This window comes from Psychromonas sp. Urea-02u-13 (assembly GCF_002835995.1).
GTDB lineage: Bacteria > Pseudomonadota > Gammaproteobacteria > Enterobacterales > Psychromonadaceae > Psychromonas.
Genome location: NZ_PJBZ01000057.1, coordinates 1 through 57,671 on the forward strand (window position 1 = coordinate 1; position 57,671 = coordinate 57,671).

35 protein-coding genes (1 of these 35 running past the window's edge) are annotated in these 57,671 nt (G+C 39.7%); 16 read left to right on the top strand and 19 right to left on the bottom strand.

Going from position 1 to position 57,671, the window contains the following annotated elements:
- Positions 1–178 precede the first annotated feature (178 nt).
- On the bottom strand, positions 179–874 hold the full coding sequence (locus CXF74_RS09915) for a 4'-phosphopantetheinyl transferase family protein (protein ID WP_101082290.1): 696 nt from the start codon (positions 872–874) through the stop codon (positions 179–181).
- Between the two features lie 372 nt (positions 875–1,246).
- Here CXF74_RS09915 and CXF74_RS09920 point away from each other — a divergent pair, with 372 nt between their 5' ends.
- From CXF74_RS09920 to CXF74_RS09965, 10 genes are all read left to right on the top strand, one after another.
- Positions 1,247–2,245 (top strand): AraC family transcriptional regulator, encoded by a 999-nt coding sequence (locus CXF74_RS09920; protein WP_101082291.1) that lies wholly within the window; start codon positions 1,247–1,249, stop codon positions 2,243–2,245.
- Positions 2,246–2,383: 138 nt separating this feature from the next.
- Complete coding sequence (locus tag CXF74_RS09925) at positions 2,384–3,352, top strand: helix-turn-helix transcriptional regulator (protein WP_101082292.1); 969 nt, start codon at positions 2,384–2,386, stop codon at positions 3,350–3,352.
- 248 nt (positions 3,353–3,600) lie between these two features.
- Entirely contained in the window at positions 3,601–5,568 is a 1,968-nt protein-coding gene (locus CXF74_RS09930; protein ID WP_101082293.1) for a TonB-dependent receptor, read from the top strand.
- 4 nt (positions 5,569–5,572) lie between these two features.
- A complete protein-coding gene (locus CXF74_RS09935; RefSeq protein WP_101082294.1) occupies positions 5,573–6,847 on the top strand; it encodes an MFS transporter in 1,275 nt (424 codons plus the stop codon).
- Positions 6,848–6,957: 110 nt separating this feature from the next.
- Positions 6,958–13,107: a non-ribosomal peptide synthetase gene (locus CXF74_RS09940; RefSeq protein ID WP_101082295.1), complete on the top strand. Its 6,150-nt coding sequence runs from the start codon at positions 6,958–6,960 to the stop codon at positions 13,105–13,107.
- Positions 13,108–13,167: 60 nt separating this feature from the next.
- Positions 13,168–25,353: a hybrid non-ribosomal peptide synthetase/type I polyketide synthase gene (locus CXF74_RS09945; protein ID WP_101082296.1), complete on the top strand. Its 12,186-nt coding sequence runs from the start codon at positions 13,168–13,170 to the stop codon at positions 25,351–25,353.
- Positions 25,346–26,440: a Gfo/Idh/MocA family oxidoreductase gene (locus tag CXF74_RS09950; RefSeq protein ID WP_101082297.1), complete on the top strand. Its 1,095-nt coding sequence runs from the start codon at positions 25,346–25,348 to the stop codon at positions 26,438–26,440. The genes CXF74_RS09945 and CXF74_RS09950 overlap by 8 nt, the downstream gene beginning before the upstream one ends.
- Positions 26,440–27,312 (top strand): thioesterase II family protein, encoded by an 873-nt coding sequence (locus CXF74_RS09955; RefSeq protein WP_232772491.1) that lies wholly within the window; start codon positions 26,440–26,442, stop codon positions 27,310–27,312. Before CXF74_RS09950 ends, CXF74_RS09955 begins: the two co-directional genes overlap by 1 nt.
- Positions 27,302–28,702, top strand: a complete 1,401-nt coding sequence (locus CXF74_RS09960) for a salicylate synthase (protein ID WP_101082298.1) — start codon at positions 27,302–27,304, stop codon at positions 28,700–28,702. Before CXF74_RS09955 ends, CXF74_RS09960 begins: the two co-directional genes overlap by 11 nt.
- A complete protein-coding gene (locus tag CXF74_RS09965; RefSeq protein ID WP_101082299.1) occupies positions 28,699–30,342 on the top strand; it encodes a (2,3-dihydroxybenzoyl)adenylate synthase in 1,644 nt (547 codons plus the stop codon). Before CXF74_RS09960 ends, CXF74_RS09965 begins: the two co-directional genes overlap by 4 nt.
- A 62-nt stretch (positions 30,343–30,404) precedes the next feature.
- Here the strand turns inward: CXF74_RS09965 and CXF74_RS09970 are convergent, their stop codons facing one another.
- Entirely contained in the window at positions 30,405–32,093 is a 1,689-nt protein-coding gene (locus CXF74_RS09970; RefSeq protein WP_101082300.1) for an ABC transporter ATP-binding protein, read from the bottom strand.
- The gene (locus CXF74_RS09975) at positions 32,086–33,738 is read right to left on the bottom strand and encodes an ATP-binding cassette domain-containing protein (RefSeq protein WP_101082301.1); all 1,653 of its coding nucleotides are present in this window, start codon (positions 33,736–33,738) and stop codon (positions 32,086–32,088) included. The genes CXF74_RS09970 and CXF74_RS09975 overlap by 8 nt, the downstream gene beginning before the upstream one ends.
- A gap of 801 nt (positions 33,739–34,539) precedes the next feature.
- Between CXF74_RS09975 and yiaY the strand changes: the two genes are divergently transcribed.
- On the top strand, positions 34,540–35,688 hold the full coding sequence (gene yiaY / locus CXF74_RS09980) for an L-threonine dehydrogenase (RefSeq protein ID WP_101082302.1): 1,149 nt from the start codon (positions 34,540–34,542) through the stop codon (positions 35,686–35,688).
- Positions 35,689–35,790: 102 nt separating this feature from the next.
- Here the strand turns inward: yiaY and CXF74_RS09985 are convergent, their stop codons facing one another.
- The 4 genes from CXF74_RS09985 to CXF74_RS10000 form a co-directional block, all read right to left on the bottom strand.
- A complete protein-coding gene (locus CXF74_RS09985) occupies positions 35,791–36,156 on the bottom strand; it encodes a VOC family protein (RefSeq protein ID WP_101082303.1) in 366 nt (121 codons plus the stop codon).
- 57 nt (positions 36,157–36,213) lie between these two features.
- Positions 36,214–36,870 (bottom strand): DUF1294 domain-containing protein, encoded by a 657-nt coding sequence (locus CXF74_RS09990; RefSeq protein WP_101082304.1) that lies wholly within the window; start codon positions 36,868–36,870, stop codon positions 36,214–36,216.
- Positions 36,871–37,007: 137 nt separating this feature from the next.
- Entirely contained in the window at positions 37,008–37,409 is a 402-nt protein-coding gene (locus tag CXF74_RS09995) for an NUDIX hydrolase (protein ID WP_101082305.1), read from the bottom strand.
- Between the two features lie 89 nt (positions 37,410–37,498).
- On the bottom strand, positions 37,499–37,945 hold the full coding sequence (locus CXF74_RS10000) for a cytidine deaminase family protein (protein ID WP_198552824.1): 447 nt from the start codon (positions 37,943–37,945) through the stop codon (positions 37,499–37,501).
- Between the two features lie 444 nt (positions 37,946–38,389).
- Here CXF74_RS10000 and CXF74_RS10010 point away from each other — a divergent pair, with 444 nt between their 5' ends.
- Positions 38,390–40,954: a M9 family metallopeptidase gene (locus CXF74_RS10010; RefSeq protein ID WP_101082308.1), complete on the top strand. Its 2,565-nt coding sequence runs from the start codon at positions 38,390–38,392 to the stop codon at positions 40,952–40,954.
- Between the two features lie 288 nt (positions 40,955–41,242).
- On the opposite strand, the gene CXF74_RS10015 is transcribed toward CXF74_RS10010, so the two are convergent.
- Positions 41,243–42,466, bottom strand: a complete 1,224-nt coding sequence (locus CXF74_RS10015) for a winged helix-turn-helix domain-containing protein (RefSeq protein WP_101082309.1) — start codon at positions 42,464–42,466, stop codon at positions 41,243–41,245.
- 407 nt (positions 42,467–42,873) lie between these two features.
- Here CXF74_RS10015 and CXF74_RS10020 point away from each other — a divergent pair, with 407 nt between their 5' ends.
- A complete protein-coding gene (locus CXF74_RS10020; protein ID WP_101082310.1) occupies positions 42,874–44,091 on the top strand; it encodes an alpha-xenorhabdolysin family binary toxin subunit A in 1,218 nt (405 codons plus the stop codon).
- A gap of 144 nt (positions 44,092–44,235) precedes the next feature.
- On the top strand, positions 44,236–46,605 hold the full coding sequence (locus CXF74_RS10025; RefSeq protein WP_101082311.1) for a hypothetical protein: 2,370 nt from the start codon (positions 44,236–44,238) through the stop codon (positions 46,603–46,605).
- A 231-nt stretch (positions 46,606–46,836) separates the two neighbouring features.
- Here the strand turns inward: CXF74_RS10025 and CXF74_RS10030 are convergent, their stop codons facing one another.
- Complete coding sequence (locus tag CXF74_RS10030) at positions 46,837–48,921, bottom strand: bifunctional 2',3'-cyclic-nucleotide 2'-phosphodiesterase/3'-nucleotidase (protein ID WP_101082312.1); 2,085 nt, start codon at positions 48,919–48,921, stop codon at positions 46,837–46,839.
- Between the two features lie 69 nt (positions 48,922–48,990).
- On the opposite strand from CXF74_RS10030, the gene CXF74_RS22845 reads away from it, so the two are divergent.
- Positions 48,991–49,113: a hypothetical protein gene (locus CXF74_RS22845; RefSeq protein ID WP_269800765.1), complete on the top strand. Its 123-nt coding sequence runs from the start codon at positions 48,991–48,993 to the stop codon at positions 49,111–49,113.
- A gap of 710 nt (positions 49,114–49,823) precedes the next feature.
- Here the strand turns inward: CXF74_RS22845 and CXF74_RS10035 are convergent.
- From CXF74_RS10035 to CXF74_RS10075, 9 genes are all read right to left on the bottom strand, one after another.
- Entirely contained in the window at positions 49,824–50,699 is an 876-nt protein-coding gene (locus CXF74_RS10035) for a PhzF family phenazine biosynthesis protein (protein WP_101082313.1), read from the bottom strand.
- A 135-nt stretch (positions 50,700–50,834) separates the two neighbouring features.
- The gene (locus tag CXF74_RS10040) at positions 50,835–51,224 is read right to left on the bottom strand and encodes a VOC family protein (RefSeq protein ID WP_101082314.1); all 390 of its coding nucleotides are present in this window, start codon (positions 51,222–51,224) and stop codon (positions 50,835–50,837) included.
- A gap of 105 nt (positions 51,225–51,329) precedes the next feature.
- A complete protein-coding gene (locus tag CXF74_RS10045; RefSeq protein WP_442965950.1) occupies positions 51,330–51,707 on the bottom strand; it encodes a VOC family protein in 378 nt (125 codons plus the stop codon).
- A gap of 12 nt (positions 51,708–51,719) precedes the next feature.
- Positions 51,720–52,436, bottom strand: a complete 717-nt coding sequence (locus tag CXF74_RS23000) for a phosphatase PAP2 family protein (RefSeq protein WP_101082315.1) — start codon at positions 52,434–52,436, stop codon at positions 51,720–51,722.
- An 89-nt stretch (positions 52,437–52,525) separates the two neighbouring features.
- Entirely contained in the window at positions 52,526–52,948 is a 423-nt protein-coding gene (locus tag CXF74_RS10055) for a VOC family protein (RefSeq protein WP_101082316.1), read from the bottom strand.
- Between the two features lie 145 nt (positions 52,949–53,093).
- Complete coding sequence (locus CXF74_RS10060) at positions 53,094–53,333, bottom strand: tautomerase family protein (RefSeq protein WP_101082317.1); 240 nt, start codon at positions 53,331–53,333, stop codon at positions 53,094–53,096.
- A 113-nt stretch (positions 53,334–53,446) separates the two neighbouring features.
- On the bottom strand, positions 53,447–54,157 hold the full coding sequence (locus CXF74_RS10065; RefSeq protein ID WP_101082318.1) for an HAD family hydrolase: 711 nt from the start codon (positions 54,155–54,157) through the stop codon (positions 53,447–53,449).
- Between the two features lie 123 nt (positions 54,158–54,280).
- Positions 54,281–54,913: a LysE family translocator gene (locus CXF74_RS10070; RefSeq protein WP_101082319.1), complete on the bottom strand. Its 633-nt coding sequence runs from the start codon at positions 54,911–54,913 to the stop codon at positions 54,281–54,283.
- Between the two features lie 162 nt (positions 54,914–55,075).
- Complete coding sequence (locus CXF74_RS10075; RefSeq protein WP_232772493.1) at positions 55,076–55,924, bottom strand: endo alpha-1,4 polygalactosaminidase; 849 nt, start codon at positions 55,922–55,924, stop codon at positions 55,076–55,078.
- A gap of 378 nt (positions 55,925–56,302) precedes the next feature.
- Between CXF74_RS10075 and CXF74_RS10080 the strand changes: the two genes are divergently transcribed.
- Complete coding sequence (locus tag CXF74_RS10080; RefSeq protein WP_101082321.1) at positions 56,303–56,914, top strand: hypothetical protein; 612 nt, start codon at positions 56,303–56,305, stop codon at positions 56,912–56,914.
- Positions 56,915–56,973: 59 nt separating this feature from the next.
- Here the strand turns inward: CXF74_RS10080 and CXF74_RS10085 are convergent, their stop codons facing one another.
- Positions 56,974–57,671 carry the 3' portion of a hypothetical protein gene (locus tag CXF74_RS10085; RefSeq protein WP_101082322.1) on the bottom strand. Its footprint extends 172 nt past the window's final position, so only the last 698 of its 870 coding nucleotides appear in the window; the start codon falls outside the window, past its right edge; its stop codon occupies positions 56,974–56,976.

Consider the following 57,671-nt stretch of genomic DNA (forward strand, 5'->3'; position numbering starts at 1 on the left):
ACATTCAATGCCGTGAAAATATAAGTGCAGACAGTAATTATATTGCGTTGATTAACGACCATAATAAACCTGAAAAATCATCCACAAAGTAAGCCGTTAAACAGGCTCACTAAGTTTACAGGGCGTTTGCTTTTTTAATTTTACTCTCCTCCATTTATTTCTACGCATGACTTCTAACCTACACAGAGATAAAAGTAATAATATTATTATCAACCCATTGATATTCAAATTCATAATAGCGAGACGTATTATGGCTATTTTTAATCATTAGTTCTAAACGCCCTACCGATGTTTCTATATTTAAATCAATCAATTTGGCATCTTGAAATTCTAGGTATCTTTGTATGTTGGGATAAATAGCTTTAAACAAGCTTTCCTTAACAGAAAAAATAAGCGTGATTAGTTGCACATAACTCAATGGTGGCTGATTAAACCACTTAAAATCTTCTTGATGGCAAATTAAATCTTGAACTTCATTTGCTTGGCTTTCAGTAAATAGCGTTTCTATATCGATGCCCATAGCACTGTTGTCTTCTGTTAACTTCGCGCAGGCAACAGCAAAAGAAGCGTTATGTGAAATCGATCCAACAATGCCTTTAGGCCATACCGGTGAGCGATGTTTTCCTATCGGAATAAGCGTTTCAGGGAAGCCTAATTTTTTCAGTGCGACACTCGCTAACGTCCTCCCAGCAATGAATTCAGCCTGACGCTTCGGTACAGCCGCCTTTAACCTAGCCGGTAATATAATTTGTGCCTTTCTCATATGAAAGGCACTAAATTTCGTAACATCAAAGGCGCATAAATACACATGCCCTTTCGATAACTCTATTTGGCGAAATTCCGACATAAATGACATAACTTCACTTTTATTCATTTAAATATATGGCCTTATCTCATTGATAACTATAGATAGCGTCATTATAGGATACCTATAAAGGCAAGAGAAAATCAATATGATTCTCCTGATAAGTTATCATTTATCGATGCAAGACTCACCACAAGTATCGCTACTCAAATTAGACAAAATAACATTTAAAATTACTTCCAATCCGAGCAGACAAACAAACATTTCCTCTACAAAATAGAGCCTCTGGTTAAGATACTTGAAACGTCATTAAATACTATTTAATGAAAATAGAGACACAAATATGCGCATTATTATACAAGAAAATTCCAAACTACAGTGCGCTATGCTTACTCACGAACGAGCCACAATACGTCGAGCTATCAAAGGGAAAATTACGATATGAAATCTTGTTCAAGCTCCATACCTATTATCAATATTATTGCTAATCATGAGCAACTACTGTCTAGCTTTAACAGCGACCCTTTAGTGAAACCTGTTGGTGATTGTTTAGGTTGCCAAATACATACCTTTTCCGGATATGGTGGATGTGCACCTAGTCAAGCGAGTCATTCTCCTAAAAAGGCTTGCCTACGCATTCTCACAGTGATCGAAGGAGATAATATTGACTGGCACAATGGAAAAGATGAAGCACAGCGATTACAAAAAGGAAAAAGTGTACTCATCTTTTCACAGAGTGTCTTTAACGATATCTTTATTAGTGAAAATGAGAGTTATGTAGAGATTGCAGAAATTCGCTTTGAATGCAGTTATCTTGTCGATATTTACCAACACATGAGCCTCAAATTTCAAGAGAGTGACATCAACCCAAAAACTTATAATATACCTTTAATCTTTGATACCATCATTGAGATCCAGCAGTTTACCAATCAATTACAATCACAGTTGGCGGGCAAAAAATCTAGTGTTACCGACAACTTACAGCCCGTCTTACTTGCCTATCGCTGTTTATCAAAAGTATTTAATCAACTCGAGTTAATTAAGCATAATAAGCATAATAAAGCAGATAATAAATATGCCTGTTTATCGAGTCGCACACTCAACAAAGTACGAAAAGCACACTCTTTGATAACTACTAAGCCAGGGGGAGATTGGTCTATAAAAGAGATTTGCAAAGAAGTCGGCACCAATGAAACAAGTTTTAAGCGTGGTTTTAAATTCCTTTTTGACAATACCTTCTCTAAAGTATTGCAACAAGCACGCATGGAAGTGGCTGCTAAAGAGCTGCTAGATACAGAGAAACCCATCATCGACATTGTATATAATATCGGTTATTCCAGTCCTTCTTATTTCAGTAAATTGTTTAAACAATATTTTGGAGAAAAACCTCTTCAATATCGTCAAAGACGTCAGTGCTTTCTCTCTTTTAAAGATGTCTAAAGGAGGGAAATCCTGACCAAATTAATGACAATACAAATATTTAAGTAATACAATCAATAGTTTCAAGTATTAAAAATATATTGTATTGCCAACCTTTTGGATGATAATATATATCATTACCATTTAAAGGTTGTTATTATGTCCTACTACCGCGTTCCTTTTAATTTGGATCTAATGAAAGAATCCATACAAACCGACGGGAATATTTTATTTAAACATAGCGAGTGTGAGTTTTCTTTACGTTGCAGTGCAGTTAATGAAGAGCTGCTTCTGTGCCTATTTATAGGTCAATTTTCTGCACCTGTTCAATTAGATAGTTCTGATAAAACGGGGTGTGATACGGTTACCATCATGCTCAATTTGGGTAATGCGGTTTATTATCAGATTGATAGCCTCAAAGCTCCGAGAATTTTTCCAAGTAACGCCATTGCGCTATGCTACTCTGACACGAGAGCCGGCTTATGTCGCTATCAACCTCAGTTTGCAAAACTTTTTTCATTACAGGTACCAAGACAAGTCCTACTTGAATATCTTAATATTATGCAAATAGGCTTACTCACCCAAAAAAAGCTACAACAACAAGCGCCATTTTTAATCATTAAATCGGCAAACACTCAGTTTAATCATATTGTTGAAAAATTATCAGAACCAACAATGAGCGCCAATACTAGCTTACATCGCCACCTTACATACTCTTTCATCAGCGATGCGACACGCTATCTACTACAAGAGGAAGTCAGCCCCAAACCGAGTTATTACGGTGAAAACTTAGAGAGTGCGATTGATATCTTGGATAAAGAATTTGTATTGCCACCGACTATCACTCAATTAGCGCGCAGAATAGGAACTAATGAAACCTCGCTAAAACAGTGGTTTCGTAAAGAATTTAATACCACTGTCCATCAATATATTATCCAACAAAAAATGTCTAAAGCCGCAAAGCTTCTTGCTTTAAAAGAACACTCTATTTCCCATATTGCCTTAGAAGTTGGTTATTCCAATCATGGGCATTTTGCTGCTACTTTTAAAAAAGAGTTCGGCTGTAGCCCTTCTTCATACCCAAGTACGAATAAAAATAATGCACAGCGTATTGATCTCAATGGCTAGGAAATCACTCATACTTCCGCGCTATTAAACTTTGACTCTCTCTCGCAACAGCACCCAATTCACTCCTATTTATATTGAAAGTTAATCTTACAGAGAATTTTTAATGAATTTCAACCACGAAAACACAATCGCAATTGACATTCATTATCAAATGACCGATTGCGTTTTTTTTCCGTCTTATTGCGTTAGCGGATAAAGAGGAGAATTTGCAATATACATCCATCGATCTAAACCCCAAGGAAAAGAAGATGCACAGGAAACACCCTAAATTATCTAAAATTACGCTATGCATTGCAATGTCGACATTGTGCAGTAACGCTTTTGCTCAAGAAAATGAGCAAGAAGTAATGATTATCGAAGCAACAAAGCAAGGTACATCTATAGGCCAAGTCGATAATTCAATTATTGTTAAAACTGGCGAAGAGTTAGAAAGAGCGGGTATACATGAGGTTAAAGATCTTGAAAAGGTTTTCCCAGGTTTGGTCATTCAGACTCGTGGTAACCGTACATATGCCAATACAACAATAAGAGGCATCAGCTCTTCAGATTTTTACTCCCCCACCGTTAGTATTTATGTCGATGGTATCTTGCAGGATGCTGCTTATCTTACCCAGCAGTTACAAAACGTCGAACATATTGAATTATTAAGAGGCCCACAAGGCACCTTATATGGTGGTAATGCTCAAGGCGGTATCATTAACATTGTTACCAATAAAGCAACCCGCCAACCAAAGGCCTCTGCGAATGTTTTATACAGTAATTTAAGTCGTCAGCTAGACGGCTCTGCTTCTGTTGCCTTAAATGACACAATATATGCAGACGTCGTCGTTCGTGCTCTACAGGATGAGGGTAACATTACGCATCTGCCTAGCAATACAGAGAAAGCTAACGAAACAAAAGAAATTAGTGGCATGGCGCGTTTACATTACCTTTCCGATGACTCTCCTATTAACGCCACTTTGTCTTTTTCAGCAGGTGATCTCAATAGCCATGAAGAATGGTATCTGACTCAAAGTGAATTTGATAAAAAAGAAACGAACCAAGATATTCCGGAGCTTGAGCGAGTTGTGAATACGATCTCCCTCAATGTTGGTTATGATTTTGAAAATAGCACTGTAACAAGCATCACGGCTTACCAAGACAGAGCAGTAAAGCGTACCTTTATCGGTGGCACATGGATAGAAGATCAGGGCACATTCAGTCAAGAGCTACGAGTGAATACACGTTTCAACGATTCTTTGACGATGCTTTTAGGCGGGTATTTTGAAAATCGTCAATTGGATGTTAATTCAGGTGCTCAAAACAATATTTCAACAGATACATACGCATTATTTGGTCAGTCCATTTATTCGCTAACCAGTGCTGTTGATCTCACTTTAGGCCTTCGCGCCTCAAGAATGTCGACTAATTCAAACTACGCAGAAAACGCGGCTTGGGGCATTAACGAATACGACCAAAGTAAATCTGAAAATGTCGTTTCTCCTAAAGCAGCTATCGGTTGGCAAGCGACTCAAGACACCCGACTGTATACCTCTGTAGCAAGTGGTTACCGCCCAGGAGGCTTCAGTGCTGTACCACGTAGTAATGGCGACAAAGATGGATTTGATGCCGAAAAATCTCTCAATTGGGAATTAGGTTGGCGCACAACGCTGTTAAATAATACGCTAGCAATAAGTGGCGCACTGTATTTAATTGAAACCAAAGATGTACAGCTTTATACCGGTACACCAGGAAGTAAAACACTGAGTAATCATGGTAATGCGACCAGTCAAGGTCTAGAACTAGAGCTAGCCGTTTATCCAACTGATGACCTCACAGTAACACTGGCCGGTACCTCAGGAAAATCGACCTTTGAATCTGGTAATGCAGGTCTAGAGGGAAATCGTTTACCTTACGCACCGGATACAACGGCAACCTTCGGTCTAGAATATTACTTAGCACAAACATTAGTAGAAGGTGATATTTCGTTAGTCTCCAATGCTCGCTACACATCAAAAATGTATTTTGATGAGCACAATAGCCAATCACAAGCGGGTTATGCATTGGTTGATGTCGCGCTTATTTATGACTTCAACGATCACCTCTCTTTCCGACTATTTAGTAACAACGTGACAGATGAAGAATACAAAACCTACTCCTTCTCGATGAGAGGTACTTCACTGAGTAACTACGGTACGGGTCGAGAAGTAGGACTCAATGCGAAGATGAAGTGGTAAACAAATGAACTTGTCGACTCGCCTGACTTGTGGCTTAAAACTGTCTTCATTACTTTCGATTATGGCTGGCGTCTATACGACTCAAAGCCTAATTGGCATGTTTACTTTGCAGGGGCTGCCTGCTTTATTAAAGTCTCAAGACGTTTCTACCTCACAAATAGGGCTTTTCTATCTTGCGATACTTCCTTGGGCATTAAAATTCCTTTGGTCTCCGCAGTTAGAAAAAATAAGAAAAAAGGGTAATGCATTGAACAATCACGGCTACCTCGTGCTTTTCGCACAGGTCGCTATTTTATTCATATTAGCAATACTGGCTTTTACTCAAGCTTTACATGAATTATCACTTTTATTTTTATGTGTTTTTGCACTGGCAATATTTTCTACTATTGCCGATATCAGTGTTGATGGATTAGCGGTAGATCAACTACCTCAAGCGAAGAGACGTGTCGGCAATGTCATGCAAGTGGGTGGCGCATATCTCGGCGCCATCTTTGGCGGAGGCCTGTTTATTTATTTAGCAGGTACAGTCGATTGGAAGTCGGCGCTGTTTGCACTTATGGGTTTAGTGGTCATCATGTCGCTTCCTACGCTTAAGTTATTTAAATGCAAAGCGCAGCAATCAAGCGTAAAAGAGACATTTGTTCCGTCTCTTAAAAATGCATTTTTAAATAAAAAAGTAAGGCGTGGACTGGGGCTCATTCTGTTATGCCAGATTGGCACTCGTAGTGTGTTGTCTATGATGATGCCTTTCCTCTATGAAAAAGGCATTAGCCTAGAAAATATGGGACTACTTGTCGCAGGCGGTGGCGCATTAACAGGTTTCATTGGAGTCGCTTTGAGTGCTTGGGCAATGAAGCATATCAATGCCATGAAAATGCTCACTATTTGTTTATGCGCAGAAATCATCCTGTATAGCGGTTTCTTTTTATATTCTTCCTATCTTATCGATATTTCTTATTTATTAGAGGTACTTTTCATTCTTAATGCCGTCATATCGGCAGCCAAGTTTGTCGCCCTTTATACGCTGATGATGGAATGGTCTTATGGCTCACAAGCGGGTGTCGATTATTCATTATTCCAATCAATGGATATGATAGTAACCATCGTGATGGCAGTCATATGTGGATTGCTCATCTCATATCTTGGCTACGCAGCACATTATTCTCTCGCTATTATAGCAAGCTGTTTTGCACTCTATCGCATCACACAACCTTCCAATATAAGACCTCAAACTCTATTTAACGAAAACACGCTAAATAGGCAAAAAACTAACCAATAAACAGGTAAGCCCGTGTCATCGGGTTTACCTCTTCAATCATTTATCTGAGCTGTTGAAAAAACAACTGGCTGGATTTTTATCCTCTAAAATTTACCAAAGTAGACATCGCTATGATCAATAAAAAAAATATAATTTCACAGTTTAAGCAAGAGATTTGTCTTTTCGTTGCTATCCACCCCGCTTCACTCAAAGACTCTGATAACCTTTTTGAAATTGGTCTCGACTCTATGTTTCTGATGCGCATGGTTAATAAATTTCGACGCGCAGGACACAAAATAACACTGAAAGAGATGTATGAGCATCCAACCATTTGCGAGATTAAAACACTGGTCGAACGTAAATTTTATGCCAACAGTCAAATTAATAAAGTAACGCCCTCCTCGCAGAGCTACTCGACAATGAACGATGGCGCTCCTTTTCCAATGACCCCTGTTCAACTTGCTTATTACATTGGCAGAGAGCCAAGCCAACCACTAGGTGGTAATGGTTGTCATCTATACCAAGAATTTAACACCGAGAACCTTGACCTTGTACAGCTTAACCTAGCAATAAATAAGCTCATTCAACGCCACCCAATGTTAAGTGTTAGCTTTCATAGTGATGGCACTCAACGTTGGATAAAACCAACAGATAAACAAAAAATAACAGTACACGATTTGAGTCTTCTCTCTGTAGAAAAAGCGGATCATAAAATGATTTGTACCCGTAACAAACTTAGCCATCGTGTACTCGATGTACAACACGGGCAAACATTCGACATTCAAGTGTCTGTTCTCAACAATCAACAATATCGAGTACATGTAAATATCGATCTATTGGTGATGGATGCATCAAGCTTCAGTTTGTTTTTTAACGAATTATCTGCCCTATTAAAAGGTGAAATGCTTCAGGATATACCCAATGATTACGATTTTTGTAGCTATTTACAACAAGAATCATGTGAACTGAACATACAGAAAAAAAATTCATATGACTTTTGGAAATCTCAATATGCAACGCTACCAGCAGCACCTAATTTACCGTTAAAAATCGAACCTGCTCAATTATCAAAACCTAAGTTTAGTCGCCGTAGACATTCATTAGAGAAAGCAGAATGGGTCAAACTGCAGCACCTCTCGGCGATAAACCAAGTCACACCAACAATGGTATTAGCAACACTTTACTCTGCTGTGTTATCGCGCTGGAGTGGCCAGAAAAAATTACTACTAAATATCACGCTCTTTGATTGTCATCCGTTCAATGAGCATGTGGATAAGATGTTGGCGGACTTCACTAATATTTTATTGTTGGATATAAACATCAATGAGGCGAATGCTTGCGCGCTAATTAAAACGCATCAAAATCGATTTTCAGAACTTTACGAACACCGAATGATCTCTGGGGTCGAAGTATTACGAGATCTTAAAAAAAAGGGGACTCACCCACATGGAGCGCCTGTTGTTTTTACCAGTAATCTAGGGAAATCACTCTTTGGAGACGATATCAACGGGCCACTTGGCCAGCTAGGCTGGGGAATATCGCAAACACCACAGGTTTGGCTAGACTTTGTCGCGTTCAAGTATGACGAGGGCATTAACCTTCAATGGGATAGCATCGATGATCTGTTTCCTGAAGCGCTTGTAGATACTATGTTTCAGAGTTTCACGAGTTTAGTCTCATATATGCTAGACAGTGAAGCACATTGGAAAAAACCTTTACCTGATTTGCTGCCAAAATCACAAAAGGAGATCCGAAAAGCGCTAAATAAACCTCAGGCTACAGCACCACTTGGTTTATTACACGAACGTATCTTTGAACAAGCAGAAAAACACCCAAATCGCATAGCGATCATTAGTGCGAATAACAAACTTAATTTTGAATCGCTTGCCTTACATGCGAAAAAACTTGCGTTGCAGTTAATCAACGCGGGATTAAAAACCGGTGATCACATTGCAATCAGCATGAAAAAAGGACCAGGGCAAATTGTTGCCACACTAGCAATCCTTTATGCCGGTGGAGTATATGTTCCTATTGCACCTAACCAGCCATTAAGCCGAAGAAAAGCAATCTGTGAAAGTGCCAAAATCCGGATTGTAATACGTTGTAAAATGGCGCAAGAAACCATGGTATGGACTAACGCCATTCATCTAAACTGGCAAGATGTCAGCATTGAGACACTACAACAACCTTGCCAAGGTCGTCGCGCACATGACAAAGCGTACATCATTTATACGTCTGGTTCGACGGGGACTCCAAAGGGTGTCGTCATTTCACACCAAGCAGCATTGAATACCTGTATTGATATCAATACACGCCATAACGTCACACATACAGACCGGATTTTAGCCCTATCAGCGTTGCAGTTTGACCTTTCTGTCTATGACATTTTTGGTGTACTGGCGACGGGTGCTGCTTTGGTATTGCCTGAAGAAAACCAACTTCGTGATCCAATGGCCTGGAATAACTTAGTACAAGCGCACCAAGTTACACTGTGGAATTCCGTACCCGCTCTTTTTGATATGTTTCTCACCTTCTGTGAGGGCATGAAATTCACCACACCATCTAATTTACGTACTGTCATGCTGTCTGGAGATTGGATTGACCTTTCACTACCAGAACGCTTACATAGATATAATTCAGCAACAACATTTAGTGCCATGGGTGGCGCGACAGAAGCGGCCATTTGGTCCAATGAATATATCGTCAAAGACGTGGACCCAAGCTGGCAATCTATCCCCTATGGATACCCATTAACAAATCAAGCTTATCGCGTTATTGATGAAATCGGCAGAGACTGCCCAGATTGGGTCGATGGTGAACTTTGGATCGGAGGTGTTGGTGTTGCATTAGCGTATTGGAATGACAATCAACTAACATCACAAAAATTCATTGAGCAAGTTAATGTTGAAACAGCAGAAATTCAACGTTGGTATCGTACGGGAGATACTGGTTGCTATTGGCCAGATGGCACACTCGAATTTTTAGGGAGAAAAGACAATCAGGTCAAAGTAGGAGGTTACCGAATAGAGCTTGGTGAAATAGATGCGGCCTTTAGCCGTATTGCAGGGATTCGCCAAGGCGTTTCATTAGCACTCACTCAAGGAGACCGAAAAGATAAACAATTAGTCGCTTTTATCGTCACAGAAGGGACTGATTTACATACTGCGGTACAAGCACATCCAGCACTACCAAGCGCATATAGTGATCTGTTCCTAGAGCATGGAGGTTATTCACAAAGCGCACAGGAAAATTCCCAGATTGCAGATTTCTTACACCACCATTTATCAACCCAAGTGTCTGACACGGTTCAGGCTAAAACGGTAGATGAATGGATGCATTCGTATAACACCACGGAACAGTATGCCGACTTATTTAAGCAATGGTTAGCGTTGCTTTCAGATCGTGGTTTGGTCTCTAAACATAGCCAAGGTGACACCACGACTTACCAATTACTGAATAACACAGATCTTAACAATCAGCTATTAATAGGAACACAATCTAGCCAGCTACTTGCGAAAATACTAAGAGGAGAATGCGACGCTTCTGAACTACTCGAAAGCCAGTTATCTCCTGAGGCTATGTTATTTAAGCAAAGTGATTTCCAACATCAGTTACAGCAAATTATTACGGCTATTTCAACGCTTGCAAGTAAATTGGGAGAAGCGCTGAACATGATTGAAATAGAGTCACGAACAGGTCTTCTAGCGGATCATATTACGACTATTTTAGGCGCCCAAAAAGTTCGATATAGCGCATTCGATTCCTCACTTGCAATGACTCAGCTCGCCACAGATCGTTTAAATAGAACGGCCCACGCAGAAGCGCGTCACATAAGCAAAACGATTCCAGAGACACTCAAAGGCAGTGCTGACGTACTGTTGATCAATAACGTATTACATCGTCAACAGCGCCCTATTGCGTATCTTCAGCATATCAAAACATTACTTGCTTCTGATGGCTTAGCCATTGTGACAGAAGTCACCCTGTTAGATGATGCATCATTGATCAGTGCCCAAGTCATCGAAGCAACAAAACCCAGTTTGCTGTCTGAACATTTCTTATGCGACGCTTTTAAGCAAGCAGGCTTGCACCTAGAACATCAAAGCACTGTAGGAAACCATGCTCTATATGTACTGAGAAACCGCAATCCAGTGTTCAAAGTCGATACCACTAAACTTATCGCTAAATTAAGTGATCAACTGCCTCATTATATGATCCCTAAACGATTTACTTTTATGGAGGCGCTACCACTAACAGAAAATGGCAAAGTTGATCGTCAATCACTGACTAATGCCACCCTTGCACAATCTGAAAATAATATTGAAACGACACCCTTAACGACCTATAACGAAATAATTCTCGCTAAAATATGGGGCTCACTTTTTAAAATGGATCACATTAATAAAGAAAGTGATTTCTTCCTTATGGGGGGCGACAGTCTTCTTGCGACCCGTTGCATTGCTGAGTTACAGAAACACGCATTGCAAGGAAGCCTTAGCGAATTATTTACAAAAACCACACTCAGTGATTTTGCTACAACGCTGGTGCCTAGTGTACAAAACACATTGGTTAAACAGGATCCTTTGAATATATGCTTAGAGGATCGACATATTCCCTTTCCTTTGACGGAAGTCCAACAAGCCTATTGGATAGGTCGTCAACAGGGATTCTCCTTGGGCGAAAGTAGTTCACAATTTTTTATAGAATTCAGAGTCAGTGAACTTAACGTAACACGCTTTAATCAGGCAATAGACAAGCTGGTTGCACGCCATGACATGTTGAGAGCAGTGGTTCGAGATCACCAACAACTCGTTTTGTCCCTGGTACCTTCGTTTGCTTTGAAATGTCATCTATTTGATGACATTAATGACCCACAAGCCGACATTATTCGCGATACATTATCGCATCAGGTTAAGAATCCCGAGTGTTGGCCTCTATTTAGTATTGAAGCAATAGTGAATCCGTTACAAGAAGCACGCTTGTTTATCAATCTAGACAATATGATGCTTGATGGTTTAAGCATGAAAATTTTCTTATCTGAACTTGAAATCTTCTATCACAACAGCGCGCCTAAACTCCCAAAATTAAATGTGACATTTAGGGATTATGTCAATTGGAAACATAGCGAAAATAAATTAGCTAAAAATGAAAATCATCAAGGTAAGGCCTACTGGCGTGATCAGTTAATAAACCTTCCATCTGCGCCTAATTTACCCATTCAGTCAGATCCAGATCAAGTACACAAACCTAAGTTCATTCGAGTAGAAACAAAGCTCAGTCCTGAAGAATGGGCAGCACTAAAAGAGATGGCAGCCAAACAAAAGGTGACCCCTTCAGCCATTCTTATGTGTGCTTATGCGACGACGCTATCCGCTTGGAGTGATAATAAAGCACTTACACTTAATCTAACCCTGTTTGATAGAAAACCCGCTCATCCTCAAATAAACCAAATAATGGGTGATTTTACCACTTTATTATTACTGGCATGGCACCCAGAAAATAACTGGTTAGCAACTTTAAAACGCTTGCAAGCACAGTTAGCAGAAGATCTTCAGCATAGTGATATTTCAGCGGTATGGGTGATGAGAGAGCTTGCTAAGCAACAGAGCGCGACAAATACCTCGATGCCAGTGGTATTTACCAGTGCACTGGGCACATCGGAGGGCGATTTTATGCCAAGTTCAGATTGGCTAACACCTACTTGGGGTATTTCTCAAACACCTCAAGTATGGCTTGATCATCAAGTCTATGAATCTTCAGGATACCTATGCCTCAACTGGGATGCGGTTGAAAGCTTACTACCTCAGCCACTTCTAGAGAAAATGTTTAGCCATTACATTGCGTTACTCAAAATGTTAGCCCGAAAACCAGAATGCTGGTCGATGCCGTTAAATCAACTTGTTAGCGAGCAAAAAAACATATCCCGTTTTACAAAAAAAGCGCCGTCATCAACCTTATATGTAGTCAAAGGCAGTGACTTCGATCCTATCACAATAGGTAAGATCCAAGCGGTTTTCTACCAGATAGTGAACCTGTCTGTGGGTGAAAAAGAAAACTTTTTTGATGCTGGGGCTAATTCGTTACAACTTGTTCAATTACACGGTTCACTTCACAAGCTTGGCATGATTCTGTCTGTTACAGACTTGTTTACATACCCATCACCTCGTTCGCTCGCAACAGCCCTGACAGGGAAAGCAACGTTTTCAAATTCTCCAGATACATTAAAACTCAGACAAAAAAGACAATCAAAGAGAAAAAATAATCAGTACCAAAGTACTTAGTCGTCATATGTTCAGCCTTTGAGCTGAACACTTTTATCCCCCGTGATTCAGAGAGGAAAAATGGAAGAATTAAACGTTATATATGGTGATAGCGATCCAATTGCAGTCATTGGATTAGCTTGTCGATTTCCTAAAGCGCCAGATATCGAGAGTTTCTGGCACAATTTAATCAATGGTATTACAGGGCAATCACGCTTTTCTATCAATGATCTTGAAGAGGCAGGGATTTCACCCTACATATACAAAAACGAAAATTTTGTAGCAAGTGGCGCAGTTATTGAAAGACCGGAATATTTTGATGCGGCTTTATTTGGTTACTCTCCTAACGAAGCATTATCGATCGATCCACAACAAAGGATTTTTTTACAAAACGTATGGCATGCACTTGAACATGCAGGTCACCCACCCACAGAGGTTAAAACAAAAACCGGGGTATTTGGCTCAATACGAACAAGCACTTATCCATCATTTAAGAATTTTAATGTCACACAAGTTGGGCAGGTTAAAGGTTTACAGGCATTGGTTGGCAATGATAAAGATTATCTAGCGACGCGCGTGTCACACAAACTCAATCTAACAGGCCCAGCGTTCACTGTTCAAACAGCCTGCTCTAGCTCTCTGGTTGCAACGCATTTAGCCTGTGAAAGCTTGCGCTCTGGCGAATGTGATATGGCGATTGCTGGTGGCGTCGCAGTTTCCTTTCCACAGAAATCAGGATATGAATATCAACCGGGAATGATATTTTCACCTGATGGATTATGCCGTCCATTTGATGTTAATGCCAACGGGACATTTGGCGGTCATGGCGTGGGCAGTGTCGTTCTAAAACGCCTGGAAAATGCCTTGCAGGATGGGGATAACGTATTGGCTGTGTTGCGTGGCAGCGCTATTAATAATGACGGTCACGATAAAGTTGGCTTTACCGCACCTTCGATGAGTGGCCAAGCACAGGTACTCACTGACGCAATCCACTTAGCGGATGTTAAGCCTGCTGATGTAGAAATGATCGAAACACACGGGACAGGCACCAAACTCGGTGACCCTATAGAAATAGCAGCAATTAAGCAGGCATATCAACGTCAAGAAGCGCCGACGCCCTGTTATCTCGGATCAGTGAAAAGTAGCCTTGGGCACTTAGATACAGTCGCTGGCATTGCTTCTCTTATTAAAACAGTGCTTTCAGTCTCAAGGGGTAAAATTCCCGCCACTCTGAATATTGAACAAGCCAACCCGGCATTGCAACTAGACAACTCAGGCTTCGAACTTGCTGAAAAAACATATGATTGGCAACGAGATATCCGCACGGCCGCCGTTTCCTCATTTGGTATAGGAGGCACTAATTGCCATATTATAGTGCAATCGACACCTAATATTAACCAGCCAGTAGCACTACAAAAGTCTGATTCGCCTAGTTTATTTATCTCTGCTAACAGCGAGTATTCCTTAAGAAAACTCGCAAAAGACTATGCGCCTCTGTTAAGAGAAAACAATAATTTCGACGATATTGCGTTTTCTGCTTTAACAACAAGAGTAACAAACCTGCCTTTTCGATTAGCCGTAAAATGTAAAGCTTCTTCTGCCACATTACTAGAGCATTTTTCGACATCTGCTGAAATAGGAATAAATCTACAGGCTGGTCGCGAACTAGCGCAAAAAAAAGTAACTTGGTGCTTCACCGGTCAAGGTAGCCAATACGCAGGAATGGGACGTGAAGTTTACTCAGCTTGTTGTGTTTTCAAGCAGAGTATTGAAGCGAGTCAATCATACAGTCAAGGTTTAACTGAATACTCGCTATTAGATGTCATGTTTGGTAACAAAAGCGATTTACTAGGGCAAACAGATTACGCTCAACTTGCGATTGTTGCATTTGAGATTGCAATGATGGAACACTGGAAAAGCAAAGGTTTTTCTCCTGACTTGGTACTCGGGCACTCTGTCGGAGAGTTCGCAGCCTGCGTAACAGGCGGTTATTTAACGCACCAGCAAGCCATTCAATTAGTCGTTAAGCGCGGCCAATTAATGCATGAATGCGCTAAACTCACGACGGGGAAAATGATCGCCGTCTTTGCCAGTGAGCACGACTACAAAAAAATCACAGCCTTAGCTGAGCTAGATTTAGCGGCCTGTAATGGACTGAATCATTGGGTATTCTCAGGTCATGTCGGCGCGATTGAGCGCGCTAAAATGGCGCTAAAATCAAAAGAAATTAACTTTCGCATACTCGATGTGCCCTGTGCTGCACACTCTAAGTTACTCGACGATATACTCTTACCCTTTTCTAATTTTGCAGACAACATTTCAGTAACCACTGGGAAAATCCCGCTTATTTCTTCACTAACAGGGCAATTGCTCTCATCTTCTACAGCGCTAAATGGGCATTACTGGTCTCAGCATATGCGCAAACCAGTTAAATTTAGACAAGCCATTAAAACGGCATTATCTCAAGGTAGTCAAATTTTTGTTGAAATTGGCCCAGATGCCCACCTTTCAACAATGGGTAAACGCGAAGATTGGCAGCAAGAAACAACTTGGTTATCTAGCCATAAGCGGGATATTAAACAGGATAAATCAACGTTAAATGTACTACATGGGCTTTACGTAGCAGGATTAGAGGCCGATTGGCTATCACAGCTTAAACTATCAGGCCACAAATGTGCCCTTCCTCTCTATACTTTTGATGAACAAAAATACTGGTACGAAGCAGAAACCTGCGCAGCCTCTAATCCCGTATCGAGTCCAGTATCTAGTCGCGCTAAAATGCACGATGAAGAAACGAGTGTATTGCCGGAAACGCTGGAGTCCTGCTACGACCAGTTGCGCTGTTGTGCAATTCAAGACTTCGTTGTTCAGTGTCGCGTAAAGCAAAAATTTACGCTAAAAGATATCATTCGTGGGGGGCGTTTACTGCCACGGTATCGACTCCTAGTACTCGATCTACTAAAAGTACTCACAGACTACGGTTATTACACTCATAAGCACGGCGTATTTGAACAAACAGATACCCCATTGCTAACAGCAAAACAGTTAACTGGCGCCTTAAGAAAACATCTAGAAAAGTCTATTGAAAATACTCAACTATCTTATGCCTCAATTAATAACTTAGTCCAATCACCATCTTTGTTAAAAGCAAAACTGAGCCGTTTTGATAATGCGCAAGGAAATTGTATTGAGGCCGATATTCTGCTCACGCAAGCGAAACAATATACGCTAGCGACATCCGCTAAAAAACCTGCTTTTCTGTCCAATAATAGCAACATTATTTATCAAAACTGGTCAGTATCTAAAGCAGAAAAAAACTTGCAAACGGCACTCTCTAAAAATATTACCCTATTGGTCAAAGAAGACATCTCTGGCTGGGAAATTTCCCAGTCAAGTACCCTCTCTGTTAGTGATATTGGTGAAGTTGCTATCTGTTCATTCTCTGGCATGTGGGGTCAAATCAAGTATCAGATTCATGCTAAATCGCCTCGAGGAAATTGGCAATGGCTTGCTGAGGCAAAAACAAAAGACTTCGTATCATCAAACAGTGCTGAATTACTCAGCGCGCCTCATAACCATTATCAATGGCAATGGCAGGAAATTAAGCCCGGAGAATCATGTCAATCATTACCTAACGACATTATCCTAAAGGCGTTAAATTCTCCGGGCCAAATTCACTCGGTAAATTCGACTCAAAGTTTGCTTTCATTACCCGAAGGTGACTTGAATGATATTAGCGCGTCGATGGCGAGTGCATTAAGTTCTGACTATGACACTCTTTACATACTAGCTTCTGGCGCTGTACATGCCCAAAAAGAAGATAATATTAGCCCCGAAAAATTCGCTCTTGTATCGCTATTGCGTGTTGCCCGTAAAGAATACCCTAACAAACGTATTCTAATGCTCGATATTAATAGCACTGACTCAAGCCTCATTGCTGAGGTAATTAATAAAGCACCTTTTGATAACACCTCTGAAATTGCTTATCGCGAAAAATCCTATTTCAGCCCATCACTAAAACATGCAGCGACATCAGGAAACCATGTACCAGCGCACTGGTTCGCATCTAAAGGGTGGCATTTAATCACTGGGGGAATGGGTGGTATCGGCCGTGTAATGATTGAATGGCTCGCTTTATCTGGCGTAAAAAACATTGCCGTATTAGGTCGTTCTGTACACCAGGATTGGCATGACTTTACACAAAAAATAGAGGCGATGGGTTGTTTAATTAAGACCTTAACATGCGATCTTGCTAAACCAGGAGAACTTGATAAAACGCTCTTAGAATGGCAACCAACACTGCCGATTATTGGGGCGTTTCACGCAGCAGGCGGTGCTACACATGGCACATTAGCTAACTGGCCTGAACAAAACAGCACGTCATTAATCCAAACAAAATCCATTGCTATGAAAACCTTATACCAATGGCTAACAGCACATAATGCCCAATATCTTATTGGTTTCTCTTCTGTAGCAACGCTTGGTGCTAAAGGCCAAGGTCTTTACGCTATTACCAATGCTTATCTAGACGGATTTTCTCTGCAACAGACGGCCCAAAGTGGTTGCCGTGTTATGAGCATTGGCTGGGGTGCTTGGGACAAAGTCGGTATGACAAACAATCAAATGTTGATTAATAAGCTCGCCGAGGATGGTATGCATACTATGCAGGCCCAAGAAGGATTGTGGCACTTGAGCCAATGTTTATTAAACGGGCAGACACATTCGATGGCTATGAATGTGGAAAGCTCACATGTTAATTTTGAGGGGCTCTTTGCAAATAACACAGATCAAAAAGCGGATCGTAATTTAGACCTTCTATGCAAAGCAACAGAGACAGCCCTAACCAGTCAGAAGCAAATTAAGCAAATTAAGCAAATTAAGCAAGAAGATCTACCTGGATGGCTTACTGAACGTATTGTTTATCAATTAGGTCTTTCTGCCTCCGTGGCAATCGATAACACACAAGATTTGTTGCAATTGGGTATGGACTCTCTGCAGTTTTTAGAGCTGAGTGCGGTTATTCAGAAACAGTTTAATGTAAAAATTAACGCTGAAGAAGCCTACCAGAATATGTCAATTGAAGGTTTGACAGTTCTGATACATGAGAAATTACAAAGTGATAATCAAGCACCACCAGCACTACCCTTTGTAGCAGAGAATAACGACAAGTACGCTCCTTTCCCACTAACACCTATCCAGCACGCCTACTGGATAGGAAGAGAATCTTGGATTGAATACGGGGGCATCGCATGCCATGTAGTATTTGAGTGGGATAAAGACTTATCTGATTTTAATCCTCAAAAATTTGAAAGTGCGTGGAACGCACTCATTGAGCGTCATGACATGTTACGCATGACAGTCACTTCTGAAGGCGAACAGGTTATTTTAGAAAAAGTACCCTCATTACAAATCCCACAATCAGATTTACGTTTTCTATCAGCATCTCAACGACACAATGAACTCATGAACACGCGTAAAACAATGAGTAACGAAGTTCGTCCTGCAAATATTTGGCCATTATTTGATCTACGACTAAGCCGTATTTCAGATACAAAAATCAGATTGCATATGAACTTAGATTTACTCCAGTTTGATGTTCAGAGCTTCAAAATAATGATGGATGATCTAACCGATGCCTATCAAGGTTTAACGCTGCCAACTATGCCAATCACATTTCGAGATTATGTTATGCATGAGCATAAATTGAGACAACAGTCTGACTGGAAAGCATCTTGGGATTACTGGCAAAAAACGATTCCTACGTTACCAAAAGCACCACAACTTCCGTTAAATTCTCGATATAACAATGAGAAACCTAAATTTATTACCCTTGAAGGTAAGCTGGATTCTGAGCACTGGAAAACCTTGAAATCAGAGTGGCAAAAATGGGGGATAACACCTTCGGCAGGCTTGCTTACCTTGTTTTCAGAAACGTTAGCACAACATGCTGAATCTGCAGATTTCACTTTAAACATGACGTTTTTTAATCGTCAGCCCTTCCATAAAAGCGTTCAAGAGATCATTGGTGATTTTACATCGGTACTCTTGATGGACTTTATGTTGTCAAAACCAGCAAGCGTAAAAGATCGTATGCTAGCAACACAAAACAAGCTTTGGCAGCGCTTAGGTCATAGCCAAGTCAATGGTGTTGAAGTGATCCGCGAGATGGCGAAGCACTTAAAAGCAAGTGGTAAAATGAGTCAGCAGGATGCGAGCCAGCCCTTGACCCCTATCGTTTTTACAAGCCTGCTTGGCATGTCGATGGATGGTATGGATATTGAAAAGGCAATGACCAGTATGCTGGGTGATCCTGTCTTTGTACTCAGTCAGACACCGCAGGTTTGGCTTGATCATCAAATCATGGAAGTAGATGGCGACCTCGTCTTCAATTGGTACTGCATGAGTGGCGTTTTAGAGAATGGTTTACTTGATAAGCTATTCAGTGATTACAACCAAAAGTTATCTGAAACGGCTAATAATCCTATATTAATGGAGCGCTTAGTTGACTCAATAACATTAGATTCACTAGAGCAACCATCGTTAAATCTAAACGTTAATTTTCCTAAAATAGAGTCGCATATAGAAGAGGAAGTCAAAAGTGCCTGGGAGTTCCTTGAGCATCAGGCCCTTTCTGGACTATGGGATACATTAACCAACCATCAGCTCTTTGTTTGCCCAGGAAAAACTTACAGCGTAGAAAAAATTCGTCATCAGCTCAACGTGACAACAAAACACGTTAAGTTGATAGACCTATGGCTAGACCAGTTATGCAGAGATAACGTGCTGCTTAAAAACGATATTGGGTTCGAATTTACGGGGGAATTCCCTCTACCACCAGCATCTTCTCTACCTGATAAAAATTGGTGTAAATGTTTATCACAGTACCTTTCTGAAAATATTAGCGCTCACAAAGCTCTACTTGATGGCAGTAAATCTGCATTAGAACTTTTATTTAAAGATGACCAGGTGACCGATAGCCTTTATCGCACTAACCCATCATTAAAGCTACTTAATGAAAGTGCTGCGAAAGTGGTCGAAGCGCTGAGCGGTAACGCGTTCAAGGCCTTCAACGTACTGGAAATTGGTGCAGGCACAGCTTCTACAACGCGAGACATATTGGAAAAAGCCAATAATACGATTAACCATTATCGTTTCACGGATATCTCGCAGGTATTTTTACAGGAAGCAAAACTTAAGCTCTCCGATTACTCTCAAGTGAGCTATCAATTATTCGACATTAACAAACCCGCTGATACAAGCCTCAATATAGAGGGAGGTTATCACGCCATTATTGCGGTTAATGTATTACATGATGCAGAAAACTTACCAGCAACATTAAACCGTCTACGTGCTTTACTTGCACAGGATGGGCACTTAATTTTGATTGAAGCAACTGATCAATTCAGCCCAATGCAATTAGCCACGGTTGGATTTATAGAGGGAATTAACGCATTCAGTGATTTCAGGGAGCAACAAAAAAGTGCCATGCTTAGTTTGCCCACTTGGTTAACGTTACTTGAGGAAAATGGTTTTGAGCCTCAATTGAGCTTTCCTAAAAGTGAACAGTCTGTTTTAAGACAACACTTAGTGGTTGCAAAAATGAACATTTCTGCGATCAAACAAACAATACAGCACGACGTTATTGCCTACCAAGTACCTGCTGTGATCAGCGAACCATTACCAAATCCACTGCCAAATACTTCAGCCTTAAACAAGATTCAACATTTATGGTCTTCAATGCTTAATGGTGAAATAAACCAAAGTAGTGATTTTTTCCAAAGTGGCGGAGATAGCTTAATGGCCACCAAAATGGTGGTCGCACTAAACAAAGCGGGTTTCACTAAAGCGAGCTTACCTTTGATATTCGAAAAATCTGTTTTAACGGATTTTGCATTAGCTATCTCCAATGCCCCAGAGACAGCCACAGATACAAAGCCCCACGAGCTAACCTGTTCAACATTAACAAAACAAGTCGAAAATATACGTTGTGTATGGGAGAACTTGCTTAACCAGACCGTCATCAATAATACTGACTTCTTCCAAGATGGAGGGGACAGCCTAATGGCCACTAAAATGGTGGTCGCATTACAGCAAGCAGGCCTTGCAAAAGCTAGCCTTCAACAAATATTTGAACAACCTATATTCTCTGACTTTTGCAGAGTAATGGGAGAGGCTGACTCACGTTGCCAACTATCCCCCCTAAAAGATGTTGTTAAACAGAACGAATATACTTTAACAGCATTGCAAAATGCTTATTGGTTAGGTGAAAGCGATATGTTTTCCCTTGGCAAAGGTATTGCACACTTTTATGCCGAGTTAGAAATACAAAACCTTAACCAAGATAGATTCACGCAGGCTTGGAATGAGCTAATTAAAAATCATGATCAACTACGTGGCACAATCAAAGACGGTCAATATCACATTGCGACTAATGTCCCTTATTACCAGCCTCAATATGTCAATTTGACGGCGGAAGACGAATCAAGCAAACAACGTATCATCAATGACGCGAGACATAGAATAGCAACGAATGGCATATCAACTGATCAATGGCCACTTTTCGATATTAGTATCGTTCAAACAGACAGAAAAACCAGTTTGGTTCACTTGGTTATCGACCTTGTAGTCGCTGATGGCCGAAGCCTCAATCTTATTTTCACACATCTGCAAATTTTATATCAAGACATTAATGCCAAGCTTGATCTTTGCTCTATTACTGCAGGCCAATACCTTGAACAACTTGATAACCTAAAAACCACTGCAGATTATCAAATCGCTAAAGACTATTGGCTAAACAGGCTTCCCTCTTTACCAGAAGCTCCAGCACTACCACTCAATGACAAAAGGCTTAATACTCTTTCTCAAAGTGTACTAACACACAGTATTAGCAAGGAAGAATGGGCGCAACTTCGCCAGGTATCTTTAGCCAATGACGTGTTACCTTCAATTACGATGCTAGCAACGTTCTGCCTGGTATTAAAGAAATGGAGTGAAACTAAACACTTCTCTATCAACGTCCTGCATAGTAACCGACAACACCTACAGCCTGATTCAGACAGTGTTATTGGCAATCTTTCAACAACATCAATGCTTGAAGTCAATGCAACAGAGCAAAAATCGTTTATTGCTTTTATAAAACAAATTCAGCAACAAATGAGTGATGACTTGGCTCACGCTATTTTTGATGGCCAACAAGTGCTAACGGAAAAAAACCGTCATAATCGAAATTTCAGTGCCGGAATGCCCGTTGTCTTTAACGACACCACTTCTGTTGGACAAAATAAACCACTCGATATCGGTAAATTAAACGAATTTGGCGCTCAAACCCCTCATGTTTATTTAGACTGTATGCTCATTGCTTCATCCTGCGGTGGTATTGATATCAAGTGGACGATTCAAAAATCGCACTTAAAACCTGGCGTATTTGACGCTATGTTTGCGACCTATATTAAGTCTGTGAGTAGCATGCTTTGTCTCTCATGGAAGCACCCCCTCTACTTACCCCTCGATGCATTACAGATTAACACTCGCCACTTGGCAAATGCCACCAGCAAAAAATGGTTGCTAACCGACAAAAATGGCCAAGAAATAGCAGCAGAAACGCTTTGTGATTTAATGATTCATGGCATCGAACTTCAGCCTACTAACTTGGCAATTCAACAAGGTAATTTAAAGCTGACTTATCGCCAAGTTTGGGATGCTTCAAGGTCATTAGCATCACAAATATTGTCCAAAAATGACGGCAGTCCTTTAGTTGCGATTGTCATGAAAAAAGGCTGGGAACAAGTTATTTCAGCGATCGCAATCATATTGGCAGGTAAAGCTTATATGCCTATCGATGCCTCATATCCACAAAAACGGATAGAAGACTTACTTGAGCAAGGTGGTGTTAACACTATTATTGGTCAGTATCATGATCTCGATAATCATTTTTCTAACAAGGCCAAGTATCAAATTATAGTGCCTTGCTTGTCCCAAAAAATAGCGCCTGACTTCACTTTACCAAAAGTGCAGCCTAGCGACTTAGCCTATGTGATTTTCACCTCTGGCTCTACGGGTAAACCAAAGGGAGTCATGATGGACCACAAAGCGGTGGTCAACACTCTACTTGATATTAACCAACGTATTAATTTGACCGACAGTGATAATGTTCTTGCCATCTCCGCACTAAATTTTGATCTGTCGGTCTTCGATATTTTCTCGACACTGTGTCAGGGGGCAACACTTGTGATACCGGAAGTTTCCTCAGCAGAAGATCCTGAAGCCCTCATTGCCCTTGCAAATAACAGCAACATTACCGTTTGGAACAGTGTGCCGGCGTTTGTGCAATTACTAGCTGACTCCCTTGAACAAAATAAATCGACCCAAGCTTCGATCCGCCAAATAATGATGAGTGGAGATTGGATACCGGTAAACCTACCTGATCGCCTGACTAAACTGACTCCAAATGCTCAAGTTCTTAGCCTAGGTGGTGCGACAGAGGCAGCTATTTGGTCTATCAGTCACCCGATAACAAAAAGTTACTCAAATCGTATTAGCATTCCCTATGGTAAGCCATTAAGTAACCAAAATTTCCACATACTCGATGATCAATTAGCCCCATGTCCAGAGTGGGTTTCTGGTGAAATCTACATTGGTGGCAATGGTCTTGCGATAGGATACTGGAAAGATAAAGAGCAGACGGATACCGCTTTTCGCGTACACCCGACTCATGGTCTGCGTTTATATAAAACGGGTGATTTAGGCCGTTACTTACCAAACGGTGATATTGAGTTTATTGGCCGTAACGATCATCAAGTGAAAGTGAATGGATACCGAGTAGAACTAGGCGAAATCGAACATATATTGCGCCAATACACAGATTCAGTAAATGAAATTCATGTTCAAGAAGCGATCGTTAAACCTTTCAAACACGCTAACGGTGGCATTCAGCTGATCGGTTATATCGTATTCAGTCACCCTAATGAAGAGAGCAATGAACAACTACTTAATTACGTAAGGGAAATATTGCCAGCTTACATGTGTCCAGCTCAAATAGTGATACTTGATACTTTACCCTTAACACTCAACGGTAAAGTTGACCGTAAAGCGTTGCTAAGACCCGACTTCACAACACAAGCCGTGGCGTTTTGTCAGCCAAGCTCTGAAATGGAAATCATGTTAGCGAAGCATTGGAAAGCGTGCTTGAATCTGGCCTCCATACCTGCAAATCAAGGTTTCTTTGAACTTGGTGGAAACTCACTTATTGCAGTTCGCCTAATCAATAAAATTAACAGCGCTCTTAAACTATCCCTAACTGCGGGTCATTTTCAAGCGAATGATACCATCGAACGTTTGGCTGATTTTATTAACACAAAAAACAGTCATTCAGAGGTTTTACCTACGCGACTCACAGCAAGCCAGAATAACAACAGTAACAACAATAATAACAGCACATTATTTATTATTCACCCAATCGGAGGCCACCTACTAAGCTACCAGGGCCTTGCAACTCAGCTTCACAACGTTACCTTGTACGGCCTGAGCTTTCCTGAACAGTACATATTGCAACACAATGTAACTGTTGAACAACTTGCTCGAGAGTACTTAACAATGATTAAGAAAATACAACCTCAAGGACCTTATCAAATTAGTGGTTGGTCTTTTGGTGGTGTTGTCGCTTTCGAACTTGCCAACCAAATGATCAAACAAGGCCATCAAGTCACTCAGTGCATCATGATTGACAGTTACAAACCAGGCTTAAACGACTTAGCAGAGTTAAATGATATGAATATAAGAAAATATTTCTATCATGATTGTGTTGGCCGCTTCCCTACTCTCAATGAAACCAGCACACCTGATTTTAGTGATGAAGCGTCATTTAGTGCATCACTCAGTAAAGCGCTCGCTTGCACGATTAAAGCAAGTGTTTTAGATGAAGCGAGCATTACCCATCTCTTTCACATCTACCGCAGTAACCTGCTTGCGATGATGAAATACCAGCCACCAATATTGCAAGATTTGCCCGTAACACTCTTTACTGCCAAGCAAAACAAACAGCTTGAATTTATGCGCTATCAGCGTTCTGACATAGTGGAGCGCCCTTGCCATGGTTGGACTGACTGTTGCACTCCAGTGATTACTGAGATGCATGCTGATCATTACACCATTCTACAAGAACCCAATGTTACACAATTGGCGAATTATATTTCTCAACTACTAACAAAACCACAGCACTCTGTCGTTGCTGAGCAGAACATTCTTCTAGAGGAGTTTGAAAATGAATAAACCTAAAAAAGTCGTTATCGTTGGCGCTAAATTTGGCGAAATTTACCTTAACGCTTTCATTGAATCACACCTTGATTTAGAGCTTGCGGGCATTGTGTCGACAGGCAGCAAACGATCCCTGCAACTCGCTGAAGCGTTTGCTGTGCCGCTGTTCAGGGATATTACAGAGCTACCTCAAGATATAGATATTGCATGTGTGGTCATTAGATCCTCCATCATTGGCGGCACAGGTAATTTATTAGTAGAGGCATTATTGCAACGGAAAATCCACGTGATCCAGGAACACCCAATCTCCGTCAACGCGCTTAATCGACATAAAAGTCTCGCTCAAAAAAATGCTGTTTTCTATTGGGTAAATGGCTTTTATGCAGCAACAACAGTAGGACGAACGTTAATTTCAAATACCCAGTCCTTACGTAATCAAAGCATGGAAAATGCAACTTATGGCAACCTAACAACAAGCCGACAATTGCTTTATTCATCGCTCGACCTTTTGTTGCAGTCGCTTGGAACAAACGTTGATTTAACGCCAACTTTATTAGCGCGTCAGCGTCACTTTGACATTATCAATCTAAATTCAGAGCAAGGAGACTTCTTGTTACAGCTACAAAACTACCTCGACCCACAGGATCCAGATATGCACAACCTAGCAATGCATCGCATCATGCTGGGCTGGAACAATGGCTATTTTTCGTTGGCGGATAGTTATGGACCTCTCACTTGGACCCCTGTTTTATATGCATCTCATCACCAAAGTAATGACCACTGCCTCTACCAACTCGCATCGTTATCCGAGGGGGAATATCTGAATCAAACAACAACCCAAACGCTTTCTAGCAATAGCAGCCGAGTGCAAGATACCTTCGAAGATCTTGGTCCCGAGGGCGTCTTATATACCCTTAAACAACTAAGTCGAGCAATCGATGGAAAATCGATAGATAAAGCAATGACCATCGAATACCAATTGAAAGTAGCGCAACTCTGGGAGGAAATATCACATTTGGTAGGCCGACCTATAGAGAAAACAGTATCACCAGAAATGAGAGTGAATTTATCGCAACCAGAACAAGGTTTAATGGGGAGTTAATGATGATAAATAAAGTATTTAAAACACTCTATCAGAGTGATAACCATCCTGAAAACATATGGATTATTTGCCCTTTTGCTGGTGGTAGTCAAAGTGTATTTAACAGTTGGACAAAGCTTGATAAAGAAACATTACCAAGAAAGTCTTTAGTCATGCTTGCAACCTATCCAGGCCGAGATCAGCGTATCAGTGAGCAACCAATGAACACGATTCATGATCTTGCTGATGATATTTTCGATGCATTTTTAGATTGGAAAGAAAAAAACACATTTCCACTAAATACCAAAATTCGCTTGTGTGGCCACAGTATGGGAGCACAAGTTGCCTTTGAGATTGGCAAAAAAATTGAAGAACACTACGGATCAGCATCTCCAGTGACTCAAATAATCCTCAGTGGTTGCCATGCCCCCCACTTAGAAAGTCGCCGAAAACTAAGTCAGCTTAACGACAATGACTTTGTTGATCAACTCATCAACATTGGTAGTGGCAGTTCAGTGCTCAAGCAACACCCTGAACTACAGCCCATTTTCTTACCCATGCTTCGCGCTGACTTTTTCGCGACAGAGACTTACCAGAAAAAACTAAATTGTGCCCCACAGCTGCACTTTATCCCCTGCACCTTAGTCTTTGGAGAGAGTGATCCTGAGGCATGGCAATCAGAGGTAGAGCAATGGACGAATTGGTTTTCAACGTCGATAAAAAACAATATGCAACTTGTTGCTGTAGCAGGGGAACATTTTTATTTAACAACCACGCCCGCTGTATTTATTGACGCGGTGATGAATCATTTGCCAAGCAGTACATTGCTTAATTCCAATACAACAAATATCGGCACTACAAGTGCAATTTTCGGAGGAAATCATGGTTACTAACAACATAAAAACCTATAAAACACTAACATTTGAGCATCACTGTCAGCCTATCTTGCTAGCAACTGAAATAGCAAGTGCCGACTTTTGTAAAGACTATATTATTTATGAACACCATCAGGAATGGGCAATCGGTATTAATAAATTTGCGCAACTCACCGTTAATCCTGATGGCGGTATTGTTGACTTCACTGGCACTCAACAGCATGTTAATCAAAGTGATATTTGCCAGGCGATTCATGAAGCAACAAAACAAATACCAGTAAAAGACTGGAGGATTTTTGGACGTGTCGACTTCGAGTTTTGCCATTTTGCTCACGGCCTAAAAGCAAAAGAGAATGAAAGATCTTTATTAGAACTTTTTGTGCCAGAGACTGATGTGCGAATCAGCCCGACACATATTACGATTCGTACGATGAATAAAACAGCCCAGTCTAAAATTCAACGTATTGTAGCAGATCTTAAAATATCTAAAGTACAAATGGCTGCCTCCTCTAAGGCACTGTCTCAAAATGATATTGTGCAATGCGAAGCAGTAAAAGAGTATTATAAAAAAGTAGTCCACCACGCAATAAACGAAATAAAAGCCGACAAATATAAAAAAGTCATCTTATCGCGCCCCGCGATTCTCCCTTTACCTATCGATATGAAAAACAGCTTCATCACAGGAAGAAAACACAACACACCCGCTCGTTCTTTCATGCTTCAAATGGATGGATTTGAGGCATTTGGATTTTCGCCAGAAACGGTACTGGAAGTTGATACTCAGAGAAATTTAAGTACCCAGCCCTTAGCTGGAACACGTGCTCTACCCGCTGACGCCAAAGAAGCCCTGCGTTTAAAGCACGAACTGCTTAGCGATCCCAAGGAAATTGCTGAACACGCGGCTTCAGTTAAACTTGCCGTCGAAGAATTAGAACAAGTGTGCCCAAGTTCGAGCGTTAAAATTACAGAGTTCATGCGTGTCTCTAAAAGAGGCAGTGTGCAACATCTTGCATCACGTGTCATCGGCACTTTATCTGACAAAAAATCCGCATGGGATGCTTTTAAAATAATATTTCCATCCATTACAGCATCCGGCATTCCTAAACGAGAAGCGATTGAATCTATTGCTCGATTCGAACCCATGCCACGAGGGTTATACAGCGGCAGTGTGCTGGTGGCCGACCAGGATGGTTACTTCGATGCCGCACTTATATTACGTGCGGCTTATAAGCATAAATCGATTTCTATGCTCCAAGCAGGCGCGGGTGTTATTAGTTTATCAACCTCTAAAAGAGAGTGGGAAGAGACCAATGAAAAAATGGATTGTGTCCTCAACCACTTAGTTTTCTGCCCAGAAAAAGCATCCAAAACAGCATCAAAAAAATCTATATTTAAGGAAAAAGTATGAGCCCTTTACAGAGAGTTAATAATGAAGATTTATTAGAAGGGTTTGTTCCCTATTCAACCGATCAACAAAATCGTTACGAGAAAAACAAAATATTTGAGAACACGCCTTTGTGGAGTATTTTAACTGACAACGTAAAATTGCAGGAAACTAACATTGCCATCAAAGATGATGTGCGCTCAATGACCTTCAAAGAGCTATTAATCAGTGCCGATAACATAGCAGCTCAATTACAGCAAGATGGACTCATTCAGGGCGATAGAGTGGTGCTTCAAATGTTGAACAGTTGTGATTTTGTTATCTATTTTTTTGCACTTCAGCGAGCCGGATTAGTGCCAATAATGGCTTTACCTGCGCATGGTATTACTGAAATTCGTCACTTTGTCGATATATCCCAGGCAAAAGGTTATATCTGTGATGGCAAGGAGAATACACTTTGCATCGCTGATGAGTTACAACATAATTCGAGTTCAATTACGCATGTTTATACTGTCACTCCACATGCACAATATCGATCCCTAAATAATATTGAAAAGACTCTCTTTTCGCCACCCAAAATAGACCCTAACAGCCCAGCACTTTTCTTAGTTTCAGGGGGTACTACAGGGCTACCAAAGCTTATCCCACGTACACACAATGATTACCTTTTTAACATCAAAATTTGTGCTCAAGCCAGCCATATTAGCGCAGAAGATATTTATCTCGCGGTGTTACCTGCAGCCCACAACTTTACCCTTGGTTGCCCCGGCATTCTTGGGGTGCTTTCCTTGGGGGGAAAAGTGGTATTTTCAGATAATCCGGGACCGGATTACTGCTTTGATCTTATTGAAAAAAATAAGATTACCTGTACCGCTTTGGTGCCTGCCTTAGCCCAAATTTGGACTGAAGCAACAGAATGGGAAGGCGCAGATATTTCGAGTCTATGTTTATTACAAGTTGGCGGTTCAAAATTATCTTACAGTGATGCAATCGCCATTCAGCACACCTTCCCAAATACACTACAGCAAGTATTCGGGATGGCTGAGGGGCTCATTGTCTGCACTGCTGTAGATGATAATCCGGATACCATTGCAACAACACAAGGATACTTAATAAGTCAGTGGGACGAAATTCGTATTGTTGATACAAAAGGAAATTTAGTTGCCGATGGTGAAGAGGGTGAGCTGCTAACTCGTGGCCCTACAACATTACGCGGTTATTACCGCGCTCCAGAGAATAACCTTCATTCATTTACTCATGATGGATTTTATCGCAGTGGCGACAAAGTTAAAATGGATACAAATCAGTGTATTTCTGTCACTGGCAGAATAAAAGATGTCATCAACAAGGCAGGCGAATGTATTGCCACAGATGAGATTGAAGAGTATCTATTGAGTCATCCTAAAATAGCGCAAGTTGCTGTTGTTGCGGTGCCCGATAAGTATTTAGGAGAACGAATAGGTGTCGCTTTAATCTGTAAAGATGAGTTATTAACCTTGCAAGATCTTCGTCATTTTTTACGCAGTAAACATTTAGCCGCATTTAAAATGCCAGATGAACTAAATATTGTTCATTCACTCCCCAAAACAGCAGTAGGTAAGATAGATAAAAAAAGAATTCCAGGGCCAGACGGTAAACCCTGGATAGGCCAAACATTCAACTAATATTTTGTAGGGAGATATGCAGGTTCGCAATGAACCTGCATTTTTCAACATAAAAAGGTTACTTAACCCACCTCTCCCGCTTGCCATAACTCACGGTAATCAAATTCTCTCCCCATCAATTCATCATGTGTTCCAGACGCAATGATTCGCCCTTTTTCCATCAAGTATATTCGATCAACATTCTTAATCGTTTCTAAGCGATGAGCCACTGAAATGACAGTTTTCCCTTTGGCTAGTTTGTTAATAGCACTTAATACCTGAGCTTGGGTATTAACATCCAACGCAGAGGTAATTTCATCCAAAAGAAGCACGGGAGCATCGTGTAATAGTGCCCTCGCGATTGAAAGTCTTTGTCGCTCTCCCCCCGATAATTGGTTACCATTTTCACCAATGAAGGTGTCGATCCCCTCTGGCAGTCTTGTTATTAACGCGGTTAAACCCGCGGCTTCAATCACATCAAAAAGTGTTTTTTTATCGGCATCTGGTTTCGCTAATAATAAATTATCTCGCAAACTGCCTCCGAGTAACTGCACATTTTGAGTGACATAAGAGAGATGACCATACCAATGTCGGGTACCGATCTCTTCAATGCTTTGTTGACCTATTGATATGCGGCCAGAGTTGGGAATATGAAAAGCGGCAATCAAGTCGAGTAAGGTAGATTTTCCTGCACCGCTCGTACCAACAAGGGCAATATGTTCACCTTCAGCAACGTTTAAATTTATCTCCCTGAGTATAGAATTCCCCCCTAATGCGAGATTGACACCAGACAAGCAAACGTCAAATGAGTGAGGCTCAACACCCTCTTCTTGCTGCTGTGATAATTGAGAAAGATGCTCTAAGCGGCCGGCAGCTTTAAGCATATATCTTAGTAATGTGGCATACACAGTCATTCGAGCCAATGGACGAATACACGCGATGGTCGCGACCGTCACCACTAAAAACTGAGCAAAAGAGAGCTCACCTTGATCAATGAACCACACTGCTAATGCAATATTTAATAATAAGGAGAATTCAAATACTAAAGTGGCAGCAAGCACGCCCATTCCACCCGCCCATTCAAGACCGAGTCCCTCATGCTTTTGCTGTTCAATCTGAGCGCATAATGGCATGGCCAATTTTTGGCTTTGCGCAAAACCACGTAACATAGGCAGGCAATCGATGTACTCCAGAAGTTGATTGCTACTGTCAATATTCGCATGGTGATAATGATCGGCTTTAAGACTAAAGGCTCTTTCAGACATCACTAGAATCCCTAAAGCGAACAGGAATATAGCTAGCATAAACAGTGCAATCATAGGCTTAATGAACAGCAACGTTATCAGCATCGCAATTGGGATGACCCAAGCACCGACAAACTCCACCATGATATGGCTGAATATATCTTCAAACTGCTTCAAATCGGTTGTAATGAGTTTCATCTTTTCTCCCAACCCTTTACCTCTCAGGGTAGCCAGTGGTTGGCGACGAATATCGGTTAAAAGCTGACTGCGTAACTGGTGTGTTATTTTATAAGCCCCTAAAAAGCTATTTCTAGCGCTCTTGCCTAATACAAATTGGGCGATAATAACGGCCAAAGCCAACAATGCCATATAAGTAAAAGGCAACACGCTTAAAGACAAAATGTAGGAGAACAACATTAGCCATATGATCAATGGCATAGATTCTGTCGCTATTTTTCCAAATAACCCCATCCAGAATTGACCTGTTTTTGCGCCACTATGGTTAACTAATAATTTAACGTTATGCAAGAGCCATCTCCTTAACAGAGCCACAATGAATTTTGAAATGCGCATCAACCTGCTTAACTTGTTGGTATCGATGGCTGATAATTAACTGAATTTGATTCGGAGCATATAAGCGCAATGCGCATAATGTTTTTTGTTCATTCAATGGGTCTAAATGCGCTGTAGCTTCATCCAAAATAAGAATAGGTGTTTTAGCTAACACGGCTCTCACGATTGCCAGACGTTGCATCTCTCCACCACTGAATAACCGTCTTGTTTCGCCAATACAACTACTCAATTTATGTGGTAAACCGCTGACCAGTTGTTTTAAACCAAAGGCATCGAGCAGCGTCCAGACCTCTTCATCTGTGATTTTGTGCTTAGACAAAAGAAGGTTTTCTTTTAATGTACCCGTGAAAAAATTTACCTCTTGGTCAACCGCTGCAATATATCGGCTGCGACTTTCATCATCAAAATCAGCAACAGACTCACCATTGATTTTCCATCCACCAGCATCAGATGTTAATGCCCCAGATAACGTCGCTAATAAGGTGCTTTTACCCGATCCCGACTCTCCTTCAATAAGCACTCTTTGCCCTGGCTGTACGCTAAGGTTTACATTGGTTAATACGCTGAATTTTCCACGAGTAACAACCATTTTTTCGCAGGAAAGCCTGTATAGAGGTAATTCATAGTTGAGATGAGTAGGATCATTTGAGGGGCAAAGCTGTAATATTCTATCTATCGAAATAATCGATTGCTGAATCTGAGAAAAGACCTGAGTTAAATCCAACCAGGGTTTAAGCAGTCCTGCGCTAAGGCAAACCACCATCACCAGATCAACAAGCGAAAGCTGATTCAGCTCAACAAGCATTATTGCAACCGGTACAACCAACGTCAGCGAAATCTGCGCTAATGTCACAAACGTTATCCAGGCACCGACCATTTGTTTGGTATAAGCAGTAACAATTTTATTATGCGAGTGCATCGTCCTGCTTAATTCGAGATAAGAGTTTGCATCCACAGCGAATAGCTTCATAACCCCAATACTGCGTAGGAATTCAAGCTGTGCCTGATGCATACTCGACACGATTTTAGTGTATTTCTCCTGACGCTCTGCAAAACCTCGCATCATCATAAATTGAGCAAAGAGCGCTAAAGGCAGAGGTGCTAATGCGATCATCGCTAACCGCCAATCAATATAAAAGAGCAACGAAGTAATCAATATTGGCATCAGTAAACCATTAACAATATCAGTACCATGATGGGCAATAAGAGGCTCTAAATTTTGACAATCATCGCTAATACGCCTTTCGATATCTCCTCTTTTAAGGCGACGTAACCTATCAATTTTCATCTCAGCTAAAGCCTTCACCAAGTGCTGACGTACTTTTTGAATAATGTGATAACCGGCGAGATGAGCGTACCAAACAGCCAGCGTATAAAAGAGATAACGCAGTATTAACGTAATAGCCATCACAACTAAATAGGTATAAGCAGAGCTTCCTGCGTAGATAGCATTGAGCGAGAAATAGAGACATAACCAAGGGATAACTTCGACCAAACTACACAGTACAGCGCTACTAAGCGATACCCATACTCTGTATTTCTCGCTTGATAACATCGCTTTGAAGGCACTTAAGCTATTCATTTCTTTTGAAAGTAACATACTGAACCCTAATAAAATAGAAATGAGTATTACTACGTTTTGAATTGTAAACTAACAAAATAGGGAACAAATTTGACGCGATTGGATGTTATACCATTACGCTTACTTAAATGGTCTAAGGCAAAGCAGGCAGACGCTTACTTAAATGGTCTAAGGCAAAGCGGATTGCTATTATCCTAAGAATTAAAATCTCGAATCATGTTTCACCACGCTAGTGTCTCCCACTAAGGAAACTAAATAATAAAGTGAAATATTGGCCAATTATCACAAATAAACGTCACTGTTATACGCTTTGGGCAACCACTCATAAAAACAAAAACTTTTAAAAACAAAACATCTTTTCAACGAGTTACCCTCCTCCCAAAAAACAACACTTTTTGTTAGTGGAATTATAAAAAATCTCCTTTCTTTGAATCTACCGTTATAGGTCACACTTTTTGTATGGTTATATAAATAAACTAATTACAGTTAGCTAGTGCATTGAGCCTTAGTGTTTTTATTTTTAGAAAGAATTTTATAAATTAAAATATAATCTATATTTCAGATTCTTATAAGTATTTATATTTTAATTTCAATCTTAAACTTTAAATTTCAATGAGCTTTAAAGTGATAAATAAATTTGTTATCGATACGACCATTAATCACAAAGGGAAATATAAAGTGAATTTATCGTTTCATTGTCGCAAACGCTCAAAGGCACGACACAAACAAATTAAATATCAAAATATTAGTCAACATAACAATAACATTTTAGTTACATACCGTTAATAAAATTAATTTCACAAAATCTAGGAGTAATTTATGAGTTCAGCTTTTTTTATGCCAAGTGTTAATTTAATGGGTACAGGTTGCTTAGTCGATGCAGTAGTGAGTATTAAAGCGCAAGGTTTTACACAAGGATTAATTGTTTCCGACAAAATATTAACGAGCATCGGCATGGTAAAACAAGTGTCAGATTTATTAGCTGAGAGTGACATTCAAACCGTTGTGTTTGATGGTACGCAGCCTAACCCAACCACTAAAAATGTAGAGGCAGGTTTAAAAATATTAAAAGACAATCAATGTGATTTCATTATTTCTCTCGGGGGTGGGTCACCGCATGATTGCGCCAAAGGTATCGCATTGGTTGCATCAAACGGAGGAAATATTAGTGATTACGAAGGGGTAGACCAATCACCAAAACCACAAATGCCACTCATCTCGATTAATACTACCGCAGGCACCGCCTCGGAGATGACACGTTTTTGTATTATTACTGACGAAGTACGTCATATTAAAATGGCCATTGTTGATAAACATGTCACGCCATTAATGTCAGTGAATGATCCGGAACTTATGCTAGCAAAACCGGCATCATTAACAGCGGCAACCGGCATGGATGCATTAACCCACGCCATTGAAGCTTATGTATCGGTAGCAGCAACACCAATCACCGATGCCGTTGCCATTAAAGCAATTGAAATTATTCAACAGCATCTGCGCACTGTGGTTACCGACGGGCAAAATATTGAAGCACGTGAGCAAATGGCCTATGCCCAATTTATGGCAGGTATGGCATTTAACAACGCCTCTTTGGGTTATGTACATGCCATGGCACATCAGCTAGGTGGTTTTTACGATTTACCACACGGCGTGTGTAATGCAATATTACTGCCTCATGTACAACGCTATAATGCAAAAGTAACACCTGAACGTCTTACCGATGTGGCAAAAGCAATGGGCGTAGATGTCACTCACCTATCGAGCCAAGAAGGTGCAGACGCAGCCCTAGCTGCTATTGTAGAATTATCGATTGCAGTCGGTATTCCAGCAGGCCTTACAGACTTAGGTGTTAAAGAAGAAGATTTTGATGTGCTTTCTGAAAATGCATTAAAAGATGCCTGTGGATTTACCAACCCAATGCAAGCAACACATGCTGAAATCACAGAAATTTATCGCCAAGCTATGTAATAGCAACGTGATTCATTGATTGAGCAGAGTTTACGCAGGAAAAATAAATTAAAAATCCGATACAGTTTACTGATCGGATTTTTGTTGATAAGTAATCGGCTATTAAAACGGAGAGCATATATCAATAAGACAGCCACTTGGGTCTTTGGTTAGAAATCGACGTTGCCCGTAAAATTCATTTTTAGGCTCTTTTACGATGAGTAAATTCAAGGTAAGCGCTTTTTCATAAACAGTATCAACATCATCCACAACAAAAGTGATATACATGCCTGTAGGTGGTTGCTGGTATTCCTTGGGCACCAATGCATGGTCTCGTTGAATAAGGCCATACTCAATATCTGGATTATCAGGCGAGCTGAGCTGTACGTACCAATCACTTTCAAAGTTTATTTTAAAACCCAAAAGATCCACATAAAACTGAGTACTCTCAGGTAAATTCGTTGAGCATATATTAGTAATTATCTTCATTGGAACTCCCCTCTATATCTATGTTGCCTCAAGTTAGCCTTTCAGCCATTCAAACATTCAACCATTCAGCAAGGGCATAATAGTATTGTTAAGCAAGGTCGCGCCACTTTCAGTATGAAGCCAAAACAAGCCCCCTAAATTTAACAAAACCGTTAACCAATAAACGCTTTTAAAGGCTTGTTTACTCGATTTGTGACGTAATTTCTGTTGTGCAAAATAAGCACCGGGCCAGCCTCCCAAGAGCGCTAACAGATGTAATGTATTTTCTTTTGTTCTCCAACGGCCATTTTGAGCCGCCGATTTATCAATGGCATAAGCAACAAATGCAATCAAGCTCATCACACAATACAAACCAACAATAATCAAAGGTAACTTGCCGATAAATACCGAGGCTAATAAACCAACACCAAAAATCACCGTTAAAAACACACCAAAGACCCCGCCATTTTTTGCGTTACTATGCTGATGGTTATGGTTAGCGCTACGTTTCTGTTTTACATTCACATCACGCGCAAACTTAATGTTTTCAGCTTTGTGACGATTATTATTTTCTCGTACTAATTCATAGGTAATAACTTCACCATTAACCGGTCTGCGTGAACGTGGTTTAAACGCTTTAATATGAACAAATGCGCGCTCTCCGCCGCCATTAGGCTCAACAAAACCAAATCCTTTATCATCGTTCCAATTTATTACTTTACCTTGAAGCTTCATGTGCTCTCTCAACCTGAAAACGAGTGCGTATTAAACGCACTAAAATAAAAAAAATCATAACCCGAATGATAGAAATATCCAACCTACAGAGAATGAATAATCTCGACCTAACCTATGAGGCTACTAAGGTTAAGCAATTATTTTATAAGATCTTTTTCTTCAAGCCAAGCCATCACTTTTATTGAACCCAGAGAACAAAGATGTTTGTCTTGATAACCAATAAAGGCTATTTCTTCTATCTCTGCATCCGCAAGTAGCTCGCCTTGAAACTCTGCGTAATAACAGGTTAACTTGACTAGGGTATCACTGCTTTTACCATCCGCTTTCGCAGTGAAGGTTTCGGCATACTTAATGCTCTCAGGCAGTAAATCGACAGAGATCTCTTCTTTAATTTCTCTAATAAGCGCTTGCTCATCAGACTCACCTTCTTCTCGTTTCCCACCGGGAATATAGAACAGTGTTTTACCTTTTGAGCGTGCGCTCAGCAATTTACCATTTCGAATATATAACCAAGCTAGTTTATCTATTACTTTGTTCACAAATATTTCTCTTTATAAATTAGTTTAACTGAGGTCGACATCGCCTTGTCACGACGCTATTTTAGATACCTTATCAAAGGTATATCTCTCTAGCCATTAAATTGTTTTTTTCCCCACCAATCAGGCAACAGTTCATTCAATGTAACAGTGGTAAAATCCTCTAAACTTTTAAGGATTTCCATTTCGCCATTACTTTCATGCAACTGCATGAGATATTCACGACAAGCACCACATGGCGTTAGTATTTCATTCGCAGCAGAAACGCAAACTAGCTTAGTAATCTTACACTCACCATTTGTGATCATATTAGCGACTGCATTTCTTTCTGCGCACATACCCAAAGTACAGGCAGTATCAATACAAACACCTAAATAGACATTACCTTTATCTGTTAGAATTGCTGACGCAACACGACCAGCAGAGATAAATGGCGAAATATCTCGTGGGTTCAGACTGTTTTTAGCCTGAATATATAACCTTTCAAATTCCATATACACGACTCGATTCCTGTTAAATATCTCGTTAGTTTCACTCATCAGAGCAACCTTCTTCACGATCACCACTTTCCTCAGAATGTCAAAGCAAAAAATGACTATTTTTTCATGGTAATTCTTAAGGGCGATCTTACTATTTTCAGAATCAATTGGCTCACCGACACATCAAATCCCTGTTCAACAAGTTGTGCTTTCTCAACCTTTAAAAATGAAAACTTGCCATCGTTACCCTCTGATGTATCTAAAAAATAACGCGAGGGTCTTTCTCGCAAGAGCAATATATTGCTCTTTTATATCGAAACTACACGCCAGCTCACACAATAATGATTATTATTACCAATAAAGATAGAAACAGCCCTAAAACAACCAATTATTTTATTTTGAAGCCTATATTAATGCAACACATAAAAAAAAAATAAAACATTAATAACAAATAAAGTTTTATTGTGTGTTTTTTTTAATTAACAGTATTTTAAAAGGGTTTAAATGAAAGGATATTTTTTACTAGTAACTTATGGTTTGATGACTATCGGCTTTGCTCAAGCTGACGCTATAAGCGCAACAAACCTAGTCTCTACCGCCAACCACCAGCATTCAACGTTATTACAGATACAGGATGTTACCAAACGCCCTCCTATCGAATCATCTACGTTGACTATCACACCTCGTCTAGCGCAACTTACGGCGTTATCCGATGCAACACTGGCAGCTTGTTCTGTGACTGAGTTTTCCAGTCGTACAGGTAAGGACTTGATTAGTTATGTAACTCAGGTTTCCAGCGATTGTATTAATAAACAGTTTTCTGTTACCAGCGTAGATGCGACCGCTATTTTTAATGAAAATAACATGTTCACTATCATCAATGCATTCCGTTCTGCCAGTGCGCTTTACAAAGGTCGCGACGAGGACGGAATACTTAATTTAGTCCTGTTTTTAAGAGCGGGTTATTATATTCAGCATTATCAAAAAGACGCTGTCGGTGAATACTCGGATGCGATCAAACAATCATCTTTGTTGGCGTTAACCGCATTCTTTAACAATACCCATTTTACCGATGTAAGCGACGAACACGGCCAAGTGCTTTCTGAGGTATTAACCCTAGTGGACAGCACCGGTCATAACACCCATTTTATTTATATCGTCAAAGATATACTGGCGCGTTTTGATAATAGTTGGAGTGGCTCTCGTAGCATGAGCATCTCAGTTAATGCTATTTTTACCATTCTATGGCGTGGCCAATGGGCTGATGGTTTTTCTGAACATTTAGAAAACGATAATAGTCTTGTTGATGACCTTAAGGTTTTTATCGACCAGCAAGACTATCTCATCGGTACCGATAATGAGTACTTAATCAATAATGCAGCAAAAGAGCTAGGGAGAATGCTGCATTATGCGCCAACGGTAAAAAGCAAAGTAAAACCTTATTTAGCTCAATTATTAACGCGTTATAGCATGAGTGGCCGTGGCAACGGAGTCTGGTTAGCAACTGCTGAAATGGTGAATTATTACAAATATTGTAACGAATACAATATTTGTGCTTATAAGGCCCAATTAGAACCTCTGATCCTTTCTATCCGTTATACCTGTAGCCCGACAATTAAGATCCGTGCACAGTCTATGACTCAGGCAGAGCTAGCGCAGTCATGTACACAAATGGCGGAGAAAGAGGTCGACTTCCACAGCAAACTCAATAGCGGTTATCAACCTGTCGCGAATGACTACAATGCGCAGCTCGAAGTGGTGATCTTTAATGATACCAAGAGTTATAAGCAGTACGCAGGTACTATTTTTGGTATTAATACCGATAACGGTGGCATGTATTTAGAAGGAGATCCTGCGGCCTTGGATAATCAAGCACGTTTTATTGCTTATGAAGCCGATTGGATAACAGATAGCTTTCAAGTTTGGAATCTGCAACATGAATATGTGCATTATCTTGATGCGCGCTACAACATTAAAGGTAATTTTAACGCGTCAAAAACACAACCCGTCACCTGGTGGATTGAAGGTCTAGCTGAATACATCGCGCACGGTGATGACAACCGCCATGCGATTGAAACCGGTCAGAACAATCACTATCAATTAAACGATCTGTTCAACAACAAGTACGCGAGTGGTAATGATAAAGTTTACAACGGCGGTTATCTCGCGGTGCGTTATATGTTTGAAAAGCATACTGCAGAGGTGGACAATATGCTCAATGACCTACGCCAAGGTAACTTCAGTCGCTACGCGAGTTATATCTCGTCTATCGGGGAAATTTATAATACAGATTTCAGTGATTGGTTAACGGCACTCAGTCATGATAACGGTGATAATGGAGATAATAACGGGGATAACGGCAATAATAACGGTGGCGGTGATAACGCCAATACAACGATAGGCGAGTGCATAACAGCAGAAGAAGCAAATGGCGCTTTAACGCTGAACCGCCCTGTCTGTGGTATTTCTGGTAGCGATATTGTTTATTACTCTTATTATGTCGAAAATCCCGGCACCTTGTATTTTTCTACTGAGGGTGGCGATGGTAATGTTGACCTTTACTTCAGTGACGACACTTGGCCTACGGAAACTGATTATACTTTATCGTCAGTTCAACAAGGCAATAATGAGTTAATCAAAGCAAATGTCACTGCTGGTTGGGTTTATTTGACAGTGAAAAGCGATGCGGACTTTGCTCAGGTAAAACTATTGCTCAGTAGTATCGAACCACAACTCCCTAATAATAACTGCATTTCTAGCGAGCAAGCCGGAGGCAATTTAACGCTAAAACAAGCGGTGTGTGTTTCGTCAGATGACATGGAATACTTAGGTTATTATGTTGAGCAAGATGCCACCTTGTCTTTCACTACACTGGGTGGTGATGGCGATGTGAACCTTTATTATAGTGACATCACTTGGGCTTCAAAAGACAACTACCAACAATCCTCTACTAATAGCGGTAACCGTGAAGAGATAACAGTACAAGCGAAAAAAGGCTGGGTGTATTTGACATTAGATACAGCGCAAACATACCAGGACGTACGAGTGAGTGTCTCTAAAATTAGGTAAAGCGAGATGAGATAAGCTGTTTAAGGCAATAAATCCGTTGCGGTTACTCGAGTTGGTAACCGCAACACTGATTGAAGAATAAACGAAACAGAAAATCAGCGTCCTAGCACCCCCTGTATCAGTAATCCCCGCGCAAAAAATGACCACGAAGCCACTTCGTTACACAGAGAACACGAAGAAACCAATAACAAAAATTCAATTCCCTCTTTAACCTTCTTTTTCTTCATGCCTTCGTGGTTAATTTCTTTTGAATTTATATAAATTAATGCGCTTAGCCTGCAGTACCCCTTAATAGAGAGGGTTTTCTTCAAACAACCACATCTTATTAGAAGAAGTAGATACCCATAGCGATTGATTCCCCCACTCTTTAACCTTCCAAATGACCCGTTTTTCGGTAATTATTTTGTTACATTTTTCTTGTAGAAGACGATTAAAAGGAATGATATCTATCGTTTTATTTTGCATCACTAACGCAGTGGTACCGACATTTTTATCAAAACTAAAGGTAAAATCGCCACTACGACTAATGAAGGTATTTTTTGTATCTGATTCCTTTGAATATAATATAGAGCCTTTATATTTACCTTCATATTTCTTATCTTTAAGCTTGAACTCTTTAAACCCACTTTTGACCTGCTTGTTAAAGTCTAAAATGAAACGCATTTTATCCGTTATCGTGAGTTGTTCATCAACAAACATATAGTTAGTCGAGCTCATCATTACCCCTGTAAATAGCGGTAATTCATTTTTGATTTCTTGCTGTATTGAGAACCACTCTTCCACTTTTTGAAGTGCGATATTCTCTTTATTGGCGGGGAGTTCTAATACTTTACTGATAGTGCTGTCACACATAGTGGCATTATTAGCTAATGGGCAAGCGAGAATATAGGTTTTATGCTGGGTTACAAAAGAAAAGACTTTGCTTTTAATAGGGATTTTATCTGTAAAGGTTTCAATCATGGCTTTTCTATCTTTGTCTATGTGCTCATTTGAGATAAACGTAAGGTAGTTGCCATTATATATATAGTTTGTTTGAGGAGATAAAAAACCCAACGTCTCATCATTACTTTCACTGTGTAAAGACTGCTCATAGAGCGTGTAGGGTAATAATAAAAAAGCGAAAAACGGCAGTATATGTAGCGATTTTATTTTGAATAGTTTTAATTTATAAGAAACCGGTGGCTGTAAAGACAACGCCTCTTGCGATAATGCCTGTGCATTTTTAACGCTATAACCCTGGCTAAATACAGTCGCAATAACATCATCAGCACCACATAACGCTAATTTTTTTCTTAGTGAATAGATAGCTTGTGTTAAAGATTGATCAGTCACTTCTAATCCTGGCCAGCCTATTACTTTCAACGCATCTTTAGAAACAACAGACCCATTTTTAATACATAACAAGTCTATGATTTCTTTTTCTGACGTACTTAATTTCTGTGTGCTTTGTGCACTTTTTAGATTCGCTTTTACTTTACAAAAAATGACATCATTTGAAATTTTGTATGCCATAAAAGCAACCTTTTATCAGAATAATAAATTTACACTACAACATTTGTAATTGTTACATCATAGATACTCTTTGTTGTATAACCTAAAAATATAAAGATAGCTACGTGATTTTCTTAGGAATTTTGTAAAAATAGATCACATGATTTATATCATCCCAACTTATCGCTTGCTCTGTGTTTCATCTTTGCTAATACAAGCCATTATTTTCGATTTAGCCATATTTAAAATCAATAACAAACTTCTTATAAATCAATAGGTTTATATTTATAAACACATATAAATATAATAAAAGTTTATTGATACATATCAAATTTAGACCCCTGTTCCAAAAACAATTATATCGCTCTGGCATATTCCTCTCGCCGAAAAGGATTAATCTTTATTCCATCATCGAAGGGAAAAGCCAAATGAAAATTAAAACAAATAAACAACTACGTCGCTTTAAAATGAGCCTACTTGCTTTATCTATCGTGGGTTCAACATGCTTATATGCACAAAGCATCACTGAAATTCCGCCACTTGACTATGATACGATCCAAGGAGAACTTGAAGGTGACTCATTGTTTATTGATACAGGGTCAGACACATCGCTACTTTCAACCACCGAGTGGTATCAAATTCAAGCCTATGCAACAGCGGCTATCTCGTTACCAACAACGGAAGCCTCTTTACGCACGTTAACAAAATTCCCTGTAAATGATGCGTTCACCTATGAATACGAGAGTTTGTTAACTGAATTTACTAACATTCATCGCTCTGGTAATGATTGGAACTCAACGATTTACCCCGGTATTGTTGATTTAGCTTTACAGCTTGCAAACTACGGCGATATACACCCACAACTTATCTTGCCACTGATGGATCAAATCACTCAACTACAAACAAATGCAATCATGGGCAATCTTACTGTAGCGGCGACGAATCGTGACGCAGCGCTGTCCTTTTTGGGTGTGCTGCAGAGCTTTACAAGTGCCCAGCAACAAGCAACCAGTAACGCGGTTGAAGAGTTAAAACAGTTTGCTGCCGATGTTGAAGCGCAAAAAGCACAACTTGATGTTATTGAAGGTAATTTCTCTACATTACTGAACAGTGAGACGATCAGTACATTAAGAGAGAATGTACGCTTATTAAACCAAGAAATAGCAGGTTACAGAAGCGATCTTAGTGAGGCGAAACGTAATATTGGCCTCTGCGCAATAGGCGGTCCGCTGGTATTAACGATTTGTGGCAGTATTGAAGGCGCGAGAAAAGTCAGGTTAGATAATTTGATTGCAGAGGTAAATACGCAAATAAATGATGCAAATGCAAACTTAGAACATGCGGTTAATCTAGGTGCTTCTTACGAACTCGCTCACTCAAACATCAATGAAATGCTGATACATATTGAAAACGCATTACCTCAGCTTAAAAAAGTACAACTGCACTGGCAAAGCCTAGAAAGCGACTTCGACTCACTCACCACATCCTTAAGTTCGTTAGATAGTGAAGATGCGTTAAGAAATGCCAATTTACTCGTTGCAGGTATTGTTAGTAGCCCATTGGCTGGCGTAGTTGGTCCAAAATGGAAGGAGATAAGCAGTAAAGCGAGACGATTTGCACAGAACGCTTATGTGATCATGGAATAAAGCACACGCGTAAGACTCTTTATAAGGTGATTTTTCTAGCGCGATAGCGTGTTAGATAAATCACTCTGATGGCCTATATAGGCTCAATCAATATTGCTTTTCAACATTAGCTTTAATATTTTTCTATGAATATAAGGATGTAAAATGAATGTTTTCAACACCTTTCTTATCACAGTAAGTTTGCTCTTTAGCGTCGGCGCTAACGCCTCTGAATGGGTTAATTATAATAAACTTCCAGCTCCTAAAAATTTACCTGCAAGCGAGACAGAACAAACAGTGATCAATGATGGTCAATCTTATTTAGTGTCTGGCATGTTATTAAATTTAAGTAGCATTTTAAATGATTATTCATTAACTAATGGCGCGGACAAACCGAGTGCCATCGTGATTGTCGCAGATACACTGGAGATAACTGAAAGTGTTATCGTTAACTTAAGCAATCAGCGATTATTTATCTTTGCTCGTAATATTACTGGTGATAATGCAGTCACCTTAAATATAGATGCAAGAACGTCAAACTCAGTGAGCCTGGGTATATTTACAAAAAACATCAACAATAATATCAACGTCATCACCCTACTTCCTTCAGGTTATGAGTTTGATATTGTCGTGCCAGTAACGGATGGTTTTGGTGCAATGTATTCAGTCTCAGAAACGTTATATAACAAGCGCGTCATAAAGAGTGAAATAGATGCCCTGATCGCTATTGAGAGTGCCCCCTACATAGCGGTTTTTAACCATTCTTTTGATATGGCAGCCTCTATTTTTGATAACGCACCAGAGCTGAGCATCTCGATGCTTGACTGGGTTGAAAGCGTATTAAGGTTTATGCCTGTTACAATCGCGCAAAACGCAGAGCTAAAGTCACTCTATTTACAAGTCTCAAACTTAAAACAATTCATTCAGCTTTCATACAATAATCCTAATTATGTACCGGGCTTAAACCATGACATGTATGAATATACCTATGCCAGTTATTTGGATGCGATGGGTGCCTATGAAGATAAATATCAGAACTATATGGATAGAGGTCTACTTCTTGCAGATCGTAAGCAACTTGCAGTGCTTATGTTGGAAGATTTGCAAAGCGTCAGCAGTGCAGAGTTTGCGATTATTGACCGCTCGGTTAACCAAGTTAATCAATTAAGAGAGTCACTTATTCAGCAAACCGCTAACTATGAAGGGCAAGATGCAAATATCCTGAAAGCTCAAATTGCATTTAGACAAGGTTTAGAAACCTTTGCAGATAGAGCAACCATTCAAACTGTATTTGATGTAGTGGGTGCAGTAGCGAGTGCAGGCACCGCGATAGCGGGCTCTGCCGGCGGTGATCCCAGTGCGTTGATCAAGTTTGTCACCACGCTACCTGATTTAGGCACAAAAATAATTCTATTAAAGAAAACCTTAGACGCTATCGCAAATAGACAGCTTGAGATTAAGGAATCGTTGAACGCTCTCGATACCTTTTCTAGGGATGTAGAATATCAAGTGCAGGTTGGTGACATCGCAAAATTTTATAATTCCATTCAACACACAGTACCGACCGTAGAAGCATCCAACTTAGTGTGGGATGAATTTCTAATCGATGCGCGCGCTGATTTTTCACTGGTTATTAGTGCTGGGGTTATTGGCAGTACTCAGTACCTTGCAGAGCTGGAAAGACTGGTCGCTCAGGCCAAAGCGATTTCGGCAACATCAATCAATTTAGCACAAGAGTTATCAAGACAAATTGATTTAAGAATTGCGAGTCAAGTCAATGTGGAGAATATCAACCGCGTATCAGCACTTATTGCATCCATTGATAAAGATGCGAGGGCTGTGTCTGCATTAGAAGACGCATTTTTCAGAGCCTTGAATAACCTTAAACGCCCAATGTTTGTCGCCCTTGCAAACTATCGCGCCGCTTTTGCTTATTGGTCTTTAGAAGAGAGTTCTGTGGTTGCCTCTTTAAACAAATCGTTTGCGGCTTATAAACAAGATCTTGCTTTTATGCGTGAGCAGGAAGCTGCAAGTTTGGATCATTTTTACCCACGCCCGCAAGACTTTAAATCCATCACCCATAATATTAATGACAGCTATCAATTAGCCGAATTTAAAAGTACGGGTATGCTGCATTTCACAGTGCCGTTAGGCAGTAAAATATTTGCAGATTTTGACAGAGTAAGGTTAGATGAAGTGAGTATTCTCATCGAAGGAACGGGGTTACCGACAGGTTTGTATAACATTGATTTATTATCGAGTGGTACTTATCAAGATAGAAGATATCAAGATAATCACACGTTTACCGCAATGCCATTGTTTAGACGCATCATTTACAATTTGGTCAATAGCCAAACACACGAAGTGAACATTCTAACCAGTGGTGCGATAGCCTCTGATTATGCGTTAAATTATTTTATGCCCACCCCTTTTACAACCTGGACCATAAAATTAAATAACTGGAAAGAAATCGATCTCAGTAACATTGAGAATATTGCCGTTAGTTTTTCAGGAAACGGAATCCCAACGCTTTAGCTCAACTGAAAACCAAACAGAGCATCCAATTGTTTAAATGTGGATGCGCTACAGCGATGAATTTTATCAGTAGGTTACTGTTGGATTCATCGTTATTTCTGTTTTTAGTTATCTAGGTTTTCTCACTATCTAGGCAATGAAGGCTTATAGGGTAATAGGGTTATAAAAATGAGGGTAATAAAAAATGAGGCTAATAAAAAAGCCTCCTAAGAGGCTTACTATCATTGCATTTTAGTTTACGGTTAAGTCAATTTTGTACACCGCAAAACCAAGATCATCTGTTGCAACTTTTGTCATTGTACGCTGTGCGTAGGTAGCGATAAAATTGGCTGCCGTAGCACTGTCTTGTGTTTCAAAACGCACATCCAAAGCGACTGATGTGGTGATATTCAAGAAGTCCCAATTATTGTCTGCTGAGGGATCAACCGCCGTATTCGCCGCTGTTTCAGCGGTAATATAAGCGGCTAATACATCACGGTTAGTATCGGGTTGCTCCATCACAACATATTGTGCGCCGGTGCCAGCAAACTTACCGCCAAAGGCACGATAGTTGTTTGTCACAACAATAAATTCTTGCGCCATCAAATCAGCACCACTAATAACAATACCTTCGCCATTGGTATAAGTTAAATCAACAATACGTTCAGAACCTGCATTAATCACTGCACAATCACCATCAAACTTACTCGCTTGAGTGACATCAACTTTATACTTCACGCCATCTATTACGTCAAAATTATAAGTTCTATGATCATCCCAATTAATCAGGCTCTGAGGTGCTGTGCTATTGGCATCAATTTGGTTAAATTGATTTGCACTGCATTCAAGCCAGTCTTTTAACTCTGTACCGGTTATTTTCAGTGCCACAACCGTGTTGGGATATAAATATAAATCAGCAGCATTTTTATAGGTTAAATTACCTTTAGGTACTTGCACATAAGAATCAACATCCGATGCAGTGCTGTGACGACCACCCGCTTTAAAAGGGGCAGCGGCAGACAATACCGGCAAACTTTTGAGTGATTGGTTATCTGAAGAGGCAATCTGATCTTTCGCATATTGCATTTGCGCATCAGATACAATCTGCACGGTCGGATCATCCTGCACCAATGTCAGAAAACTATACATGTCACTGGTTGCTTTGCCGATAGGTGTATTAACAAATTCAAGTGTGCCGGTATGGTCTAATGCAACTGCATCGTGAACCTGTTTATCTGCTTCAACAGTGGCCACTTTATCGCCCGCTTCATTACGCTCAAATATCTGACGAGATTCAGAAGTTGCACTATTAATGGTCCACTTGTTATCACTGAAGGTAAGTGAAAAATCAATCACCCCAAGGTTATCACCCCATCGACCTGGCATAACCGCAGGAATACCGTTAATGAGCCCTTTTTCAATATCGACATTAGGCACATCCGCAAACTGCTCACTCGGGAAAACGGAATGGCTGTGTCCAAACATGATCGCATCAATACCTTCAACCAGTGTTAACGCATACGTTGCATTCTCAGCATTAACATCACCCGGGTTTTCACTTGATCCAATACCAGAGTGAGGAATAGCGATGATAATATCCGCGCCTTGTGCTTTCATTTCAGGAATAAACTTCTGCGCGCTTTCTACGATGCCTTCCACTTTCACTTTGCCATCCAGGTTCTGTTTGTCCCACTGCAATATCTGTGGAGGAACAAAACCGATATAACCAATTTTAATGGTGCGCTGTTGGCCTTTGTCATCAACAATATTGGTGGTTTTAATCAGATAGGGCGTAAATAGATTGTCGTCTTCTTTTTTACCCTGCCAACAGTCCGCTTTACAATATACATTGGCATTAATATAAGGAAAATCAGCACCTGCAATCGCTTTTTCAAGAAAGTCTAAACCATAGTTAAATTCATGATTTCCGATATTACCCACTTCGTAATCCAATAAATTCATCGCCTTATGAGCAGGATGAACCTCAAACTCATTACCCTTCTTGAACTCACTCGCCACGTAATCGCCCATTGGGCTACCTTGAATCAAGTCACCGTTATCAACCAGCACAGAATTATCCACTTCAGTGCGCGCGATGCGTAGCAGGCTTGCCGTACGAGCAAGGCCAATCGTGATATCGTTTTTGCTTTGGTAATAATCATAATCCATCACATTGGCATGAATATCTGATGTTTCAAGTACACGTAACTGTGCTGAATACGTAGGATTCTTATCATTAGTATCAGGGACAATATTATTAACGTCAGTATTAGAATTACAACCTGCAAGTCCGATTGCAGAAGAAATTAATACCGCGAGAAGTGTTTTATTGAACATGTTATTCCTTTTTCATTATTTGAAATTAAAGACTTTCAGAGAAAGCTCTTTAATTTATCTTAAGGTGGCATGGACTCACTGAGTTGCACTATTGATGTAGACACCATCATTAACCTGCAACAGAGTTACTCACTTGCGTTACATTTATATGACGCCAGCCATGAAATTAATCTTGAAAAATTGAATGTTTAGCGACTAAAAGCAATCATTCTTGTGTATAAAAAGCTTAAAATAAGCTAACAATAAAATTAATAAACATAGCCAAAATAAGCTTCATATTTTGGCCCTTAGTTAATGAAAAGTAGCTTATGTAATGTACAAAGATGAAAATGTGAGTTGAGCAACAATAATGGAAACAATTACCAAACACATCATTATCATTCACAATAAGTGTTGTTTTAATTGATTAAAGTAAAAAACCACAATCTCAACTAATTGATTTTTAATCATTTAACAAAAACCTTAATAACAGGCTTTTACTTGCTTAAATATTGCCTTTTATACTGAAATCACTGTGAAAGTGCATTGCCCGCCTAAAAATAAAGTAAGCATTACTCCAAGGCGAGCTAGCATAGGGCTGATAGCCACTCATCAGTGAAGTATTATTAATGAGTATTACTAATAAAATAAGGCCTTAAAATATTAGCTTTTGAAATGATAACGTTCACAGAGTAAATATTATTACTTAGCGACAAATATTAATTGTGCCCAGTGAAAAAAGGCAGGGATAAAGCGACATGAAAAACAATAGAAAAATAACAGAAAAGAGAACCAAGCTGGACATACAATTCAAAAGCCATTCACATAAGGCACGAAGAAAAAGCGGAAGGTCTTACTTAGCCTGAATGCTAGATAAGCAAACCTTCCCCCAATACTGTCATTAATCGCTTCAAACCATAACGTTAAACAAAATTGATGTTGGCCACTTTCACAACATCACCCGATACCCAAATATTGGAGACTACTGTTTCTGTTTTTCCGCGATGGGTTTCGGCTGAAGTTTCAACATAAGCTTCTATTTCACTGGGTCTGCCTAAGAACCGACCTTGTGAGATGATTATCGGTGAATCACAAAGCGCGAGTTCATGTTTAACAAGGAAGGCAGCAGTAGGACCGGCAGCACTGCCAGTGGCAATATCTTCTACAGAACCGTCGTTATCCCAGGTTCTACCTTCAAAGTTTGTAATGTCTATCACATAGGAAAACTTGGCACCAAAGCGTGCTAATAATGCTTCGAAGTCTCTGATACCAATATTGGCATTCTCTATGCCACTGGTGATCGGAACGATCAAATAAGGTAACCCCGTTGAAATAACTTCTAACGGATAATTTGCCACATTTTCAGTGGTTAGATTTAAAGCTGAGAGCGTTTCTGCCGTTTCGCTGGACGTCAGAGTGTGAATGTACTCGGGTTTTCCTTGTCCCATTGAGGCATAAAAATAGTTATCTGTTTTTTTAGTTTTCACGATAACCGATTTTTTATTCAACGCTATTTCCCACTCTCTTGGTTTAGCATCTCCAGATTCCTCATGTAAATGCGCGGCCAGACCAATAATAGGATGACCCGCAAAATCGAGCTCTTCCTCTACCGTAAAAATCTTCGCCCTGATAGATGACGCTTGCTCATTCACTTTAACAAAAATCGATTCAAACTGACGCATCTCCTGCGTAAGCGCTAACATTTCACGCTTATCTAATGAATCGTAATCATAAAATATCGTTAAGCCATTGCCCGAAAGTTTCTTTTTAGCAAATACATCCACTAATTTACATTTCATAAAGTTCACTATTCATTAAGTCTTAAAATGGGTTGTAGGGTCGTTAAATATAGGTATCACATCGTGTAAGCGGATAAAATATTGGCTATCAGGGTGAAGCGATGGCCAACTGTTATTTTCCGTTTAAGCAACGCGTTAAGCATTAACTTGAAGCTTAAAACTAACTTCATCGCGAATACCTATTCGATTACCATCGGGATCATAAATATTAATCGTAGAGCCCCAGTCACTTTCAATGAACTCAAAAGGTATACCTAAGTTCTTGACTCGCTTCAGCGCCTCTTCTATATCTGAAACATTAAACCTTAATTTAGACGGGCATGTTTTAATTGATTTACCGAGTGGCTCAGCGAAACCATCCGTTTCTATCATTAAATAGCCAGCTCCGAATTCCACACAGGTTAGTTTAAAATCTCCATCGATTTTTGAAAACATAACATTAAGTCCAAGTGCATCACGATAAAAACTCACGCACTCTTCATACCTTTCAACGTTTAAGATTATTCCATATCTTTCAGTATTCATATGCACCTTAATGCTTAACGCTTAACGCTTAACGCCCATATTAAGCGGGCTAAAATTATTGCTTATAATTGTGTAACAGCGCGAAATAGCCTACTGTTTTTCCGTTTAAAGCGCTTGATAATAGGTTTGTTTATACATGTTGGTCAATAAGGATCGAATTACCATCAGGATCTTTAAGAGCAAAACTTGAAGGGCCACTTTCGCCATTAATAGCATTTTGTATAATATCGACACCTTGAGTTCTCTGACATCAGTATAAGATTCTAATGGCTTACATTTACTATCCCAGCCTGGATTGAAAGTCATGATGTTACCTTCAAACATCCCTTGAAATAACCCTATGCTGTGATTGCCATTTCGAAGTATCAACCAGTTTTGAGATTGATCGCCACCAACCATTTCGAAGCCCAATTTTTGATAAAATATTTTTGACTCTTCGATGTTACTAACCGATAAGCTAACTGAAAATGCACCTAATTCCATTTTATACTCCATTTATGTGTCAGATTTAGCGACCTTAGTATTACCTGAATTTTCTTTAAATACACCTTGCTGAACAGAAAGGCTTAAGCCGATGACTAAGTGCGCACATAATATACCAATGACAGAGCCGCCCAGAAGATCACCCAGATAGTGAAAGTTTTGCGCTAGCTGACCGATAAAGACCCCAAGCATCGCAGCGACCCAAAGTGAACAAAAACGAGGGAAGTGATACCAAAATACGCTAGCGAGTGCAAAAGTAAACAATGCGTGACCTGAGGGAAATGAGTTGTACGCCAACCCTTCAGCAAAAGGATGGAAACCTTCTAAGCGGTCACTTATCCAAGAGGGATTATTATCAACCCAAGTTTGAGGCCAAGTACGGCCGAACAAGGCTTTGGCTCCAAGTCTGACGAGGGATGCAATAGCCAAAGTCATCGCCAAGTGCATGGCTAAAAGGGAAAACCTTTTTCTCATTTTAGGTATGGCACAACTCAATAAAACAGCCCCTGCCAATACTTCCAATAAGACAGGCGTGTTACTCAGTAACTTTGTGAATGAGCTTGTGAATGAGCTTGTGAATGCATTAGCAAAATTTTGCTGATAAAGAAAATCTGCTAAATTACGATCAATAAAGAAGATACTGAATAGCGTGATGCAAAATAAAACAACGTAAAAAATTACACTTTTTTTCATACAGTAAAAGTAAGATAACGGTTGATGTGTCGGCATTTAATGCACTCTTGGTAAAAATTCTCTGATGGCTAACAGACCTCTTGTTTTAAAGAGGTCGTCGCTTGGGTATTTTTGTTTAAATTGGCTTACACCGATCTTGATGCAATCGGATGATTTGGGTTTAATTGCAGTAAATCCCATAGATTTCCGTAAAGATCTTCAAATACAGCAACGGTTCCATAGTCTTGTTCTTTTGGCTCCCTGATGAATGTAATACCTTCAGATACCATTCGATTATAATCACGCCAAAAATCATCGGTATTTAGAAAAAGGAAAACGCGACCACCCGCTTGATTCCCCACAAAATCATGTTGCTCAGGCTTAGATGCGCGAGCTAACAATAAAGTAACACCATTAGAGCCTGGTGGAGAAACGACGACCCAACGTTTGTCTTGTTCTGCTTGATAAGTATCTTCAACTAGCTCAAATTTCAATTTATTGACATAAAAATCAATGGCTTCATCGTAGTCTTTAACAACGATGGCAATATGTACTATGGATTGTTTCAATTTATCACCCCTTAAAATTTAGCTTTAGACGATACTACTAGCAAAAAACAAAACAGAACATCCCAATCTTTCCATCACACTAAAATGGCCCTACGTTCAACATAGAAGTGGGGTCATTGGATACAGTCAAAAAGGTTGAAATATCTTACTTTTCTTTCTCGCTCCGTTTAAGTGCTTTGTTATGTTTTTCACTTAATTCATGCTTAATTTGCTTCACGGTTTTCCCACCAACAGCAATGTTTTCATCTAATTGCTCGCGAATAGAAACTAAAAATAGCTCTTTAGGTATGCCAGTAACTTCAGCAGAAACATCTGTTAACCTCGCGATGAGTTGCTCTTTAACTTCTGGAGATAATTGACCCGATTCAAATGCGATAAATGGCAAAATTTATTCCTTTAAATAATTGATAAAACTAAAATAAGCAACAACTACGATACAAACCTAACGACCACTGTTTTTATTCCGTTTAAATTTATGGTTAAAATTAAAACTTGATATTAGGTGTATTTTCCAATGATCGATAAAAGGTCTTCAACATTGGTTGCAATATGATCAGGCTTGGATTTCCAATTTTGAGGTGCTGAACGACTATAAGCGGCAGCCACAGAAATCACTTGAGATTTATTGCCAAGTGCCGACTGTAAATTACGAGCAAATTTAGTATCTGCTTCGTGATCCCCGATATACATAAGAAGCAGGCTGTCTGTATGCTCGAATATTGACTCTACACATTTTACACCACCAAATGCGTGAGGTTTTTGCTGAACATTTGACACATCGTTATAGCCCACGATGGCTTTAAATGGGCCATCAATAGCATTTTTTTTCAATACGCTGCGAATATTGTTTTGTGAATTCTGGGAACAAATACCATGAGGGAGCAGGCAAAATTTATCTACCACATTCTTAATTCCTTCAAACAACATGACTTCAGTTTTATTTTCTTCTTGATGCTGCGCCCACATGCTTCCAGCTAAAATCATTTCATCATGCGTTAAACCATAATAATTGACGTAAAGTTCCTGCCAATTTTTAGCACCATGATTTGCTTCATGGTACAACTCCTCATCACCTAAATACTTCGGTAAATTGTCACCCGTTAAATGTGGAGCAACGATAGATAAGATAGCTTTTGTAATATCAATATTCTTGGGAACTGAATTCACAAGCGTTCCATCATAATCCCACAGAATTGCATCTAGTTTCATTATTACCTCGATATTATCAACCACGTCAAAGTATACAATCTACACTAAATTTTCGTATGAGCACAACAGTGTGATTAAACAGAAATACCCCGCATTACAGCGGTTGAGAAAAACAGGACCTCGTTACTTGCTAGTCGCTAAGCGAGTTGCCAGACCTATAAAAATAAAACCTAATAGACCGTCTATGTGGCGACCTAGATTAAATTTATTGCCTATTAATTTACCAAACTGACTAAATGTTATAGAAAAGAGACTATTAACCAATAAAGCAAAGCAACTTAGCATAAACCCTAATATTAACATTTGAAGTGAAAGCAAGCCCGTACCCGTAGTAAATTGCGGTAAAAACAAACTAAAGAATAATAAAGCCTTTGGATTAAGTAAATTATTTAAGAAACCTTTATTCATAAGGCTAAGATTCGTTAAGTTTTCAGTTGTTTTAGGTTGAACGCTTTTAATACTTTTACGGTACCAACTAAGTAACATTTTTACGCCTAAATAACTTAAATATAACGCGCCAACTATTTTTATAGCATATGCAAATATAGGGACAGATTGCATCAATTTCCCTAAGCCAAATGCGACGAGAAGTGTTTGCAAGATACCTGCACAAAACACACCGATAGAAATCATCAAACCCGCTTTAAAACCCTTCGTTGAAGAATAAGTTGATATTAAAACCAAATCAGGACCAGGTGAAATAGCTAAAAAGAAAATCGCAGTAAAAAACAAAGGTAAAACTGTAAAATCTATCATGCAGATATCTCGATAATATTTAAGAGTCCTAACGTAGCATTAAGCGGACTAGAATAGTGGATTATAATAAGCGCCGAAAAAACAAAAAAACACAGCCATTATATGCCTCCCCCATTAAAGCAGGGGGAAGCTCATTATCCTTTGGAGTGAGTTATTATGTATTCACAGACAACTAAATCTGAATTCATCGTTTAAATCTAATGGGATAATTAAGGTACTAAATTGATGACTCACCGATTCCGTACACAGAGCATTTCTCTCTGACTCATTAAACACATATTTATCTAGATATTCTGCGTTCAATACAGGTTTTCCATTGTTTATAAATGGAAAGAGCGTGTCGCATTCATTGTATTCAAAGCATTGCTCATTAACAGCGAAATCGTAATAATCTACCAGTTCGACAATTTGATCAAGATCGTTCTTTAAACCAACAGACAGTGCTCTTTTATGTGCCTCATTAGCAATAAATTTATTATATGCTAACTGGTCTGTCGCAGTTAAATTGAAACCTGAGTTGTTGGTGTAACCATCCATATTGTCAGCCTCAACGCCATCACAACCTTTTTCTTTTGCTAAATCTAAACGAACCATCATAATCGCATGCACATTGGAAGAGCGAATATCTAACCAACGTTCATCCTCCCAACCATCAAGCGTATTGCCTAGCTCTTCAGAGAGAAAGCGTTGTTTATCTTCTCGAAAATCTTCATACGAACCAGCAGAAAAATAGCATATTACTTTGTTTCCTGATGCTTGCAGTGTTTGAATTTTTGATAAGGAAGTATCGTAAAGATCTACATCATATATTTCAACCGGATATGAAGCATTTATACTACCGACTAACTGCCATTGCCATGTCACTGATAACGCTGGGCGATACCAATCACCCTCTATAATTGCAGCAATATCAGGATCCAAGTTTGCTTGGCTTACCTCTTCTTTTGAATGGCTCGCCTCCTGCTTTGAATGACGGTCCCCCTTTTCAGTATTACAGCCACTGATTGCCATCGTGCATGCCATATAAATTAGTGTAAAAATAATTTTCATGTTGTTACCCTTTTTGATGCCTAATATCGCGTTAAGCGGACTAAAAGTTGCTAATTATAATCTGTCACTAAAGAGTTCATTAGCTTAAAATATAACGAACCGCATGATAATGAAATTGATAACTACTATCAATTACTTTTATGTAATTATTGTCATTTAAATACCATTTCCAATAAACCTCTAAACGATATTAAAGTCATTAATAGCGCATAAAAATGATTATGTTATTTTTAGCGAAAGGGTAAAATAGCGATAAGAAATAGTTTAGCAAAAACGAGCGGTTACAGTGTAATTGCTTTTGTGCTTTTGAATGAATGAGATAACAGGAATAAATACGATATGAGCGCAAAGCTTAAAGCAATAAAACGAGTAAAATTACAAGCCGTTGTAGATGAAATAACCATTAGTGTTAATGAAACATTTTCAGGCCTTTCTGCGGGTGATGCTTCATCAATCGCCATCAATAACTTTGCAATCAAAGCGCTAGTAGCAGCAGGATTTGGGGCTAAATTAGTCAGCGGCAAAGCAGCATTTGGTGTTAACAGAGGCAAAAATGGGGTTATCGATTATGGCTTTAGCAAAATTGAAGATACCGCAAATTATGTTGCAGATAGCCCGATTAGAAATTTCCATGGCCATGCGTGGATTGATATTAAAAACCTTGATGTGATTGTCGATTTCACACTGCTCTCGATGGAAGCAGGCATGTTAGCGGATAACGAAAAACGCGGCATTGTAGATTCAGATTACCAGTTAACCAACAAAGTGATTGTGCCAAAATCAGAGAATAAAACCTTTGCACGCCTTTACGATCATTACGATATTGGCTACCACTACAGTCGTACTGACAACGGTACACAGTTAGTGCTAGAAGCGATTAAGTGGATAAATAGCTTTGATACTTTTTCTGACTACCTTGCGCAAGTTCGACTTGTCCCCACGGCTAAATAGTCATATTTGCAGATCTTAAATTGATTTAAGATCTGCACGAATATCCCCTCTTTTAACTATCAGTTACGTTTAAACGCCTTATGCACCGGCTTTGGGGGTATATTCTTTGCTGTGTATACCGTGGCAGCCATAACAGCCTCTAAACTATAGCGACGATAAAACTTAACAAAACCAATATAAAAAACATACGCAAGAACCGCAAAGACAGCGATATGATACAAGCCAACATTCGTCCCCTCGATGAAAAAATACGAATATAAACATCCCCAGAACACTAAAACAAAAACAAATGATACGTTTCTAGTTAAGCCGTAAAGGGCAACGTAATTTTGTAGTTTAGCTGAATGCCTCTCTGAGTTTTCGAAAATAAAATGATACAAAAGCCTTAAATAATCACCATCAATGCCTTTATCTATTTCCATGCTAGCGGTATTAACACCCACTTGATCGTTAAGTATTGTTTTGCACTTACTAAAGGTGGCTTCACGTAAAGGCTTAGGCAATGACTTTGCTTGATTAAACATTTTAATTTTAAGAATATCTTTAAGCAACGTTTTCAAAAGAGAGATGGGAAAGATTAATAACCACAGAATTATCCGTCCAATATTGCCGCTAACTGAGTTGCTTGATAGGTAACGCTTAGACTTCACAGCAAATAGGAACTCAGAGGGATAACCGTTCGAATAGTTTGTAAAAGCTTCAATAACGGATGAAGAACCAATCGCTAATATGTGCCCTATTAAATAAGCGCCTATGA

Coding starts and splice junctions, on each gene's coding strand:
- CXF74_RS09915 (WP_101082290.1), bottom strand. CDS start 874: ATGAATAAAAGTGAAGTTATGTCATTTATGTCGGAATTTCGCCAAATA.
- CXF74_RS09920 (WP_101082291.1), top strand. CDS start 1,247: ATGAAATCTTGTTCAAGCTCCATACCTATTATCAATATTATTGCTAAT.
- CXF74_RS09925 (WP_101082292.1), top strand. CDS start 2,384: ATGTCCTACTACCGCGTTCCTTTTAATTTGGATCTAATGAAAGAATCC.
- CXF74_RS09930 (WP_101082293.1), top strand. CDS start 3,601: ATGCACAGGAAACACCCTAAATTATCTAAAATTACGCTATGCATTGCA.
- CXF74_RS09935 (WP_101082294.1), top strand. CDS start 5,573: ATGAACTTGTCGACTCGCCTGACTTGTGGCTTAAAACTGTCTTCATTA.
- CXF74_RS09940 (WP_101082295.1), top strand. CDS start 6,958: ATGATCAATAAAAAAAATATAATTTCACAGTTTAAGCAAGAGATTTGT.
- CXF74_RS09945 (WP_101082296.1), top strand. CDS start 13,168: ATGGAAGAATTAAACGTTATATATGGTGATAGCGATCCAATTGCAGTC.
- CXF74_RS09950 (WP_101082297.1), top strand. CDS start 25,346: ATGAATAAACCTAAAAAAGTCGTTATCGTTGGCGCTAAATTTGGCGAA.
- CXF74_RS09955 (WP_232772491.1), top strand. CDS start 26,440: ATGATGATAAATAAAGTATTTAAAACACTCTATCAGAGTGATAACCAT.
- CXF74_RS09960 (WP_101082298.1), top strand. CDS start 27,302: ATGGTTACTAACAACATAAAAACCTATAAAACACTAACATTTGAGCAT.
- CXF74_RS09965 (WP_101082299.1), top strand. CDS start 28,699: ATGAGCCCTTTACAGAGAGTTAATAATGAAGATTTATTAGAAGGGTTT.
- CXF74_RS09975 (WP_101082301.1), bottom strand. CDS start 33,738: ATGTTACTTTCAAAAGAAATGAATAGCTTAAGTGCCTTCAAAGCGATG.
- yiaY (WP_101082302.1), top strand. CDS start 34,540: ATGAGTTCAGCTTTTTTTATGCCAAGTGTTAATTTAATGGGTACAGGT.
- CXF74_RS09985 (WP_101082303.1), bottom strand. CDS start 36,156: ATGAAGATAATTACTAATATATGCTCAACGAATTTACCTGAGAGTACT.
- CXF74_RS09990 (WP_101082304.1), bottom strand. CDS start 36,870: ATGAAGCTTCAAGGTAAAGTAATAAATTGGAACGATGATAAAGGATTT.
- CXF74_RS10000 (WP_198552824.1), bottom strand. CDS start 37,945: ATGAGTGAAACTAACGAGATATTTAACAGGAATCGAGTCGTGTATATG.
- CXF74_RS10010 (WP_101082308.1), top strand. CDS start 38,390: ATGAAAGGATATTTTTTACTAGTAACTTATGGTTTGATGACTATCGGC.
- CXF74_RS10015 (WP_101082309.1), bottom strand. CDS start 42,466: ATGGCATACAAAATTTCAAATGATGTCATTTTTTGTAAAGTAAAAGCG.
- CXF74_RS10020 (WP_101082310.1), top strand. CDS start 42,874: ATGAAAATTAAAACAAATAAACAACTACGTCGCTTTAAAATGAGCCTA.
- CXF74_RS10025 (WP_101082311.1), top strand. CDS start 44,236: ATGAATGTTTTCAACACCTTTCTTATCACAGTAAGTTTGCTCTTTAGC.
- CXF74_RS10030 (WP_101082312.1), bottom strand. CDS start 48,921: ATGTTCAATAAAACACTTCTCGCGGTATTAATTTCTTCTGCAATCGGA.
- CXF74_RS22845 (WP_269800765.1), top strand. CDS start 48,991: ATGGACTCACTGAGTTGCACTATTGATGTAGACACCATCATTAACCTG.
- CXF74_RS10035 (WP_101082313.1), bottom strand. CDS start 50,699: ATGAAATGTAAATTAGTGGATGTATTTGCTAAAAAGAAACTTTCGGGC.
- CXF74_RS10040 (WP_101082314.1), bottom strand. CDS start 51,224: ATGAATACTGAAAGATATGGAATAATCTTAAACGTTGAAAGGTATGAA.
- CXF74_RS10045 (WP_442965950.1), bottom strand. CDS start 51,707: ATGGAATTAGGTGCATTTTCAGTTAGCTTATCGGTTAGTAACATCGAA.
- CXF74_RS23000 (WP_101082315.1), bottom strand. CDS start 52,436: ATGCCGACACATCAACCGTTATCTTACTTTTACTGTATGAAAAAAAGT.
- CXF74_RS10065 (WP_101082318.1), bottom strand. CDS start 54,157: ATGAAACTAGATGCAATTCTGTGGGATTATGATGGAACGCTTGTGAAT.
- CXF74_RS10070 (WP_101082319.1), bottom strand. CDS start 54,913: ATGATAGATTTTACAGTTTTACCTTTGTTTTTTACTGCGATTTTCTTT.
- CXF74_RS10075 (WP_232772493.1), bottom strand. CDS start 55,924: ATGGCAATCAGTGGCTGTAATACTGAAAAGGGGGACCGTCATTCAAAG.
- CXF74_RS10080 (WP_101082321.1), top strand. CDS start 56,303: ATGAGCGCAAAGCTTAAAGCAATAAAACGAGTAAAATTACAAGCCGTT.